Below are 54,672 nucleotides of genomic sequence, written 5' to 3' on the forward strand. Positions count from 1 at the left end.
GCCGGCTCGGTCGACGGCGTGAGTGTGTCCGGGCCGGCGTCGGTGGCGATCGGGCACTCCGGGTTCCGGACGCAGCTCGCCGTGTCGGACCCGACGCAGACGCAGGACAGCGTCACGGTCAAGGTGCACGGCAAGTCCGTGACGGTGCCGCTCAAGGGTTCCTTCGGCGCGACGAAGGTCGTGCCCCTGTGACAAGCGGGGCTTCGCCCCGGCCGGGGGCTCCGCCACCCGGACCCCCCGGAAACTGAAGTGGTTCTCCCCGCCGGGCCGGTGCCCCGACCCGGTCCGGCGGGGTCCCCACCTCGGTTAGGCTGGAATTCATGACCACCGCCGAGCACGTGGACGTCCTGATCGTGGGCGCCGGCCTGTCCGGCGTCGGCGCCGCCTGCCGGCTCCAGGAGCGGCTGCCGGGCAAGACGTACGCCGTGCTGGAGGCGCGCGACACCATCGGCGGCACCTGGGACCTGTTCCGCTATCCGGGCATCCGGTCCGATTCGGACATGTTCACCCTCGGCTACCCGTTCCGGCCGTGGAAGGACCCGAAGGCGATCGCGGACGGCCCGTCGATCCTGACGTACATCCGCTCGACGGCCGAGGCTTTCGGAGTGACGTCGCACATCCGCTTCGGCCACCGCGTGGTGCGGGCGTCGTGGTCGTCTTCGTCGGCGCTGTGGACGGTCTCGACCGAGCACGGGGCGACGTTCACCTGCCGGTTCCTGTACCTGTGCAGTGGCTACTACTCCTACGAGAGCGGCCACGTCGTCGACTTCCCGGGCCGCGCGGAGTTCGCGGGGGAGATCGTGCACCCCCAGCACTGGCCGGTTTCTTTGGATTACACCGGCAAGCGGGTCGTGGTGATCGGCAGCGGCGCGACGGCGGTGACGCTGGTGCCGGCGATGGCCTCCACCGCTTCCGGCGTGACGATGCTGCAGCGTTCGCCGTCGTACATCGTGGCGCGGCCGGGGCGGGACGCACTGGCCGACCGTCTGCGGGCGCTGCTGCCGGAAAAGCTCGCGCACCGGGTGGTGCGGGGCAAGAACGTGGTCATGGGCACACTGTTCTTCCAGCTGATGCGACGGCTGCCTCGCCGGGCGGCCCAGGCCTTGCGGGATCGCGTGGCGGCGCAGCTGCCGGCGTCGATCCCGGTGGACCCGCACTTCGTGCCGTCGTACGACCCGTGGGACCAGCGGCTGTGCCTGGTGCCGGACGCGGACCTGTTCCGGGCACTGCGGTCGGGCAAAGCGGACATCGTGACGGACCGGATCGAGCGGTTCACGGAGTCCGGCGTTCTGCTGGAGTCGGGCCGTTCGCTGCCGGCGGACCTCATCGTGACGGCGACGGGCCTGCGCCTGGTGGCGTTCGGCGGGATCTCGCTGACGGTCGACGGTCGCGCGATCGAGCCGGGGGAGCAGCGGGCGTACAAGGGCATGATGTTCGGCGGCGTGCCGAACCTGGCTTGGTGCGTGGGCTACACGAACAACTCGTGGACGCTGCGGGCGGACCTGACGTCCCAGTACGTGTGCCGGCTGCTGGCGTACCTGGATCGGCGCGGCTACGCGTATTGCGCCCCGGACGCCGCTTCGGCGTCGTCGGCGGGGCGGCCGCGCCCGATCGTGGACCTGGCATCGGGGTACATCAAGAGGGCCGCCTCCGGCCTGCCGAAGCAGGGTGAGAGGCGGCCGTGGATGATGCGCCAGAACTACTTGCTGGACCTGGCGGACATGCGGTTCGCCCGCGTGGACGACGGGGTGATGCGCTTCGGCCGCGCGGAGGACCGGGCGGCCGCGGCGGGCTGAAGGGCACCTTCCTCCCAGCTGACGCGCCGAAGGGCACCTTCCTGGCATCTGATGCCACGAAGGTGCCCTTCGGCCCGAGGGCGCCGTGTCAGCCCTGGCGGGCCTTCGAGCGCGGGTTGTCCTTGTTGATCACCAGGATCTTCGCGCCGCGGCGGATGACCTGGGCGCCCGGCTGGCGGGCAAGCGAGCGGATCGAGCTGCGAACCTTCATGGCGAGCCGTCCTTCCTGCGGGAGCTGCTGTCCCACACCTGCGTCAACAGCCGCGCAGTGAGTTTCATTCCGCAACTCAGCTGGTCTCGCGGGCCACCCACGCTTGCAGGTCGTCACCACGAACCGCGGCCGCCATCAGCTCCGGGAACTGGTCCGGCGTGCACGCGAACGCCGGGACCCCCAGCTCCGCCAGCGCCGCCGCGTTCTCGTGGTCGTACGACGGTGCGCCCGAGTCGGACAGCGCCAGCAGCGTCACCACCTGGACCCCCGCGCCGACCAGCTCGGCGACCCGGTGGAGGAGCTCGTCTTCGTCGCCGCCCTCGTACAGGTCGCTGATCAGCACCAGCAGCGTCTGCTCGGGCCGGCCGACCAGGCCCTGGCAATAGGCGATCGCCCGGTTGATGTCCGTGCCGCCGCCGAGCTGGGTGCCGAACAGCACGTCGACCGGGTCGGCGAGGTGCTCGGTCAGATCCGCGACCTCCGTGTCGAACGCGACGAACGACGTCCGCAGTGCCCGCATCGACGCCAGCACCGCGCCGAACAGCCCCGAGTACACCACCGACTCCGCCATCGACCCCGACTGGTCCACGGCCAGGATGACGTCGCGCTGCACCGCCTGCTGGCGCCGGCCGAAGCCGACCAGCTGCTCGGGGACGATCGTGCGGAGCTCCGGGGAGTAGTGCTTGAGGTTCTTGTGGATCGTGCGCGCCCAGTCGACGTCGCCGGGGCGGGGCCGGTGCGTGCGCGACGCCTTGTCCAGCGCGCCCTTGATCGCCGCGCGCGTGCGCTCGGCGAGCCGCTCCTCCAGCTCCTCGACCACCTTGCGGACGACCTCGCGCGCCGTCTCCTTGGTCTCCTCCGGCAGCACGCCGTTCAGCGAAAGCAGCGTCCCGACCAGGTGCACGTCCGGCTCGACCGCCGAGAGCAGCTCCTTCTCCAGCAGCATCCGGGTCAGGCCCAGGCGGTCGACGGCGTCGCGCTGCATCACCTGCACGACGGTGCTGGGGAAGTAGCGCCGGATGTCGCCCAGCCAGCGCGCGACCCGCGGCGCCGACGCGCCCAGGCTCGCGCTGCGCGGCCCGCCCGTCGCCTCCTCGTCCGGCTTGTCGTAGAGGGCGGCCAGCACCGCGTCGACCCCACTGTCCTCATCGGACAGCTGGGCGTCGGCCAGCCCCGACCCCGGGCCCGCGCCCTCGGCGCCCAGCACCAGCCGCCAGCGCCGCGCGCGCTCGACGTCCGCGCTCATACCCCCACCCCCAGCAGCGTCGCGAGCACCGGCAGCACGCGCTCCGCCCGGTCCTCGTCCAGTTCTTCGGCCATCGCCAGGACCGCGACGGTGCCGGTGAGCCCGGCCGCGCGATGCCCGATCGCTCGCTTCTCGGGCCCGCTGAACGCGCCGAAAGTGCGGCGCAGCAACGGAAGCACCTCGGTGAAGACGTCGTCGTGGATCGCCGACAGCCACGCGTCGATCACCCGCAACAGGCCTTCGTCGTGCACCAGCAGCAACGCGCCGCCGTCGAAGAAGCCCTCGACGTACGCCGCGCCCGCCGACGGTGCGATGCCCGGCGTGAGTGCCCGGCCCAGCCGCAGTTCGATGTCCAGCGCGTCGAGCAGCCCGGCGTCGTGCAGGATCCGGGTGAGCCGGCCGGCCAGCAACGGCGGCAGCGACGGCCGTTCGGCCAGCCGGGCCAGCGCCGCGAGCCAGCGCTCCTTCGGGTCGTCGCCCAGCAGCGACGTCGCGTCGTGCACCCCGTCGACCAGCTGGGCCATCCGGGCCGCGGCGTCGTCGTCGATCCCGTGCGTCGCCGGCGGCAGCCCGGCGCAGATCCGGTCGAGCATGCGGTCGGCGACCGCGCGCAGCGCACCGGTGTCGGTGCCGCGCACGTTCCCGTACCGGGTCGCCCGGGCCAGCGCGGGCAGCGCCGACATCAGCCGGGCGACGTCCGCGTCCGCCGCCGCCCGTGCGTCGAGGGCGGCCAGCGCCTCGGGCAGCGCCTCCGGCAGGTCGGCGAGCAGGCAGTTCTCGACGGCCGTGGTCACCTCGTCCAGCGGGGGCGTGCCCTCGACGGTGTCGCGGACCGCGGCGGTCGCCGCCGACGGCACGGTGGTGCCGTGCACCGCGGCCGCGACCAGGTCGACCTCGAACGCCGGTTCCCAGCACAGCGCCCAGGTCTCCCGGAACGTGCCCTTGTTCCGCCGCGCCGACGCCTCCCGGCTGCCCCACTCGATGCCGAGGATCCGCAGCCGGTGCAACAGCTTCGAGCGGTCGAGCCCGCCGGGTGTCCGCAGGTCGAGGTCGAGCTCCTTGACCATCGGGTCCTTCTTGAGCCGCAGGCGTTTCGCCGTCGCGGTCAGGTCCGCGGCCAGCGGTGGCTGCGGCACCCGGTCGGGCACCTCGCCGAGCCGTTCGCCGACCACCAGCCGCCGCGTGACCAGCTCGACCTGCACCTCGTCGCCGCCGCAGAGCACGGATCGGGTCGCTTCGGTGACCTCGGCCAGACCGGGCGACGACCGCCCGCGCAGCGTGGCGAGGGTCTCGGCCAGCCGGACCGCCTCGATGACGTGCGCGGTCGAGACGGGCAGGTCCTCCTCCCGCAGCACCGCCGCGACGCCGGCCAGCCAGCGGGTGGTGACGTTCTCGGCCGTGGTGAAGAGGTGGTGGTACCAGCCCGGCGACCGCACGCCCGCGCCGTAGCCGCTGGCCGTCGCGAGCCGGCCGTGGGTCCACGGCACCCAGGTGCACGCGACCTTCCGCTTCGGCAGTCCTTTGAGGACGGTCTGGTCGTGCGACGCCGGCGGCAGCGGGTCGACCAGCGCGGGCACGTGCCAGGCGCCGCAGACGACGGCGATGTTCTCGAAGCCGTCCTTGCGGGTGCGGCGCAGCACCGAGCGCATGTGGGCCTCACGCCGGGCTTCGTTGCCGCGCGGCGGTTCTTCGTCCTCCCGCAACGCGGTCATCGCCTCGGCGATCACCTCGAACGGGTTGTCGTCGCCGCGCCGCGACTCGACGACGTCGTCCCACCAGCGTTCCGGGTCGTCGTAGCCGCCGGCCGAGGCCAGCGCGGCCAGCGGGTCGCCGGGCGGCCCGGCGTGCTCGTCCGGCCCCGCGGCGAAGGTGTTCGCGGCCGGGAGGTCGCAGAACCGCACCGGGATCCCGGCTTCGCGCGCGTACGCGAGCGCTTGCCACTCCGGGCTGAAGACGGCGAACGGCCAGAACGCGGCGCGCGAGACGTCGTCGGTCGCGTACGCCAGCAGCGCGACCGGCGGCGCCATCGCCGGGTCTTCGGTCAGCTCGACCAGGGCGTCGGCCTCGGGTGGACCTTCGATCAGCACGACGTCGGGTTCGAGCTGCGCGAGCCGCGTCGCCACGGCGCGGGCCGAACCCGGGCCGTGGTGGCGGATGCCGAGCAGGTGCGTCGTCACGAAAGTTCCTGGCCCGCCCGGTAGAAGTCGGCCCAGCCGTCGCGCTCGCGGACGACCGTTTCGAGGTACTCGATCCAGATCGCGCGGTCGGCCACCGGGTCCTTGACCACCGCGCCGTGGATGCCGGCCGCGATGTCGTGCGGGCGCAGCACGCCGTCGCCGAAGTGCGTGGCCAGCGCGAGACCGCCGGTGAGCACGCTGATCGCCTCGGCCGTGGAGAGCGTGCCGGACGGCGACTTCACCGCTGTGCGGCCGTCTTCGGTGCGGCCCGAACGCAGCTCGCGGAACACCGTGACCACCCGGCGGATCTCGGCCAGTTCGGCGGCTTCCGTGGGCAGCTGCAGTGACGTGCCCAGCTCGGCGACCCGCCGGCTGACGATCTCGACCTCCGCCTCGGCGCTGTCGGGCAGCGGCAGCACGACGGTGTTGAACCGCCGCCGCAGCGCGCTCGAGAGCTCGTTGACGCCCTTGTCGCGGTTGTTCGCCGTCGCGATCAGGTTGAAGCCCGGCCGCGCCTGGACCTCGGTGCCCAGCTCGGGGATGGGCAGCGTCTTCTCGGACAGGATCGTGATCAGCGAGTCCTGGACGTCGGCCGGGATGCGCGTCAGCTCCTCGAGCCGGGCCAGCTTGCCGTCCCGCATCGCGTGCAGCAGCGGGCTTTCGACCAGCGCGGCGGCGCTCGGGCCCTCGGCGATCAGCCGGGCGTAGTTCCAGCCGTAGCGGATGGACTCCTCCGACGTGCCCGCGGTGCCCTGCACCATCAGCGTCGAGTCCCCGCTGATCGCGGCGGAGAGGTGCTCGGACACCCACGTCTTCGCCGTGCCGGGCACGCCGAGCAGCAGCAGCGCGCGGTCGGTGGCCAGCGTCGCCACGGCGACCTCGATCAGCCGCCGCGGGCCGACGTACTTCGGGGTGATCGCGGTGCCGTCGGGCAGGGTACCGCCGAGCAGGTACTCGACGACGGCCCACGGCGAGAGGTTCCAGTTGGGCGGCTTGGCCCGGTCGTCGGCGGCGGCCAGCGCGGCCAGCTCGGCGGCGTGGTCCTGTTCGGCGTGCGGCCGGAGGACGGTGGGGGCGGTCACTAGTGCACCCTCTTCTGTGCGGGCCCTTGGACGGGGCTTGTGGTAGGAACTAGGCGGAAGCCGGGGTGACGGCCTGTGGCGGTCGCCCTTCGAGGGCCTGTATGACACTGCCGCCCCCGGTTTCCCCGGAACCGCGAAGCGATGACAAAGGGACGCGCCGCAGAGCGCCGGTTAGTGACCACTCCGCTGTCGGTTCCCTCGCCTCCGCCTGACTCCTGCCCGGGACTGCACACGGGAAGGCGACGCAGTTGTCGCAGCACGACGTGCCTTTGCTCTTCATCGGGATCGACTGGGCCGCGGCCGAGCACGCCGTGTGCGTGCTCGACCGAACAGGCCGGAAAGTCGCCGCGTTCACGATCGAGCACACCGCCGCCGGGTTCCGCCGGCTGACCGCCCGGCTCGGCAAGCTCGGCGGGACCAGGCAGGCACCGGTGGCGATCGAGCGCCCGGACGGCCGCCTGGTCGATGCGCTGCTCGAGGCCGGGCATCCGGTGCTGCCGGTCAAACCGAACGCGATCAAGACCTGGCGCGAGGCCGAAGTCCTCTCCGGCGCCAAATCCGACCCCGGCGACGCGCAGGTGATCGCCGACTACCTGCGGGTGCGCTTCCATCGGCTGCGTCCCGCCGCACCGTTGTCCAGCCACACCAAAGCACTGCGCACCATCGTGCGCACCCGCGACGACCTCGTCGACGCACGAGTGGCCGCGATCAACCAGCTCGGCGCGCTGCTGGACGCGCACTGGCCCGGCGCCAAAGCCATCTTCGCCGACATCGAGTCCGCGATCGCGCTCGCGTTCCTGACCCGCTACCCGACCGCCGCCTCGGCTGCCTCGCTGACCGGGAAACGGCTGGCCGCGTTCTGCGCCAAACAAGGCTACTCGGGCAAGAAACCCGCCGACGTCCTGCTGGCCCGGCTGCGCTGCGCACCTGCCGGCACGCTCGACCCCGTTGTCTCCGAGGGGATCCGGGACGCAGTGCTGGCCCAAGTCGCCGTTCTGACCGCGCTCAACACCGCGATCAAGAACCTGGACCGCTCCATCGCCGCGCAGATGGACGCCCACCCCGACGGCGGGGTCTTCCGGTCCTTCCCCCGCGCCGGAACCGTCAACGCTGCCCAGATCCTGGCCGAATGGGGCGACGCCCGCGCCGCGTTCGGCCACCCCGACGCGATCGCCGCGCTGGCCGGGCTCACCCCGGTCACCAAAGCATCCGGCAAACAGCACGGAGTCTCGTTCCGCTGGGCCTGCAACAAACGCCTCCGCGTCGCCATCACCACTTTCGCCGGTAACAGCCGCCACGCCAGCCCGTGGGCCGCCGACATCTACAACCGAGCCCGAGCCTCGGGCAAAGACCACCCACACGCCACCCGCATCCTCGCCCGCGCCTGGACCCGGGTCATCTGGCGATGCTGGCAGAACAGCACCCCCTACGACCCCGGCCTGCACGGCGGCGCCCGACACCACGTCGAACAGCAAGCCGCGGCCTGACTTCGATCTTGAGGTTGACACAAGGGGTGTCATGCGAGCTCCTCGTACATTTCGCGGCGGAAGTTCAGCGTTTCGGTGAGCGCCCGGCGCCACGGACCGGCGTCCATGGTCAGGCGGGTGGTGGCGAGCGGGTGGCGCAGGCACGCCGCGGGGACCGCGCGGGCGATCACGACGGCGGCGTGCGAAACCAGGCGGTGGTCGTCCTGGCGGGCGATCCAGTCGAGCAGGGCGGTGCCGAGCTCCTTCGTCCACGGCCGGGGCAGCTCGTGCACCAGCCGCGCGAACGACTCGACGGGCAGCCGGCTCACCAGGTGCCCCACGGTGGCGGCCTGGCTCGCCGGGCTCAGCACGCCGAGCAGCGGTGGCGTGGTGCGCCCGCCGGGGTCGGCGCCGATCAGCGCCTGCGCCCAGGTTTCGTCGCGCTGGCGCAGGGCCGCGGTGGCCCAGGAGTCGCGCAGCACGCCGGGCGGGCAGCCCTCGACGGTCATCCGCACCACCTCGGCCGGCGGGCCGAACTCGGTCCAGAAGGCCAGCGGAGCCGCGGCGGCGAGGGTGCGCAGCCGGACGGTGCCTTCGCCGCGTTCGCCCTGGGGGACGGAGACTTCGAGCACCCGGCCTTTCCTGCGGACCAGCGGCCGCAGCCGGTCGGCCATCGTCTCGCCGTACCGCGTGCCGGGCAGCCGGCCGAGCAGATCGGCGGCCCGTTCGCGGACGGCGGCGGCGCGATCGGTGAGCGCGGCTTCGAGGAACGCTTCGTCCTCGGCGCTCACATGCCCGGCGAGCACGCCGAGAAAGTCCGAGCGGACGTCGGCGGGTTCGCTCTTCCACGAACCTTCGAGGGCTTCGCGGGCGGCGCCGGGATCGTCGGCCAGCTTGGTCGCCAGCCAGCGGCGGCGCTGGGCGAGGCTGCCGTACTGCCAGACGTCGCCGGACTCTTCGGGGGGCGCGGAGAGGAAGGCCCAGTCGGGGTTCCGCTGTCCCAGCCAAGCCCCCAGCGACCCGGCGACGGCGACGAGCGGACCGCGCAGGGCGGCCTTGCTGCGCGCGGCTTCGGCGAGGAGGGGGAGGGTTTCGGGCGGGACGCGGTAGTCCGTGCCGGCGACGACGCCGAGCCATTCCAGGAGGAGGTCGGGATGGCTGGCGGCGAGCAGCCGGGCCAGCCGTTCCCGCGCGAGGGGCGGGACGAAGGGCCGCTCGTCGGGCGCGGCGACGGGGAGGGCGCGGACGTCGCTTTGGGCGCGCCGCCCGGCTCGCCGGTAGGTGGTCAGGACGGCCGCCGCGGCGAGGAGCTGTTCGGCGGGGTCTTCGCGGCCGGCGATGAGGTCCTGGACGGCGGGTGGCTGGGTGGCGGGGTCGAGGGGGCGACGGCGCGTGCCGAGGAGTGCGGTGCCGACGAGGTCTTCCCAGGCTTTCACGGTCGCACCTCCCGCTCGTGGTTCTGGTTCTCCGAAAGGGTCACAGCCGCACCGCCCGGTCGTCCTGCCAGCACATCAGCGGCCGCAACCCCGATTGGCTCCACTCGCCCGCCACCGTCAGCGGCCGGCCCGCGGACATCGCCAGCAGCGACCACGGGAACGTGTACGGCACCAGCGGCAGCGCGGTACCGTCCTTTTCGGACAGACACCAGCCGCCCGCGTGTTCGGCCGGTGTGACGCCGGAAAGCAGGACCGGCCAGCGTTCCAGCCACGGGTCCGCCGCCATCGCCCGCGCGTACGCCGCCAGCGCGTCCGAGATCGAGCCGCCTTCGGCTGCCGGGGCGGACAAGGGAATGCCGCGCTCGGCCACCAGCGCTCGCAGCGGCGCCGCGCCCGGGTAGAACGCCAGCTCCGCCGTCAGCAGGTGCCCGGGCGGCAACGACGCGTCCAGCGGACGCCCCGGTGGAGCGAACGACAGCACCAGTGCGTCGCGGCCCGTGAGCCGGCCGCGCAGCCACGTGCGGCGCGTGAGCAAGCGGTCGTTCTCCTCGTCGGCGGCGCCCGTGATCAGCCACTCGTCCGACACGCGCTCGCCGCTTTCCAGGACACGGGCCGTCTCCACCGAAAAACCGAGCCGCGTCCGGACGGTCTCCGCCAGCGGGACCGGCAGCGAATCCAGCCGGGTCGCCGCGTCCGCCAGCAGGTACAGCAGCGACAGCTCGCCGAGCAGCGCCTCCGGCCAGTCACGGCGGCCGACGATCCCCGCCGCCCGCCGGAGACCGCCCGCCAAGCCGGACGCCTGTGCGTCGACCATCCGGGCGGCCACCGTGCGCAGCTCTTCACCGCCGCTGCGCTCGAAACCGGCGAAACCCGCGCCGATCCGGTCGGTCAGCCAGACTTTCAGCTCCGCGACACCGCCTTCGACCCGCGCGGCCCGATCCGAAGCGCGTCGCGCGGCCGCCTCCTCGTCCTTGGGACCGGCCGCTTCCGCCCGTTTCTCGGCTCGCTGGGCGCGATCGCCGCGTTCGGCGAGCCAGGTGTGCACCCACTCGGGTGGCTCGGCCGAGTCGAGTTGCCGTGCGGCCCACAACATCAACAACCCGAGCGCGTGCTTGCACGGGAACTTCCGGCTGGGGCAGGAACACCGGAACGCGGGCTCGGCGAGCTCGACGCACGTCTGGTACGGCTTCTTGCCGCTGCCCTGGCAGAAGCCCCACACGGCGTCTTCGGACGCACCCGCGCCCGACCACCTCGCCGGCGCGGCCAGCGCCCGGCCCGCCTTCTCCGAAGCGGGATCCGGCGCGAGCCCGGCCACGCGTTCCGCGGTCCACGGCACCGCCGTCACCACCTGTCCCCCCACTGGTTTCCTTTGCCGTCCGGTCGAATTCCCCAGGCTAGCGGCCCGGAGAGGCTTACCCGGTGAAGCATGCCAGCACCCACCGACAATTTCCGGCGACCTTGACGAAGGGGAGTATTCCAGCACTAGAATAGTCCCGTGCTGACCGACGCGGAACTGACGGTGCTCGGCCTCGTCTCCGAGCGGCCGAGGCACGGCTACGAGCTGGACGAAGTCGTCTCGGAACGCGGGATGCGCGACTGGACCGCGCTCGGCTTCAGTTCGATCTACTACGTGCTCGGCAAACTCCGCGACCGCGGCCTGGTCGCCGAGGTCGCGGGGGAGCGGGCGCACGCGAAGGCCAAGAAGACGTACACGGCGACGGACGCGGGCCGTCGGGCGTGTGCGGCGGCCGCGGAGGCTGCCATCGCCGAACTGCGCCCGGTGCACCCGCCGGTGCTGGTCGGGCTGGCGAACAGCCCCGCGATCCCGCCCGAACGGCTCAAAGCGGCATTGGCCCGGCGCGCCGAAGCGGTGGAGGAACGGCTGGCCGAAGTCCGCCGGGCAGCCGAGGTCGAGGCTCCGCCGTTCGTCCGGGCCATCTTCGACTACTCGATCGGCCAGCTCGAAGCGGAAGCCGAATGGCTGAAAGGACTGACCTGATGCCCTACGACGTCAAGAAAGACCTGAAGCAGCTGTACGCGCCCAAAAACACCGACTGGGCCCTGCTCGACGTCCCCGAACAGCAGTTCCTCGCGATCGACGGCCGCGGCAAGCCGAACACCGCGGACAGCTACAAGAAAGCCGTCGAAGCCCTCTACGCCTTCGCCTTCACGATCAAGATGACGGCCAAACGCACCGGCGAGGACTTCGTCGTCGGCCCGCTGGAAGGCCTGTGGTGGGCCGAGGACTACGCCGCGTTCACCGTGCGCGCCAAGGACTCCTGGCAGTGGACGATGCTGATCTCGCTGCCGGAACGAATCGGCGAGGACGCCGTCGAGGAAGCCCGGGAGTCGGTGAAGCGCAAGAAGAAGATCGACGCGCCGGTCCGGCTCGAGAAGCTGCACGAAGGCCGGTGCGCGCAGGTACTGCACGTCGGCCCGTACGACGACGAAGGTCCGCTGCTCGCCCGCCTGCACGACGAATTCCTTGCGCAGCACGGACTGAAGGAAACCGGCCTGCACCACGAGGTCTACCTCGGCGATCCGCGGAAGACCGACCCCGCGAAACTCAGGACCGTGCTGCGTCAGCCGTTGGGCTGATCGAGCTCGGCGAGCCCGCTTTCCCACCGCTCACGGCGTTGCGCGGACGTCTGCTCCCACCACGGGTCGCCGCGTTCGCCCAACGCCACCTTCGCCAGCTGGGTGCGCGCGCGATCCTGGACGCGCCGCGCCGCCATCAGGTGCTTCTGCAGGCGGTCGCGGACGTCGTCCGGGATCTCCGGATCCGTCGCGCGCCAGCGACGGCCGTTCACGATGATGTAGCGGCCGTCGGGCGTGTGCTCGGGCATCAGTACTCGCTGCTGACCGGCCAGGTGTCGTCGTGCAGCAGGCGCTTGAGGATCTTGCCCGTCGCGTTGCGCGGCAGGTCCGGCACGAAGTACACGTCCCGCGGCACGGCGAACCGGGCCAGCCGCTGGTGGATGTAGGCCCGGATGTCCTCGGCGTGCAGCGAGGCGCCGCGCCGCGGGACGACGTACGCCGCGAGGCGCTGGCCCCACTCCGCGTCCGCCACGCCGACCACCGCCGCGTCGTGCACGCCGGGCAGCGCCACCAGCGCTTCCTCGACCGGACGCGGGAACACGTTCTCGCCGCCGGACACGATCATCTCGTCGGCGCGGCCGGTGACGAACAGGCGGCCCGCCGCGTCGAGGTAGCCGACGTCGCCGGTGGCCATCAGGTCCGCCGCGCGCGCCGGGTCGGTGCCGTTCGTGTAGCCGTCGAACAGCATGTCGTTGCCGACGAAGATCTGGCCCTCGCCGCCGGGCGGGACGGGCTTGCGCTCCTCGTCGAGGATCGCGACGCGCGTGCCGAGCGGGCAGCGCCCGGCCGTGCTCGGCGCCGCGCGCAGGTCGCCCGGGTCGGCGATGCTCGCCCAGGACACCTCGGTCGAGCCGTAGAAGTTGTAGAGGACGTCGCCGAAGGTGTCCATGAACTGCGTGACGAACGTGCCGGACAGCGCCGACCCGCTGCTCGCGACGATCCGCAGCGACGACAGGTCGTAGCGCGCCCGCACCCGCTCGGGCAGGTCCGTGATCCGTTGCAGCATGATCGGTACCGCGAACAGCGCGTCGCACTTCTGCTCGGCGATCGCCCGCAGCGTCTCCTCGGCGTCGAACCTGCGGATCAGCGCGAGCGACGCCCGCAGCGCCATGCCGAGCTGCATCGCGGCCAGGCCCCAGCTGTGGAACAGCGGCGCCGCGACGAGGATCCGGTCGCCGGCGCGCAGCGGGATCCGGTCGAGGATCGCCGCGGCCGTCCCCATGCCCTTCGGCGTGGGGCGGCGCGCGCCCTTCGGCGTCCCGGAAGTCCCGGACGTGAGCACGACCACGCGGCCCGGCCGGTCGACCGGTTTGGGCGGGTCGGCGGGCGCGGCGTGGATCAGCTCGTCGACGGTCGGGTAGCCGGTCTCGGCGTCCGGCCACGTGCTGATCCGGGCGAAGTCGCCCGGGACGTTCGCGATGGTCTGCGCGAACTCGTCGTCGGCCAGCACGGCGGCCGGCTCGTGCTCGGCGAGGACGTCCTTGACCGAGGCCGCGGACAGGCCGGTGTTGAGCAGGATCAGGTCGGCGCCGAGCTTGCTGGCGGCGACGAACGACTCGACCATCGCGGCGTGGTTGCGGCACATCAGCGCGATCCGGTCGCGTTCGCCGACGCCGAGCTCGCTCAGCCCGTTCGCGAGCCGGTCGCTGCGCTCCTGGACCTGGCGGAAGGTGCGAAGGCTGCGCTCGTCGTGCAGGGCGGGTTCGTCGGGGACGCGGGCCGCGGCGGCCTGGTAGCCGCCGGCGATGGTGGCGCCCCACTGCGCGAGGGAGCTGAGCTGGCGGGCGATCTTGTCCGGCCGGCCCGCGCTGAGGACGCCGGCGCGCACCAGGACGCTCGTGGTGCGCAGCTTGGTGGCCTTGTTGCCGTCCCGGTCGGCGTCGGGGTCGGACTCCCCGGCCAGATGCAGGTCGAGACGCCGCGCGAGGGCGCGGACGTCCTTCTTCACCGACGACACCAGATCCAGGTGCGACGGCGGCAGCATCATCCGGACGAACAGCTCGGTCTTCCCGCCGGCCAGCGGTCTCAGCTCGAGCGAGACCCACGTGCCCTCGTCGGGGACGCCGCACCACACGACGTGTTCGCCCGGCCGGTACACGACGGCCTGGACCTGCGCCTCCATCATCGGCCCGCGCTCGGGAGCAATCCGGATCACGCCCTTGGGCCCTCGGCCGCGCGCGGCGTGTTCGTGGATTTCGCACCCGGCGATCTCGGGCACGAACCTCGAGTACCACTCCGGCGATCCGACGATCTGCCACACCACGTCCGGCGTGTGCCCGACCACCGCACTCGCCTCGACCACATCGTCACGCATCGTCTGCCCTCACCGCAGGCTTTCGGGGACCGGTGGCGGAGCCCCCGGCCCGGAGCGAAGCTCCGGTTGTCACAGCAGTTGTCACCGAACACTCGTTCAGGTCACGGAGGCGTCACAGTAACAGCAAACGGGTGATCGCGGATACTCCGAACGGCCAGATACCGGAGGGTAACGGACACCCGTAGTAGGCCCTCCTAATGTCCACTGTGGAGTGATTAACGCCGTTCACCGAGGATAGTGGCCACAGGGGGTGTGCGCAGGACACCTGAGACGCCGTGAATGACTCGTTCAGGGCGCCGGACGACATGAATGAGGCATTCACGTCATTCCGGGGCATAGCGGGCAACCAGCTCCGCGCCGAGCCGGGCGAGTTCGGTCCGGACGGACTCGGGACCCTCCACCTCGACGAGCGCGCCCCAGCCCGCCAGCTCCTGCGCGATCATGATCGGCGCGGGTGCCGCTACCCTCGCCCGGACCCGGTCACCCGGCAGGTCCGCGACCAGCTCGCAGTGCCGGCCGAACCGGTCGCGAAGCACGCCGAAGTAGCGGCGGTCGAGCACCACGTCGGCGGTGAGGAGCGACCGGCGCTTCTCGATCTCCTCGACGACTTCTTCCCACACCTTCGCCAGCTCGAGGTCCGCCGGGCGATCCGCGGCGTCGTCGGTCGCGGCGGCCTCGGCGATCCGGTCCACCCGGAACGTCCGGCGGCCCTTCGGAGTCCCCGCGACGAGGTACCAGACGTCGTCCTTGTCGACCAGCCCCCACGGGTCCGCGAGCCGCTCCTGCCCGCTGTAGGTGAACCGGACGCGCCGCCGCGCGATGACGGCGTCCCGCAGCAGCTCGACCATCGGCGGCCGGTCCTTCACTCGCTCGCCCCAGCCTGCCTGGTCGACGAGGACGGCCTCGGCGGCCGCCGAGGCCTCCGCGCGGAACGTGCCGGGCAGCGCGCCCATCAGTTTTCGCAGAGCCGACTTGACCTCCGGGGCCGCCGCCGCGGCCGGGCCGGCCAGGAGGAACAGCGCCTGCGCCTCGCGCGCGGTCAGGCCGGACAGGTCCGTGCGCGCGCCCCCGACCAGCCGCCAGCCACCGCCGCGCCCTGGCTGCGGGTAGACGGGCACCCCCGCCGTCGAGAGCGCTTCGAGGTCGCGCCGGGCCGTCGCGACGGAGATCTCCAGCTCGGTCGCCAGTTCGGCGGCCGTGACGCGGCCGCGCGTCTGCATCAGCAGGAGGGTGGCCACGAGACGGTCGGCGCGCATGGGAGGAGTCTCGCAAACAAAGTGCTCATTCGGTGCGCACTTTCACTCCGCATGATGGCTCCACACCGCTTGAACCCGCTCGAGAGGGAACAGACATGCTGCGAGGAATGGCCACCGTCTCCTACTTCGCCGACGACCACGCGGCCGCGCAGGCCTGGTACACCGAGTTCCTCGGGATCGAGCCGTACTTCCACCGGCCCGGGTACGCCGAGTTCCGCATCGGCGACTACCAGCACGAACTCGGCTTGATCGACCGCAAGTACGTCCCGGCGAGCATGGGCGGGCCGAGCGGCGAGATCGTCTACTGGCACGTCGACGACCTCGAAGGCACCGTCGCGCGCCTGCGCGAGCTGGGCGCGAAGGAGCACGAGCCGATCACCGAGCGGGGGCCCGGGTTCGTGACCGCGTCGGTCGTCGACCCGTTCGGCAACGTCCTCGGCGTCATGACGAACGTGCACTACCTGGCGGTGCTGGAGGAACGCTCATGAGGCGGTAGGTCTCCTTGACGCACTTTTCGCACCGCTCGTGCCGATCGGTCTTGCCCGCGGAATCGGTGGCGTAGAAAGGGAAACAGCCCGCGCCGCAGCTCGCGAAGTAGATGAGGCCGAGCCGGACTTCGCCGCGGCCGACGTAGTGCGTGCGACGCCGGCGCGGATCCGGCCCGCACTCGGGGATCCATCCGTGGGCGGGCAGGCGGGCGGCGGCGATCTCGTCGAGCACGCCCGCCCGGCCGATCAGGTCCGCGCCGAGGCAGGCGAGACGCTCGCCGAGGTCGTGGCTCTGCTGATGGGGGTACTCGTGGTGGAGCCGGAGGAGCGGTCCAGGTTGCTGGAGCTGGCGCGCACCGCGGCCGAAGTGAGCTGGCTCGAGAAAGTGATGCCCAGCGTTTCGCTCGAGCCCGGGACATATGTGCAGTACGAGCGCGAGGCGAGCGAGTTGTTCGGGTGGGAACCGGCGCTGATCCCGGGACTGCTGCAGACCCCGGCCTACGCGCGGATCGCGCTGGCCGGTTTCGGGGTGGTCGGCGAGAACAACGAGCGACTGGCCGCGGCCCGGGAAACCCGGCGGAACCGGCTGGCCGGACCGTGGCCGACCGGTTTCCAGGCGGTGGTCGCCGAGGCGGCGCTGCGGCCGGGGTTCATCGCGCCGGCGGTCATGATCGACCAGCTCCGGTTCCTGCTCGGCTGGACCGGGCGGAGCAACGTTTCGCTGCAGGTCCTCCGCGGCGCCCCGAGATTCCATCCGGGGCTGTGCGGGCCGTTCGTGATCCTCGAATTCCCGAACCTGCCGCCGATCGTCTTCATCGAGCAATACCGGTCCAGCGCCTACCTCTACGCTGCCGAGCAGGTGGCGGACTACCGGTTGGCCGCCCAGACCTTGGCGGCGCTGGCCCTGAGCGAGCAAGAAAGCTGTGCGTTCGTCAGGGAGGTGATCGCCGAACTCGGAGGCCCGGATGAGTGAGTGGCGGACCTCCCGCTATTCAGGCGAAGACAACTGCGTCGAAGTCGCGCTCGGACCTGCGGCAAAAATCCGCGACACCAAGGACCGCTCCGGCGGCACCCTCGAAATCTCCACCCGATCGTGGCAGGCCTTCCTGATCGACGTGTGTCGCTCGACCCCACAGGACCTTCGCGAGCTGTAGCTCCCTCGCACATAGCCCGCGACCCGGGCCACGCTTACCGTTCCCGTCCATGACCAGCGATCTGGACGGGCGCACCGCCCTCGTCACCGGCGGGGCCGGCGGTATCGGCCTGGCCTGCGTCCGCGCTCTCGCGGCGGCCGGGGCCAAGGTGCACGTCGTCGACATCGACGGTGAGCGCACCGAAGCCGTCGCCGCCCAGGTCGGGGGCTGGGCGCACGTCGCCGACCTGACCGATCCCGGCACCATCGATGCCCTGCCCGCCGAGGTCGACATCCTGGTCAACAACGCCGGGATCCAGTACGTCGCGCCCCTCGAAGACTTTCCGCCGGACGTGTTCACCCGCATCCAGGCGCTGATGGTCACCGCTCCCTTCCTGCTCATCCGGCACACGCTTCCGGCCATGTACGCCCGGGGCTTCGGCCGGGTCGTCAACATGTCGAGCGTCCACGGGCTGCGCGCCTCCGCCTTCAAGTCCGCGTACGTCGCCGCCAAGCACGGGCTCGAAGGTCTCTCCAAGGTCGCCGCGCTCGAAGGGGCCGAACACGGCGTCACCAGCAACTGCGTGAACCCCGGTTATGTCCGCACCCCGCTGGTCGACGGCCAGATCGACGCGCAGGCCGCCGAGCACGACATCCCGCGTGAGGACGTCGTCGCCGAGGTTCTCCTCCGGCGCGCCGCCATCAAGAAGCTCATCGAAGCCGACGACGTCGCTTCCCTGGTGACGTGGCTGTGCTCGCCGCACGCCGGCCACGTCACCGGGGCGTCCATCCCGCTCGACGGCGGCTGGACCGCTGCCTAGAAACCCTGTCACCACAAGGAAGTGGAGCCCGCAGTGAGTCAACCGAACCGGTCGGCGATCGCCAAGATCGTCGGCGCGAGCCTGATCGGCACCACCATCGAGTGGTACGACTTCTTCCTCTACACCTCGGCCGCCGCGCTGGTGTTCAACAAGCTGTTCTTCCCGACCGCGAACCCGCTGACCGGCACGCTGCTGGCGTTCCTGACCTACGCCGTCGGGTTCCTCGCCCGCCCGATCGGCGGCCTCGTCTTCGGCCACTACGGCGACCGGCTCGGCCGCAAGAAGCTCCTGATCGTCAGCCTGGTGCTGATGGGCGGCTCGACCTGCCTGATGGGCGTGCTGCCGACGTACGCGAGCGCGGGTGTCGCGGCTCCTGTCCTCCTGACGCTGCTGCGCCTTGTGCAGGGCTTCGCGCTGGGTGGTGAGTGGGGCGGGGCCGTCCTGATCGTCTCCGAGCACGGCGACGACCGCCGCCGCGGGTTCTGGGCGAGCTGGCCGCAGTGCGGCGCGCCCGGCGGCAACCTCCTCGCGACCGCCGTCCTGGCGATCCTCTCGGCCACCCAATCCGACGCGACGTTCATGGCCTGGGGCTGGCGCGTCCCGTTCCTGCTCTCGGGCGTGCTGCTGCTGATCGGGCTGTGGATCCGGCTGGCCGTCGCCGAGTCGCCGGTGTTCCTGGCTGCCCAGCAGCAGGCCGAGACGCGCACCGAGAAGCACGTCCCGGTCGTCGAGGTCTTCCGCAACAGCTGGCGCCAGGTGCTGATCACGATCGGCGCCCGGATGGCGGAAAACGTCTCGTACTACGTGATCACCGCGTTCATCCTGGTGTACGTCACGACCGGGCTGCACCTGCCCAAGGGCGTCGGCCTGAGCGCGGTGCTCATCGGCTCGGCCGTGCACTTCGTGGCGATCCCGCTGTGGGGCGCGCTGTCCGACCGCGTCGGCCGCCGTCCGGTGTACCTGTTCGGCGCGATCGGGATGGCCTTGTGGGGCTTCGCGTTCTTCGCGCTGCTGGACACGAAGTCGACGCCGGTGATCGTGCTGGCCGCGACCGTCGGGCTGGTGCTGCACGGCGCGATGTACGGCCCGCAGGCCGCGTTCTTCGCCGAGCAGTTCCCGACGCGGGTACGCTACACCGGGCTGTCGGTCGGCGGCCAGCTGTCGTCGATCGCCGCGGGTGCCGTCGCCCCGCTGATCGCCGTCGCGCTGTTCTCCGCCTGGGGCAGCACCGTGCCGGTGTCGCTGTACGTCGCCGCGATGTGCCTGATCACGGTGATCGCACTGCTCGCGGCCCGCGAGACGCGCGGGGAGTCGCTGCACGACGAGGACGTCGAGGCGGAGACGGCGGCCGTTTCGCCCTAGCATGACGGCCGTGACCGCACCCACGGACGCGCTGCGCCGGCTGCTCGACCTGCTCGCCTCCGGGGCGAGCAGCGAGCAGCTGGCGCACGTCGTCGTGGCCGCCCGCGCCGAAGGCGCCCTCGGCCCGGCCGACCTGACCGCCCTGGCCAGCGCGGGCGAGCTGGCCCTGCGGATCCGCGAGACGCTCGCGGAGCACCGGCGGCGGGAAGCCCAGCTCGGCGCGCTGTTCGACACCGCGAGCGAGCTCGCCGCACTGTCCGATCCGGACACCGTGCTGCGCTCGATCGTCCGGCGGGCGCGGTCGCTGCTCAACGTCGACGTCTCCTACCTGTCGCTCAACGACGAGGCCGAGAACCGGACCTACGTCCGGGTCAGCGACGGGTCGGTGTCGGCGGAGTTCCAGCAGATCGTGCTCGGCATGGGGGAGGGCCTCGGCGGGCTGGTGGCGCAGACCGCGCGGCCGTACGCGACGTCGGACTACTTCCACGACGACCGGTTCAAGCACACGCGCCACATCGACTCCGGCGTCCAGGACGAGGGCCTGACCGCGATCCTCGGCGTCCCCCTGGCGATCGGGCCGAAGGTGCTCGGGGTGCTCTTCGCGTCGGATCGGGGCACGCGGGAGTTCTCCGCGGACGAGGTGGCGCTGCTGTCGTCGCTCGCCGACCACGCGGCGATCGCGCTCGACAGCGCGAACCTGCTCGACCAGACCCGCCGCGCCGTCGCCGAGCTCAACGAGGCCAACGCGACGATCCGCGCGCACACCGAGGCGATGGAACGCGCCCAGGACGCGCACGACCGGCTGACCGACCTGGTGCTGCGCGGCGGCGACCTGCCGGACGTCGCGGCGGCCGTCGCCGGGGTGCTGCACGGCGACCTCACGGTCTACGACGCCGATCGCACGCTGCTGGCCAGCTCGGCGGAACCGGCGGCGCTCGATCCGGACGCCCTCGCCGCGGCCCGCGCCGCCGGGCGAGCGGTGTCCACAAAGGACACCTGGGTGTGCGCGGTGCAGGCCGGTCCCGAGGCGCTCGGCAGCCTGGTGCTGGCCGGCCGCGACGGGCTCACCGATCCGGACCGGCGGCTGTTCGAACGCGCAGGCGTCGTGACGGCGTTGCTGCTGATGCTGCGGCGGTCGGTGGTGCGCGCCGAGGACGAGGTCCGCGGCGAGCTGCTGACCGACCTGCTCACGGCGCCCGACCGCAACCCGCGGGCGCTGCTGGCGCGCGGCCGCCGGCTGGGGATCGACCTGTCGGCGCCGCACGCGGTGCTGGTCGCGCACGCGGACGGCGGCTCCCGGCGGCGCGTGGCGAGCGCGGCCGCTCGGCACGCGACGCTGGTCGGGGTGCACGCGGAGGAGGTCGTCCTGCTGGGCGCGGGCGACCCGGACGAGCTGGCGCGGCGAGTGGCGGCCGACCTCGGCGCGGCGACCGGCCGTCCGGTGACGGTCGGCGCGGCGGGCCCGGCGAGCGGACCGTCATCGATCGCCGCGGCCCACGGGGAGGCGGCGCGGTGCGTCCGGGCGCTGCTGGCGCTGGGCCGGACCGGCGAAGGCGCGGCGATGGCGGGGCTGGGGTTCCTGGGGCAGTTGCTGGGTGACCACGCGGATTTGGACGGGTTCGTGCGGCAGACGCTGGGTCCGGTTTTGGACTACGACGCGCGCCGGGGGACGGAGCTGGTGGCGACGCTGCGGGCGTACTTCGCGAGCGGATCGCAGCTGGCTCGGACGAAGGATGTGCTGCACGTCCACGTGAACACGGTGGTGCAGCGGCTGGAGCGGGTGGCGTCGCTGCTGGGGGAGGAGTGGCAGTCGCCGGAGCGGGCGTTGGAGATCCAGCTGGCGTTGCGGGTGCACCGGCTGGGCGGCTGAAGGTGCCCTTCAGCGCTCGAAGGCCGCGGACCGGCGCACGACGATCGCCGAGGTGAGGCCGCCGGCCGCCGCGATCACTACCGCCGCCGGCAGCATTCCGTGGTCCAACCCGAGCCCGCCCAGCGCGGCCCCCAACGCGATGCCGATCTGGAACGCCACGATGTACACCGCCGACGCCAGGTCCGGCCGGCTCTTCGCGACTCGCAGGACCGCCGCCTGCAGCACCACTCCGATCCCCGCCGCGGGCCCGGCCCACGCCACGATCGCGGCTCCCGCGGCGACCGGGCCCGGCAAGACCAGCAGCGCCAGCATGCAAGCAGCCAGACCGCCCGTCGTCACCAGCGCCGTCGCTCGCGGGTGCCGGTCGATGTGGCGGCCGATCAGGACCAGGCCGACCAGACCGACGGTTCCGTGGGCGAACAGCAGCAACGACGTCGATGAACCGGTCAGGTGCACGTACCGCGCGATGATCGCCGTGATGTACGTGAACGCCGCGAAGTGGCCGGTCACCACCAGCAGCGTCGTCAGGTGGACCGGGAGCAGCGAGCGGTCGGCGATGACCAGGCGCCCCCGGTCGGCGGGCTCCCCCGCGGGCATCGGGCCGACCGTGAGGCGGATGACCAGCGCCGTCAGCGCCGCGACGACCGCGACCGCCAGGACCGCGGGCCGCCAGCCGAGGGTCGCGCCGAGCCACGAACTCGCCGAAAGCCCGAACAGGAACGCCAGGGAGTTCCCGGCGAACACCACCGCCGTCGCGCGGCCGCCCTGGCCGGGCCCGAGCAGGCGGGCGGCCATCGACGCGACCACCGACCAGAACACGCCGTGGCCCACGGCCGCCACCAGCCGGGCCGCGACGGCGACGCCGTAGTCCGGCGCGATCGCCAGGACCACGTTCGACACCACGATCATCCCCAGCGTGACCAGCGCGGTCATCCGGCGGTCCCAGCGCGACGTGAGCGCCACCAGCGGCACCACCGAAACCGCCACGACCAGCGCGTACCCGGTCATCAGCAGCCCGATCGCGGAGTCCCCGACGGCCAGTCCGGACGCGAGCTGCGGCAGCAGGGCGACGGGCAGGTTCTCCGAGGTCACGGACACGAAGCAGGCGGCGCTGAGTGCTCCCAGCGCGAGCCGGGTGCGGGGCTCGACGAGCATTGTTTAACGATACACAGCTAGGGTGGGCTCATGTCCGGACCGACGATGGCGGACGTCGCGCGCCGCTGCGGCGTCTCGGCGATGACCGTGTCGTACTGCTACAACCAGCCCGACCGGGTCGCCCCGGAGACGCTGCGCCGGGTCCGCGAGGTCGCGGCCGAGCTCGGCTACCGCGGGCCCGACCCCACCGCGCGATCCCTGCGCCGCCGCCACAACGGCGCGATCGGCGTCGTGCTCGGCGAACACCTCGCCTACGCCTTCGAAGACCCGCAGGCCCGCCGGTTCCTGGCCGGCGTCGCCGAGGTCTGCCGCGAGCGCGGGAGCGGGCTGAACCTCATCCCGACCACCGGCGCGGACGACGACGTCGAACGCGTCCGGTCGGCGTCGGTCGACGGCTACATCGTCTGGACGACCGTCGACTCCGACCCCGTGCTGGACGTCGTGAGCGGCCTCGGCAAGCCGGTCGCGATCCACGGCGGGCCCGCGTTCGCCGGCGCTCACGTGGTCAGCATCGACAACCGCGAGTCCGCGCGGGAGCTGGCCGCGCGCACGTTCGCCGGCGCCCGGCGGCCGGCCGTGCTGAGCTTTCCCTTCGACCGTGACCGCCGGCCGAGGCTGGAAACCGGGCCCGCGGCGGAAACCGTGGCCTTCCCGGTCACCCGCGAACGGCTCCTCGGCATCTACGACCACCTCGGCGACCCGGGTGGCCTGCCGGTCGCCGTCGTCGCCCGCAACGACCGCGACGACGCCGCGAAGCTGGCCGAAGCGCTCCTCGACACCGAGCCCGATGCGGTGACCGCCATGAGCGACCAGCTCGCCTTCGCCATTCTCGACGCGGCCAAGCGCCGTGGCCTGCGTGTGCCCGAGGACGTCGCGGTCGCCGGGTGGGACGACGACCCGGACGCCGGCCGCGCCGGGCTCACGACCATCGCGCAGTCGCTCTTCGCGCAGGGCCGGGACTGCGCCTTGATCGCACTCGGCGAGCGGGGCCCGGACCGGCCCGCCGAGTGGACGGCGATCGTGCGGACGACTACTCGCTGACCGCGACGACCAGCTTTCCCCGCCGCGGCCCGCGTTCGGCGGCGGTGTGCGCGGCGGCCGCGTCGGCGAAGACCTCCTCGACCGGCACGCGAAACCGGCCCTCGTCGAAGAGCGCCGCGGCCGCAGCGAGGCCGCGACGCCCGTCCGGCTCGCCGCCCAAGGCGCCGACCGACACGCGAACGCCCTGGGGCGGCCCGCTGAAGTCGGCCAGCGTGACCACCGACGACGGCGATCCGGTCAGCGCGACCAGCTCCGGCAGCGAGCCCTTGCCCGCGACGTCGAGGGCCGCGTCGACCGGGCCGGACACCCGCGTGGCCAGGCCGGGGCCGTACGGAACCGGTGTGGCGCCCAGGCTTTCGACGAACTCGAGGTTGCCGGCCGTCCCGATCACCCGGGCACCCCGCGCGAGCGCCAAGCCGACGACGAGACTGCCGACCCCGCCGGACGCGCCGTCGACCAGCAGCGTCATGCCGTCCCGGACGTCCAGGAGGTCGAGCGCGCGAGTGGCCGTCTCGATCCCGGAGCCCGCCGCACCGGCCTGCTCCCACGGCATCGACGCCGGCTTGGGCGCCCAGAACGCCAGCACGGCGAACTCGGCGGTCGCCCCGCCGAGCCGGGCGACGTCGACCGCGCCGAACACCTCGTCGCCGACCGCGGCCCCGGGACCGGCCTCGTCCACGACACCCGCGGCGTCGACCCCGGGGATGTGCGGCAGGGCGATCGGCGAACGCGACTTCCCGGCGCGGATCGCCAGGTCCACAGGCGAGACACCGGCGGTCCGCACGCGGATCCGCACCTCGCCCGGCCCGGCGTGCGGCTCCGGGAGCTCCCCCACCGACAGGACTTCCGGCGGGCCGAACCGCTCGAACCGGCTTGCGAACACGATCACTCCTCCACCTCGGACACGCTGACCGCGCCTACGCTAGGAGTGATCAAAGGCGACGAGCGGGGAAGTGAGAGCCGTGCGGGACGAACTGACTCGGAAACGCCGGGCGGACGCCGAGGACAACCGCCGCCACCTCGTCGCGGTCGCGCACACGGCGTTCGCGCGGCACGGCCCGGACCTGCCGGTGCGGGAGATCGCCCGGCGCGCGGGCCTGGCGCCCGCCACGGTCCACCGGCACTTCCCGTCCCGCGACGACCTCCTCGCGGCCGTGCTCGCCGGCCAGGTGGACCGGTGCGGGGAGCAGCTGCGGGCCGCGCTCGCCGACCCGGACAGCCGCCGCGCGCTGACCCGCACGTTCCACCGCTTCGGCGAGTGGCGCGTCGAGGAGCCCGGGCTGATGGGTGTCCTCGAAGGACCGGAGTTCGCCGACCGGCGCCGCGCGCACGCCGAGGCGTTCGCGAAGCTGGTCGAGCGGGCCCGCGCCGACGGCGTCCTGCGGCCCCGGGTGTCCCTCGAGGACGTCCGGCTCGCCATGACGGCGACGACGTCGGCGCGAACCGGCCCGGAGGCCCGGCGGCTGACCGCGGTGCTGCTGACCGGGCTGCTGCACTGAGTCCCCCGTCCGGCCCTGGTGGGAGCCCGGCGACCGGGCGAAGATGCGGACGGACGGAAGGAGAACTCGTGAACGAGTTCGCAAGTGCGCTGACGGCGGCGTTCGGGACCGGTCCGGCCGACGTGCCCGGGCTGACGGTCGTCCCGCTGGACGGCCGCGCGACGGCCGGGACCCAGCTGTTCTCCCTGGGTGACGGATCGGTCAGCCCCTGCCTGACCGACGGCCCGGAGCGGGGTACGGCCACGGGGTGACCGACCCGGTCGGGTTCAAGCGGCACCTGAGCACGGCGGTGGTGCCCGGCGACGCGGTGTACGTGCTGTCCGAAGACGGCGCCACGGCGCTGAGCGGGCCGCACGTCGAGGCGCTGGCGCCGTTGCTCGACGGCACCAGGAACTTCGCCGCGCTGCGCCGTGACCTGCCCGGCGACGTCCCGGCCGACGCGGCCGCCGGAGTGCTGAACCGGCTGGCCGAGGAGCAGTTGATCGGCCTGCGGACGCCCGGCGCGGACCCGGCGGCGGCAGCCTATTGGGACGCGATGGGCGTCGAACCCGTGTCCGGCACGGTCGCGCTCGTGGGCGCGGACCCCGCCGCGGCCGGGGTTTTCCGCGCGGCCGGGCTGACGCTCGTCGACGGGCCCGCGGATCTGTCCGTGGTGCTGTGCCGGGACTACCTCGACCCGCGACTGTCCGAAGTGGACGCCGAGCACCGCGTCACCGGACGTCCGTGGCTGCTTGCCAAACCGGTCGGCGCGCGGGTGTGGATCGGCCCGTTCTTCACCCCCGGCGACGGCCCCTGCCGGCACTGCCTGACCACGCGGCTGTGGGGCAACCGCGCGGCGGAGGCACACGTGCGGGACGCGCTCGGCCTGCCCGGCCCGGTGCCGCGTCCCGAGGTGACGCTCCCGCCGCTGTCCGCCGTCGCGCTCAACCTCGTCGCGCTGGAAGCGGTCAAGTGGCTGGCCGGGCAGCGGTATCCCGGTCAGCGGGCACTGTGGACGTTCGACAGCCGCGACCTGACCGGCGAACGGCACGAGGTGCGCGCCCGTCCGCAGTGCGCGTCCTGCGGCGATCCGGAGCTGGTGCGCGAGCGGACGCGCCGGCCCGTGGTGCTCGACCAGGCCGGGCGCCGCGCGCTGTCGCCGGAGCGGGTGCTGGAGACCTACCGCCACCTGGTCAGTCCGCTCACCGGCGTCGTCAAGGAGCTGCGACGCGACCCGCGCGGGCCGGCGTTCTTCAACTCGGTCCGCTCGGGGCCGAACGTCGCGCTGGGGCGGCGGGGCGTGGCACAGCTCGGCGCGGCGCTTCGCGCGGAGAACGGCGGCAAGGGCGCCACGCCGCTGGAAGCCGAGGTCAGCGCGTTGTGCGAAGCCCTCGAACGCCACAGTGGCCAGTACGACGGTGACGAGGAACGGGTGCGCGGCAGCTTCCGTTCGCTGGGTGACCGGGCCGTGCACCCCGACACCTGCCAGCTGTTCCACGAGCGCCAGTACGCCGATCGGGCGCGCGGCAACGCGAGCCACGGTCCGTTCCAGTTCGTCTGCGAGCCCTTCGACGACGACGCCGCACTGGACTGGACGCCGGTGTGGTCGCTGACCCGCGGCGAGCACCGGCTGTTCCCGACCGGCCTGCTGTACTTCGGCGCGCCTCGGCCGCCGTCGGTCGTCGCCGACTCGAACGGCAACGCCGCGGGCGGCACCCTGGAAGACGCGGTGCTGCACGGGATGCTCGAAGTCGTGGAACGCGACGCCGTCGCGCTGTGGTGGTACAACCGCACCCGGCAGCCGGGCGTCGACCTCTCCGGCGACCCGTGGATCGACGAACTGCGCGAGGTCCACGCCGGGCTGGGCCGCGAGGTGTGGGCGCTCGACGTGACGTCCGACGTCCGGGTGCCGGTGCGGGTCGCGCTGTCCCGGCGTACCGACGGATCTGAAGAGATCATGCTGGGCTTCGGCGCACACCCCGACCCGGCCGTCGCGCTGCGGCGGGCGTTGACCGAGCTGAACCAGCTGCTGCCCGCGGTCCTCGCCGGCCGGCTCGGCGACGACCCGGACGCGGTGCGATGGCTGCGGGACGCGTCGGTGGCCGAGCACTCCTACCTGCTCCCGGACCCGGACTTGCCCGCGGTGGGCCACGCGCACCCGGCGGATGTCCGCGCGGAACTCGAGCGGGCCGGGCTGGAGGTGTTCGTGCTCGACCAGACCCGGCCGGACATCGGCCTGCCCGTGGTCAAGGTGCTCGTGCCGGGGATGCGGGGGCTCTGGGCGCGGTTCGCGCCCGGCCGGCTCTACGACGTGCCCGTGCGGCTCGGCCGGCTGACCGAGCCGCACGCGTACGACGACCTCAACCCGATGCCGATCTTCCTCTAGCACTGCCCGTCGGCGAGGACCCAGTAGCCCGACGACGTCTCGCGCAGGGCGTGCGTGGTGAACGTGTTCCACAGGCCCATCGCCTGGTTGGAGCCGTTCGCGTAGGTCTGGCCGGCGCTCTGGTGCGCGCGGCCCGCCTGGGTGTGGGCGTAGTTGCTGGCGTTCACGCAGGCGCCCGCGGGCGGGGTGGTGGTCGTGGTCGTCGGCGGTGCTGTCGTGGTGGTCGGCGTGGTCCCGGATCCCTTGTCCAGCCCGAAGAACAGGCCCGTGTAGTAGCTGGAGCAGATGCCCGCGAGGAAGTACGCGCCGGTGCTGCCGCACTGCGTCGCGCCGGTGCCCGGGTCGACCGCGGTGCCGTGGCCCATGCCGGCGATCGAGTACAGCTGGACCTTGTCACCGTAGTTCGTCAGCGTCGTGCCGCCGGGCAGGGACTGCGTGCTCGTCGGCGTCTGCGAGATCCCGTGCACCGCGGTCCACTGGTCGCGCAGCTCGGTGCCGTTGACCGGGTAGACGGTGTAGTCGCCGGTGCCCTGCCAGATCGCGACGCGCGGCCACGGCCCGCTGTAACCGGGGTACTGCGCCTTGACCTTCGACGCCCACTGCGCGGGCGTCAGGTTCTGGTTGTTCTGCTGGCAGCTCGACGCCTGCGTGATGCTGGTCGCGCACTGCGCGGGCAATCCCGCATCGATGCCGCCGCCGGCGAAGACGTCCGGGTACGCGGCGAGCAGGTCCGCGGTCATGCCGCCGCCGGCCGACAGGCCCGTGACGAACACTCGCGAGCGGTCCGAGCCGTGGTCGCCGATCGCCTTGTCCACCATGGACTTGACCGATGCGGCCTCGCCCTTGCCGCGCGTGTCGTCGGCGGGGTCGAACCAGGTGAAGCACTTCAGCGAGTTGTTCGCGGTGGACGTCTGCGGGAACACGACTTCGAACCGCCACTTGTCGGCCAGCTCGGGCCAGCCGGAGTGGGCGTAGTAGTCGGCGGCGCTCTGCGTGCAGCCGTGCAGGGCGACGACCACCGGGCGGCCGGCCTCGAGCCCGGACGGTGTGTAGGTGTACATCGCGAGTGCGCCCGGGTTGGCGCCGAAGTTCGAGACCTGGACCAGGGACGAGGGCGGTGGATCGGCGCTCGCCACCCCGACGGTGGTGAGCACGGCGGCGGTGATCGCGGCGAGTCCGGCGAAGGCGAGCTTGCGCATGGGGGAGTCCTTCTCGTCGTTGAGAGGGTTTCCAGCGACGCTAGGTCGGCTCGCCGGTTCGGACCATGTGGCCGTCCACCACATCCCCGCGGCGATTCATGGTGACCGTCGGGGTGGCTCTGGCCGGGCGCACGCGCTTGGGTTCTGTTCCATCGAGACCGGAGGTGAACCGTGCGCAGATGGCTGGTTGTGGTTCTGGCGGGGGCGCTCGCGGCGGCGCTGCCCGCATCGGCGTCGGCTTCGGCCGGGCGCTGCCGGGTGGACGTGCCCGGCGCTGAGAAGTCCGTGTCCGCCTGCCTGGCCGACCTGACGACGACCGGCACGCTCGCGTCCGGGCACACCGTCGAGGCCGACTGGGCCGGGCTGACGTCGACCGGGCTGCCGGGGTACGGCCCGGTGCCCGGCGTGCAGGTCGACGGGTACTTCCCGGACACGTCGAAGGCGAACACGAACAACGGCTGGAACCACGACTCGCAGTTCGTGCTGCGCCTGCCGTCGCACTGGAACGGCGGCCTCGTCGTCGCCGGTTCGCCGGGCGTGCGGCGGCAGTACGCGAACGACCGCGCGATCGGCGACCAGGCCCTGGCCGAGGGCTACGCGTTCGCCGCGACCGACAAGGGCAACACCGGCGCCGCGTTCTACGACGACGGCGTCCGGCCGGGCGACGCGCTGGCGGAGTGGAACACGCGCGTCACGCAGCTGACGCTGGCCGCTCGTTCGGCGGTGGCTCAGCACTACCGCCGTCCGGTGACGCGGACGCTGGCCGCCGGGCTGTCCAACGGCGGGTACCTCGTGCGGTGGCAGCTGGAGAACCGGCCGTGGCTCTACGACGGGGGCGTCGACTGGGAGGGGACGCTGTGGCGTGCCGATGGACCGAACTTGCTCACGTTCCTGCCGCCGGCTCTTCGCGCGTATCCCGCCTACGCGGCCGGGTCGTCAGCGGCGCACCAGTCCATTTTGGACGCCGGGTTCGCGCCGGGGTCGGAGTTCTTGTGGGACTACCACTACCGCGTCTACTGGGACCTGACCCAGCGGATCTACCGGGAGGAGGTCGATCCTTCGTTCGATGGTTCTCTTGCGGCCGGGATTCCTTTCTGTGCTTCGGGAACGCCTTCATGTGACGCGGACTATGAGTACTCTTCGCGGCCCGCTTCGGTGGCGCGGGCGGTGGAGCGGATCTCGCTGACCGGGCGGATCGGGAAGCCGCTGCTGACGCTGCACGGGACGCTGGACACGCTGCTGCCGATCACGCGGGACTCCGATGTGTACGACCGGATGATCACTTCGGCCGGGCGCGGGTCGTTGCACCGGTACTACCGGGTGGTCGGGGGCAACCACGTCGACGGGCTGGTCGATCAGTTCCCGGACCAGCTGCGGCCGCTCGGGCCGTGCTTCCGGACGGCGTTCGACGCTTTGGGCGGGTGGCTGCGCGGGGTCCGTCCGCCGGCTTCCGGGACGATCGCACGTCCGGCCGGCGCTACCCCGGCGGACCTGGCGCGCAGCTGCTCGCTGGGTTGAGCCCGAGCGCCCCAATGTGGCCTTGGTTGCGTTGAACGCACCCAAGGGGCCCTTCGGTGCGTTGAACGCACCGAAGGCCACATTGGGGCGCTTTGGTCAGTCGCCCTGGATCAGGTGATCGGCCAGCGCGGGACTGAACGTGCCCGCCGGAATGCCCGCGCCGTAGCCGCAGTTGCCGTCCGAATCGCCCGGGACCTTGATCCACAGCTGCATCTCCGGCCCGCCGCCGAGCTGGGACGGTGCTCCCAGCTTGCGCTTCGGCGGGTTGCACCACTCCGAATCCGTGCCGTGGCCGTTGCCGTTGCGGCTGGTGTCGACGACGAACGGCGCCGCGTACCCCAGGGCCGCGTCGACCGCCTTGCCGTACGTCGTCGAGTCCGCGGTCGTGTAGAAGTTCGACACGTTGAGCACGAACCCGTGGATCGACCGCACACCCGCCGACTTCAGCCGCGAAGCCATCGTGGCCGCCGGGATCCACGTCGCGTTGCCGCCGTCCATATACGCCCACGTGCTGGGCGCTTTCTGCGCGAACTGGCTCGCCGCGTAGTTCAGCAGGTCGAGCCGGGTCTGGCGGGCGGCGCCGGGCAGGCAGTCGAGCTGGGCGAGCGCGTCCGGCTCGATGATCACCACCGCCGGCTTGCCGCCGATGCCGTCGGCGAACGCGGCGATCCAGTCGCGGTAGGCCTGCGGGCCGCCCGCGCCGCCGGTCGACTCGCCGCCGCAGTCGCGACCGGGGATGTTGTAGGCCACCAGCACCGGCAGCTTGTCGGCGACGTCGGCGGCGTAGGTGAACTCGTCGACCGCCGCGCGGACGTCTCCGCTCCAGTTGCCGAACCACCGGGCGCCCGGCTTCCTCGCGATGGACGCCTTGATCGAGCCCGCGAGGCTGTCGTCCGGGTGGGCGCGGACCCACGCGGCCGCGTTCGAGTCCGGGTCGACGTAGAAGCCGTTCGTCTTCTCGAGCGGGTTGCCGCCGGCGGCGAGCGCCGGGGACGCGAGCCCGGTGAACGCCAGCGTCGCGGCCACGAGGAAGGTCGTAATGCGCATTCCGCGAGTTTGCCGCGGCGGCGTACACGAGGTGTACAAAAAAGAAAAGTGAACCGGACGCCGCCGGCGCCCGTACTACTGGGTGAGGGGCTTGTTCCGGCTACCCGAAAACCGGTTCCGACCTGCTGTTTCACCCTCCGGACGGGCCACCCCGTTCGGCCGCTTGCGGGAGCGTTGCCCGTCGTTCATGATGGGGTTCCGGGGTCCGCGAAACATTCGTTCACGTCGAATATCCAGGTGTCGGCCATGCTTCGGAAGAACCGCAAGTCCGGAAGTGAACGCCATGCTGCTACCCGTCGCCGGGGCCTCCTGATGGCCGCGGACCTGTCCGGTTTCGCCATCATCGCCGGCCTGCTGCTGCCGGCGCTCGCCGCCGCGGCCTGGGCCGTCGCGCTCGAACGCCGGCCACGCCGGGCGTCCGTCACAGCGGACCCCGACGAGGAGCCGGACTGGACGGTGGCCGGCATCCAGGCCCGCCTCCGCTTCGAGCAGTCGGCGCGACGGCTCGCCGAAGCGGGCACGATCGCGCTGCCGACGCTCCCGATCCCGGAACAGCTGGGCCGGGACACGTCCCCGGACCGGCTGCCGTGGCGGGTGCCGCGCACGATCCCGCCGACCCGCCCGCCCTCGGGCCGTTTCCTGGTGCCCCGGCTGGCGTTCGCGGCCCCGGACAACGAGCTGATGCACCGCATCCTCGAGGGTCTGCGCAAGCTGGACTGACCCGGCTGTCGATCCGCGGCTCCGCCGTTCGTACAGGAGGTGACCCGCCACCTGAACGAAAGGGACACCCGATGCGTTCGATCAGCGTCACCATGAGCGTCACCCTCGACGGCGTCGTGCAGGGCCTCGGCCGGCCCGACGAGGACACCCGCGGCGGCTTCGCCCACGGCGGCTGGGGCAACCGGTACCAGGACGACGTCATGGCCCGCGAGATGGGCCAGGGCATGAGTCGCGCCGGGGACATGCTCTTCGGGCGGCGGACCTGGGAAGACTTCATCGGCGCCTGGGCCGGGCGCGAGGACGGCAACCCCTTCACCGCCCATCTGGACGCCGCCACCAAGTACGTCGCCTCGACCACCCTCGAGGACGCCGACGCCTGGCAGAACTCCGTGCTGCTCGCCGGGGACGCCGAGAAGACCGTCGCCGAGCTCAAGGACCAGCCGGGGAACGACCTGTCCGTCATCGGCAGCGCTTCGCTCGTGCACTCCCTGCACGCCGCCGGCCTGGTCGACCGCTACACGCTGCTCATCCACCCCTTGACCCTCGGTACGGGCCTGCGCCTGTTCGAGGGGCCGGCGCCGCTCACCGAGTTCACGCTCACCAGCAGCGTCCCGACCACGAAGGGTGTGATCATCGCCCGGTACGAGCGTCGCTGAGCGCCGCGGGGGACTCCGCCTCCGGGATCAGCAGCCGGGCCGCGCCGGAGCCGTCGGCCGGGACCGACCAGACGTCCGCGTGGCCCGGCTCGCGGGGCACGCCGTAGCCGATCGTGTGGTCGTCGAGCCACGCCGGCTGGTCGTCGACGCTGCGGGTCTCGGCCAGCGGCGTCGCCTTCGACGTCGCCAGGTCCAGTGTGGACAGCCGCCACCCGTGAGCCGGGTCATCGTCCACGGCGGACTTGAACGCTACGCGTGTCTGGTCCGGGGAAAGGGACGGGCACTCGACGTTCTCCCGCAGCGTCCGGATCGTGTGCGCGGCGAAGTCGCCCGCGACCAGGTAGCGGTGGCCGGCGGTCGACATCGTCGCGTAGAAGTGGCGGTCGTCGCGGGTGAACGTGACGCCCCAGAAGTTGAGGTCCGCGGCCTGGTACGGCTTCCCGTCGAGCGTCAGCGCGTAGTCCTCCAGGGTCCCGGCCAGGTCGCCGGTCGCGGTGTCGAGGATGCCGGCGCGGGTGGAGAACATGCCGCCGTTGTAGGAGTCGCCGGTGACGAAGACCGTCCACGCGAGCATCCGGCCGCTCGCCGACACCCGCGCCCGGTTCGGCAGCCCGACCAGCGGGATCTCCCGGCTCACCCCGAGACCCGCGTCGAGCACCGCCAGCTGGTAGGTGGTCAGGTCGCCGTCCTGGCGCAGGCAGAGCCCGGTGCCGCCGGCGGCGTACACCCTGCTGCAGGACAGGGGCGACACGGTCCGCGCGCCGCCGGGGTCGGTGGCGGACACCGTGGCGACGTGCCCGCGGTCGGCGTCGGCGGTGCTGCGGAACAGCAGCCGCGGGCCGGGGGAGAGGCTCACGACGCCGGTGGCCGCGACGTCGTGGCTCCGCGCGCCCGCGAACCCGACGTACGCGACCGCCGCCCCCGCCAGCACGAGCACGCCGACGACGGCGATCAGGATCCGCGTCTTCACGAAGCCGCCTTCCGGGGCGAGAGCACCACGAACGTCACGGCGATCGCGACCACCGCCGCCCCCGCGGCGACGCCGATCGCGAGCCCGGCGCCCCAGAACTGCCAGGCCAGTCCGAAGAGGACGGACGAGGCGAAGTACGCAAGCGCTTGCGCCGTCTGGACCAGGGAGATTCCCGTGGTGCGCAACGACTCCGGCAGCAGCGGGCCGGCCAGCGCCATCAGGACGCCGTCGGTCGCCGCGTAGAACGCGCCGTACAACGCCAAGGCCAGGACGAACAGCGGCCAGCCGGACACCGGCCCGGCCAGCAGCAGGTAGACGAGCGCGAGCGCGCCGTAGCCGGCGAGCACGACCGGCAGCCGTCCGACGCGGTCGGCCAGCACGCCCAGCGGCGCGGCGAGCAGCAGGTAGCTCAGGTTGGTGCCGACCGCGAGCAGCGGGAACCAGCCGGTCGCGATGTCCTCCTTGTGCTGCAGCAGCAGGTAGACGAACCCGTCGCCGACCGTCGCCAGCCCGAGCACGCAGGCGGCCACGAGCAGCCGCCGCACGCCGCTGCCGCGCAGCAGGGCGGCCGCCGCGCGGGGCGAAACCGGGTTCGCGGGCCGCGGGGTCCGGGGGTCGCGGACGAACAGCACCAGCAGCAGCACGCCGATCGCGGCGACGCAGAAGCTGACGACGAACACCGCGTCGAACGCCTCGGGGTTCGTCGCGCCGACCGCGGCCAGCACGGCGAGCGCGACCAGCGGACCGGCGAACGCGCCCATGCTGTCCATCGCGCGGTGCACGCCGAAGGCACGCCCGAGCAGCGGCTCCGGCGTCGACAGGGTGATCAGCGCGTCCCGCGGCGCCGTCCGGAGGCCCTTGCCGGTGCGGTCGAGGGTGATCACGGCGCCGATCGCGGCCGCCGACGCCCCGGCCGCGAGCAGGCCGAGCTTCGCCACCGCCGACAGCGCGTAGCCCGCCCCGGCCACGACCTTGCGGCGGCGGACCCGGTCGGCGACGTACCCGCCGACGATCCGCAGGAGCGCCGTCGCGCCGGTGTAGAGGCCGTCGAACACGCCGTACGCGGCCGGGCCGAGGTGCAGCCCGAGCACGAGGTACACCGGCAGGACGGCGGTGACCATCTCCGAGGAGACGTCGGTGACGAGGCTGACGGCGCCGAGCGCGAAGACGTTCGCGCCGACCGCCGAGAGCTTGCCCTTCGCGGCATGCTCTCGGCGGCCGATGGTGGAGAGGTACACGCGGGTTACTGCCAGACGTCGAGGATCGGCGACTTGCTCGCGGCGCCGCCGATACCCGGCAGGCCGTGGGACGCCTCGATCGTGCGCAGCACGGTGTAGTGGTTGATCGACTCGCCGTAGCTGCCCGGGACGACGTGCGCGCCGGTGAAGCTGGTGAAGATCTGGTTGACCGACGTGCCGCTGTCCTCGTCGAAGGTGGTGATCAGCAGGCTGTTGTGCGTCTTGGCCCACTGGGCGTACGCGTCGAGGTGGTTCTTGAGCCAGGTGTCGCCGGTGCCGACCGAGCAGTCGTGCATGTCGTTGCACATGTCGGGCGTCACGAAGGCGACGGTCGGCAACTGCGTGAAGTCGGTGGGGAAGCTCGAGTAGCGGACGTTGCTCGCGGCCGGGACGTTCGAGAAGTCGACCCAGCTGTTGTGCTTGCGGCGGTAGGTGCCGCTGGAGCAGCCGGTGTAGCCGTCCGAAGGCATGGCCTCGGAGTAGCCCTTGAAGGTCTTGCCGGCGCCGATCAGCTGCTGGCCGAGGTTGGCCTTCGCGCCGAGGTTGGCAGGGCAGGAGTCGTCGGTGACGCCCTGCGTCGCGCCCGAGAAGAGGGCGACGTAGTTGGGCTGGCTCGGATGGGTGATCGCGAAGGAGTTGGTGAACTTCGCGCTCTGCGACGCGAGGGTGTTGAAGTAAGGAGCGCTGGAGCTGCCGTTGATCGAGGAGTACTTCTTGTTCTCGAACATCACGAGGACGATGTGGTCGAACGCCGGCACGGTCGACGCGGCCGGCTGTACCGCGGGCTCGTCCGTTCCGGTGACGACGACCGCGGTGACGACACCGGCGGTGACCAAGGTGGCGGCGGCGAACGCGGCGAAGATCCGCTTGCGGATCATGGGTCCTCCAACGGTGGCGGGTGCGGGCGCCTCATGATGCCCACTCCACGGGGCCGGATCGTGGGCGTGTCGTGGTCCGGTTCGTGAACACCAGGAAACCTCCGGCGGACAACGAAAAGAGTGGGTTAATCGCTTTCCGGTGTCAACCTCCTAAGGTAGGTGTCCACTGTGGACAGCCAGGGACTTGACAGGTCGCTCCCAGGTCGTTCAAAGGAACGGCGCCGAGACTCGGTCCCATGGAACCCACCACGACAGGCGGAGCGGCCCGCCGCCGGCACGGCCGGCGCAAGGCCGCCCTGGTCACGGCGACGGTGGCGGCGCTGGGCGCGGCCGCCGCCGGCGCGATCGGCTTCGGCCTTTCGACGGCGTCGGACACCACGCAGACCAGCACCGACTCGGGTAGCTCCGTCGGCACCCAGGACCAGCTCCGGTCTTCGGACAGCGGCGTGAGCTCCGGCTCGGGCAGCGCGCACACGGGCTCGGGCGCGTCGTGACGACGGCGGCGAGGGCGTTCCGCGCGCTGGGCACGACGGTTTCGGTGGTGGTCACCGACCCTTCGCGGCTTGCCTCGGCGGCTGCGCTCTTGCGCGAGGAGATCGAAGCGATCGACCTCGCGTGCAGCCGGTTCCGGGTGGATTCGGAGATTTCGCGGCTGCACGAGCAGGCCGGACGGCAGGTGCGGGTGGGGGCGTTGCTGGCGGAGGCTTTGGGGGCGGCGTTGCGCGCGGCTCGGTTGACCGGCGGGCTGGTGGATCCGACGGTCGGTTCCGCGGTCCGGGCGCTCGGGTACGACCGGGATTTCGCGCTGGTCGCGGGTGGCGCGGTTGGTTCCGCGGCCGAGACCGGTGCCGGCTCGGCTCGGCTGGGCGGCGGTTCGGTCTTGAATGAGTCATTCAGGACATCCGAAGACCTGAATGAGTCATTCAAGACATTTCACCGGCGCAGCTCGGGCCGCCCGGTCGACCGCACCGCCGCCACCGCGGCCGACCCGGCTCCCGCGCCGGGCTGGCACCGGGTTCTCTTCGACCCCGCCCTCCGCCTGGTCGTCCTCCCGCGCGGCGTCCAGCTCGACCTCGGCGCCACCGCGAAAGCCCTCGCCGCCGATCGGGCCGCGAGCCGGATCCACGCCGCGCTCGGGTGCGGCGTTCTCGTCAACCTCGGTGGTGACCTCCGCGTCGCCGGTCCGGAACCCGCCGGTGGCTGGCAGGTCGCGCTCGGCGATGACCACGCCGATGCCGTCACCCGCCCAGACGCGAGCGTCGCCCTCGACGCCGGCGGCTTGGCCACCTCCGGGACCACCCGGCGACGCTGGCGCCACGCCGGGCGCACCGTGCACCACATCGTCGACCCGCGCACCGGGGATGTCGCGAAACCACTGTGGCGTACCGTCACCGTCGTCGCGAGGTCCACTGTGGACGCCAACATCGCGAGCACCGCGGCCATCGTCCTCGGGGCGGAGGCGCCGGGCTGGCTGGCAGATAGACGGCTGCCCGCGCGGCTCACCTCCGAAGCCGGCGACGTCGTCACGACGCCGGGCTGGCCCGCGGAAAGGCAAGCCGCATGAGCTCCGCCGTCTGGTACTTCAGCCGCGCGACCGGCCTGGTGTCGCTCGTGCTCTTCACCGGCGTCGTCGTCCTCGGCGCGCTCGGCGCCGGCCGGTTCGCGACGCCGGCGTGGCCGCGGTTCACCGTCGCCGCCCTGCACCGGAACCTCGCGCTGGCCAGCCTCGCGTTCCTCGTCGCGCACATCGCGTCGGCGATCCTCGACGGCTACGTCTCGCTGAGCTGGCTCGACGTCGTCGTCCCGTTCGGTTCGGCCTACCGGCCGCTCTGGGTCGGCTTCGGCGCCGTCGCGATCGACCTGCTGCTCGCGATCGTCGTCACCAGCCTGTTGCGCACGCGCATTCCGCCGCGGGCCTGGCGCGCGGTCCACTGGCTGGCCTACCTCTGCTGGCCGGTCGCGCTGGTGCACGGCTTCGGCATGGCCGAGGACGACTCCGCGTACGGCTGGATCGTCGCCCTCGACGTGCTGTGCGTGCTGGCCGTGCTCGGCGCCGCCACCTTCCGGGCGACCCGCCAGGACGCCGACACCGCGACCCGCAAGCTCTCGCCGCTCGGAGGCACCCGATGACCATCCTGCCGCCCCACCGCCTCGACCTGGCCGGCCACCGGCGCCGCAACGGCGTCGTGCCGTGGATCGCCTACCACGGCGACGACGGCCGCGACCGGCTGGTCGAAGCCGCCGCCGCGGCGGACTTGCGCGGCCGCGGCGGCGCGGGCTTCCCGACCGCGGTCAAGCTGCGCGCCGCCCGAAAACCGCGCTCGGTCGTCGTCGCGAACGGGTGTGAAGGCGACCCGCTCAGCCACAAGGACGCCGCGTTGCTGACGCTGTCCCCGCACCTGGTGCTCGACGGCCTGCAACTCGCCGCGCACGCCATCGGCGCCGGGGAAGCCGTTCTCTGCGTGCACGCGGGCAGCCCGGTGCTGCCGAGCGTCTTCGCGGCGCTCGCCGAACGCGACGACCGTGTGCCGGTGCGCGTCGAGGAGATCCCGCGCCGGTACGTCGCCGGCGAGGAGACCGCGCTCGTCCACCACCTGACGTCGGGGGACGCCCGGCCGCTCGGCAAGTCGCCGCGGCCGGACGAACGCGGGGTGCGCGGCCGGCCGACGCTCGTGGACAACGTCGAAACGCTGGCGCAGCTGGCTTTGGTGATCCTTCTCGGCCCGCAGCACTACCGCGCGTCCCGGGCCGACCTGGTCACGGTGACCGGTGCGGTCCGGCGGCCCGGCGTCGTGGAGACGGCGCCCGGTGTGTCCCTGGCGGCGATCCTGGCCACGGCGGGCGGCGAGACCGAGCCGGTTCAGGCGGTGCTGGTCGGCGGCTACGGCGGCCGGTGGACGTCGGATCTGACGCGCGGATTGTCCGGGATCTCGTCGGTGTACGCGCTTCCGGCCCGGGCGTGCGGGCTCGAGTACACGGCGAAGGTGCTGGCGTTCCTGGCGGCGGAGTCGGCCCGGCAGTGCGGGCCGTGCATGTTCGGCCTGCCGGCGATCGCGGCGGACTTCGCGGAACTGCTGCGCGGCGGTCCTTCGACGTCCCGGCTGGCCCGCCGTCTGCCGCTGCTGTCCGGCCGAGGGGCGTGCGCGCACCCGGACGGCGCGGCACGGCTCGCGACGAGTGCGTTGCGGGTGTTCGGCGCCGACGTGGCGGCGCACGCGGCCGGTGGCCGGTGCCGGATCCTGGAGCGTGTGGCGTGAAGGTGACGGTGGACCCGATCGGGTGCCGGGCGCACGGGTTGTGCGCGGACCTGCTGCCGGAGTCGGTGCGGCTGGACGAGTGGGGCTACCCCGTGGTGGCTTCGGGTCCGCTACCGCCCGGGTCGGTGGGGGAGGCCCGGCGCGCGGCGGCCGCATGCCCCGCGCTGGCGTTGCAGCTGCGGAAGGACTGATGGCGAGGGAAAATCCGGTCGTCTCACCGCGGGCTGGTCGTTAACCTCCGGCGTATGAAGCTCATCGACCGGATCCGCGGCGCCCGGCTGATCGGCGTGCTGACCGGCGCGGGGATCTCCACCGCTTCCGGCATTCCCGACTACCGCGGGCCGGACGGGGTCTGGACGCGCTCGCCGAGCGCCGTGAACGCCTTCACGCTGGAGAACTTCATGGCCGACGCCGGGGTGCGCCGGGAGTTCTGGCGCAGCTACGCCGGGCACGCGGCCTGGACCGCCGAGCCGAACGCGGCCCACCGCGCCCTCGCCGGCCTGGATCGTGACGGTGCCGGCGTGCGCGTGCTCACCCAGAACGTCGACGGCCTGCACCAGAAGGCCGGCCTCGCCGCGCGGAAGGTCCTCGAACTGCACGGCACCATGCACACCACGCGGTGCACCGCCTGCCCGGTGCGGCTCCCGACCACCGAAGTGCTGGACCGCGGCGAGGACGACCCGCGTTGTCCGGAGTGCGGCGGGATCCTCAAGCTCGACGTCGTCCTCTTCGGACAGACACTGGACGGCGACGTCCTCGGCCGCGCGCGCCACGTCGCCGCGGCGAGCGAGGTCTTCCTGGCCATCGGCAGCTCGCTGCAGGTGGAGCCGGCCGCGTCGCTGTGCACGGTGGCCGTGCGAGCCGGTGCGACGCTGGTGATCGTCAACCGGCAGCCCACCCCGTACGACGAGAACGCCGCGTTCGTGCTGCGCGAAGACATCGAGACGGTGGTCCCGGAACTCTGCACGGCGGTCGGCGCGGTGGACGGGCGTCGAGTGGGAGACGGCACCGGGGGGTAAGCCGCGACTGGACGGCTCGCCGCCGCATTCGCGGGTTTTCCGAACTCGCCGACCGGATCGGCGCCCGCGACGGTGAAGTGGTCTACGAATCGCACAGACGCTACAACGTCGTTGCCTTCGACCCCGGGCTGTGCGTCCAGACTCTCCGCCCGGGTAGTGAGGAGGAGGTGCGGAGAGTGCTTCTCGCCAAGGCCGCCGAGGCCGGCTTCCGGCACGGGGACCGCTGGAGCTTGCACGGCGACGACTATCGGCTGCAGTTCCGCCTCAGCTTCTGCACCGACTTCCACGCGGTGGACCACTGGGAGCCCGTCCCCGGCGGCCACGTCGTGACGGAGATCCACATCGAGGCGTGGAAGGGCGGCCAGGGGACAAGCCGGTGGTGCGCCGGCGTCGGTGAGTCACGCGAGCTGCCCGTCACCGGTCAGGCGGCAGCAGCCGGCCCGGCAGTCCGCCAGGGAGTCCGCCGCGTTTCGGCGGACGCGCTGCAACTGCGCTATCCGCTCGTCCAGCCGGGCCACGACCGCCTCCAGGCGCCAGCGCTCAGAGGCGCACGTCGCGTCGCCCGTGTCGTGCGCGTGCAGGGCGTCCACCACCTCGTCGAGCGTGAAACCCAAGTCCTGCAACGCCTTCGCCGAGCGGATCCGGTCGGCCGCCGACGGCGGGAACACCCGGTAGCCCGACGGGCGGCGCTCCGCCGCCGGCAACACGCCGCGGCGCTCGTAGAAGCGGACCGTGTCCACGCTGACCTCGGCCGCGCGGGCCACCTCGCCGATCTTCATGTCGCATCTCCCTTGACTCTGGAGTCAGGTCCAGACTCTAGGCTCCGATCATCCGGACGACAAGGAGCGCGTCATGCAGGTTCCGCCCGCCTCGACCCCGATCGCCTGCGACATGTCCACCGCCCGCGACACCCCCGGTGAGCGGCTGGCCGAGTACCGCCGGCTGTTCGCGCAGGCCCTCGTCGCGCGGGAGCGGACCGAGATCGGCATCCGGTTCCGCTTCCGCGCGGAGCCCGGTGTCGAGGACTGGATCCGCGACCTCGCCGCGCGCGAGAAGGCGTGCTGTCCCTTCTTCGGCTTCGACATCGCCGTCGACGCCGACCAGATCCGTTGGGACGCAGCGGTTCCCGACACCGACGAAGCCCGTGCCGTGCTCGAAGAGTTCTATGAACTGAGTCGAAAAGGGTGATCAGCCGGAAACGCCGGACCGGACGGCGTCGACCAGCAGGCGCACGACCTGGTCACCGTCGACCGTCCACTTCTCCTTCGCCAGGTGACCGCTGAGCTCCAGCCCGGCGATCCCGTGCGCGCTCGACATCAGCAGCGCGCCGTAACGGCGTGCGTCGGACTCGCCGACCAGGTCGGCGACGAGGATGAGGAACTCGTTCTCCACGCGAGTCGCGGCCGCGGCGGCCTCCGGGTCGCCGCCGACCGGGGTGCTGAACATCAGCGCGTACAGGTGAGGCTGCCGGCGGCCGACCCCGATGAGCGTCAGCAGGCCGCGCTCGAGCCGGGCGCTCGCGGTGGCGTCGAGGTCGGCGCGCAGCTGTTCGACCTCGTCCGCCACCGAGTTCCAGGCGTCGATGGCGAGTGCGGTCAGCAGGTGCTGCTTGTCCTCGAAGTGCCCGTAGGGCGCGCCGCGGGAGACGCCGGCCCGGGCCCCCACCGCGCGGAGCGTCACCGCGTCGGGACCGCCCTCGTCGAGCAGTTCGGACGCGGCCCGGACGAGGGCGCTCCGGGTCGCAGCGGCGGCTTCGGCTCGCGTCACCATGGCGTGAGCATAGTTGACAGTGTCACATGAGATGCGGATAGTAGTTCATATGACAGTGTCACATCAGATCGAGATCATGGTCGTCACCGGCGCCTCGACCGGCCTGGGTGCCGCCACGGCCCGCGAGCTGGCTGCCCGCGGCTACCACGTCCTCGCCGGCGTCCGCCGCGAAACCGACGCGGCCGCGATCCGGGCCGACGGCGTCGAGCCGGTGATCCTCGACATCACGCGACCCGAGCACGTCGAGGACCTCGCCGAGCGCATCGCCGCCGACCCGGACCGCCGCCCGCTGCGCGCCCTCGTCAACAACGCGGGCATCTCGGTCAACGCCCCCGTCGAGGCCCTTCCCCTGGACGAGTGGCGGCGGCTCTTCGACGTCAACCTGTTCGGGCACATCGCCGTCACGCAGGCGTTGCTGCCGTTCCTCCACCGCAGCCGCGGCCGGATCGTGAACATCAGCTCGGTCGGCGGGAAGGTCGCGATGGCCACCTACGGGCCCTACGCGGGGACGAAGTTCGCGCTCGAAGCGGTCAGCGACTCGCTCCGCCGCGAACTCGCCCCGCACGGCGTGCAGGTCGTGGTCGTCGAGCCCGGCGCCGTCCGGACCGAGATGGGCGACCGCGGCGCCGCCACCGCCACCGGCCTCGCCGAGAAGATGACCCCCGAACACCAGCGGCGGTACGGCGGGCTCGTCCAAGCCGTCGTCGCCCATTCGCTGCGGTTCACCCGGGCGGGCCTGCCTGCGGACAAGGCCGGATCGATCGTCGCGGAGGCCGCCACCGCGCGGCGACCGCGGACCCGCTACACGATCGGCCGCGACGCCGCCCTCCTGACGCGCCTCATCCGCGTCCTGCCCGACCGGATCCTCGACCGCGTCACCGCGGCGACCCTCCGGCCGTACCTGCCCAAAACGGCCGAATAGCTCGGCTCAGGCGGACGCGAGCGGCACCGTCGCCAGCAGGTGGCGCGCCGCGACGCTCGCGCCGTCCGCGCGCACCTGGCCCGAGAACTCCCGCGCCCGCGTCGCCACCTCGGGTCGCAAGGCCGCTTCGAGCGCCGAGGTCAGCGCTTCGGCCGTCGGCACGCCCGGCTCGGTCGCCGCACCGAGACCCAGGTCGCGGACCCGGCCGGCGAAGTAGTGCTGGTCGTACATCTGCGGCACGACCACCTGCGCGGCGCCCGCGCGGGCCGCCGTCGTCGTCGTGCCCGCGCCGCCGTGGTGGACGACGGCCGCGACGCGCTTGAACAGGGCCTGTTGGTTGATTTCGCCGATCCCGAGGCAGTCCGGTGCGCCGTCGGCGACGAGGTCGGCCCACCCGCGGGCGACGACCGCCCGGCGGCCGTGCGCCCGCGCCGCCGCGAGCGCGGCCCCGGCGACCTCGGCCGGTGCGCGCATGCTGCCGAATCCGAAGTACACCGGCGGCTCGCCCGCGTCGAGGAACTCGAGCAGTTCATCCGGCAGCGGCCGCTCGTCCGGCCAGATCCAGGCTCCCGTCTGGACGACCCGCGGGTCGCCCGGCTCGGGCCACGGCGCCAGCGCGGCGTCGGCAGCGAGCCACGGCCGGTCGCCGAACACGTGGCTCGGCAGATCGTCGACCGGGGATTGCCCGGCCGCCGCCCGGTATTCGTTCACCTTGCCGCCGAAAAAGGCGTTCCAGCGCTGCGCGTCCTCGTCCCAAAGGGCGCGGTTTTCCGCCTTTCCGGGCGTCCGCCATGGCATCGGCGGCGGCGCGTGCAGATCGGACGGCAAGGTGATGGGGCAGAAGCTCGCGTAGACGTAGGCGGCGCCCGACCGTTCGGCGATCGAGCGGGTGGCGAACTGCAGGGCACCGCCGGCGACCAGGACGTCGCACCCTTCGGCGGCGACGGCGATCGTCTCGAACTGGGTCACGACGGTGTCCTCGGTGGACTTCCGGATCTGTTCGGGCGTCGGCTTGTCTCGGTGCGCCGACGCCGTCGTGCGCAGCTCGGGACCGATCGGCACGACGTCGAAGCCCAGTTCTTCGAGCCAGTCCCGGAAATCGGGCGGCACGCACAGGCGGACGTCCTGCCCGAGCGCTCTCAGCTCCGAGGCCAGCGCCAGCACCGGCTGCACTTCGCCCCGCGAACCGATCGTGGACAGCAGCACACGCATGAAGGAATCCCCTCGCCGAAAAAGGTGAGCCCGGATTGTGGACCCGCACCGGGGTCTTGCCGCAAGCCCCGGGGTCGGCTATACCTTTAAGTGGGGAAAGGGAAATCCTTCAGTGTTCAGGCGCGCCTTCACCCCAAGGTGAACGGATCCCGCGTGCCGCCGGTCAGCTCGACCCACACCGCCTTGTCCACCAGGTACTCGTCCATCGCGTGGACGCCGTTCTCCCGTCCCAGGCCGGAGTTCTTCACCCCGCCGAACGGCACCGACGGCGCCACGACCCGGTAGGCGTTGATCCACACCGTCCCGGCCTTGAGCTTCGCCGCGACGCGGTGGGCGCGGTGCACGTCCTTCGTCCACACCGCACCGGCCAGGCCGTACGGCGTGTCGTTGGCCAGGCGGATCGCCTCGGCCTCGTCCGTGAACGTCAGCGCCGCCAGCACCGGGCCGAAAACCTCCTCGCGCACGACCGTCGACTCCGGTGTCACCCCGGTCAGTACGGTCGGGCGCACGAACAGCCCGCCCAGCGCCGATTCCGCCTCGCCGCCGCAGACGACCGTCGCGCCTTCGGCCTTCGCCGTCTCCAGGTAGTGCAGCACCTTCTCGTACTGCGGCGCGTTCGCGACCGGGCCCATCTCGGTGTCCGGGTCGTTCGGGTCGCCGAGCCGGATCGCCGCGGCGCGCTCGGCGATCAGGCGAACCAGCTCGTCGTGGACGTCGGCGTGCACGATCAGCCGTGACCCGGCCATGCACGTCTGGCCGGTCGCGGCGAACACGCCGGCGACGACGCCGTTGGCCGCCGCGGCGAGGTCGGCGTCGGGGAACACCACCTGCGGCGACTTGCCGCCCAGCTCCAGCGTCACCTTGTTCAGGTTTTCGGCGGCCGCCACCGCGACCGCGCGGCCGGTGGCGGTCGACCCGGTGAACGCGACCTTGTCGACGCCCGGGTGCCCGGCCAGCGCCGCGCCCGTCTCGCGGGAGAGCCCGGTGACGACGTTGACGACGCCGGGCGGGAACCCCGCTTCGGTGATCAGCTCGGCCAGCCCGAGCGTCGAGACGGGCGAGTGCTCGGACGGCTTCACCACCACCGTGCACCCGGCGGCCAGCGCGGGCGCGAGCTTCCAGGTGAGCAGCAGCAGCGGCGAGTTCCACGGGGTGATGGCCGCGACGACGCCGGCCGGCTCGCGGCGGGTGTAGACGAGGTAGTCCGGGTTCGGGGCCGGGATCTGGCGGCCCTCGATCTTGTCGGCGAGGCCCGCGAAGTAGTGGTACCAGCCGCCGAGCCCGGTGAGCTGGCCGATCATCTCGCGGTAGAGCTTGCCGGAGTCGGCGACCTCCAGCCGCGCGAGCCGCTCGGCGTGCTCGCCGATGAGGTCGCCGAGCCGGCGCAGCAGGGCGGCGCGGGCGAATCCGGTGGTCGCGCCCCACTCGCCGTCGAGCGCCGCGCGGGCCGCCGCGACCGCGTCGTCGACGTCCTCCGGGCCGCCGTCCGGCACGACCGCCCACCACTGCCCGGTGTACGGGTTTTGTGACCCGAACGTCCGCCCGGAACGAGCTCCGACGGCTTTTCCGTTGATCAAAAGAGAAAACCGGGGCAGCGGGTCGCCCATGGGTCCGTCCTCCTCGACGTCGAGCCGTGACGCTCTCAGCCTGCACCCGCCCGGGGGCCTGACGTAACCTTTTGAGAAGAACCCGGACCGGTGGGAAAAACCCGGTCGGCAGGAGGTCAGGATGACACTTCGCAGCGTTCTCCTGGAAGACGAGGTCATCCTGACCGTCGACGGACTCTTCGACGGCGGTCTGGCCCCCGCGTACCACCAAGCGGTCGAAGACGCTTACGCCGCCGGGGCCCGCCGTCTGGTGGTGGACCTGACGATGGCCACGGCGGTCGACGGCGGCGGCGCGGCGGTCCTGGCCGCGACGGCGGCCGGCTGCGCGGCGCGCGACACCCACCTGATCATCGCGATGCCGGGCGGCGTCGAGGCGGAGATCCGGGACCCGGCGCAGGTCAGGCTGCTGTTGCGCAGCTTCGAACCCTGGCAGGACGCCGGCTAGCGCACCCGGACCGTCAGCCGGAACCGGTGCAGCTCGGACCCCGGTTCCCACGGACGGGCGTGGCGCGCCACCAGCGTCGTCTCGCCCGGTGCGTCCGCGTGCAGGACGAAACGGTGCTCGCCGGTGCCGCCGGCCCGGTCCGACGCCGGGTGGAGAGTCTCCTCGACCACCCGCAGCGGCGGCTCCGGACCGTCCAGCACCCACTGGTAGCCGGTGCCCGCGTTCTCGGGCAGCCGCAGCTCCAGCCGCTCGCCGGGCGCGACGTCGGCCGCCGCGCCATCGGCTTCGAGCGTGAGCACCTTCACCAGAGGTAGATCTCGTGGATCAGCCCGTCGGCGGCCTCGGGATACGTGATCGACCCGGCTAACCGGCCCGACGACGCGAGGGCCAGCAGCGCCTCGTGCACGCTGTCGCTGTTCGTCGCGAGACGCTTCCAGCCGACACCGTCGACGTAGGCGTAGCCGTTGCGGTCGGAGTTGTTCGTCCAGAGGGCGAGCACCTTCTTGGTCGACTGCCACGCGGCGGCCGTCGTCGCCTGCGCGGCGGTCTGCGGTGCGCCCGGCGGGCTCAGCGCCGGCTCGGTGGCGGGTTCGACGGTGACCGACGCCGTCGCGGTGTGCAGCTGGTCCGGGGTGAGGGGCTGCGGTGCGTTGTCGGGGCTGGCGGTGGGCGCCACCGCCGCGGGTGCGGCGGACGGGCTTGTCGGTGCGGCCATCTCGCGCTCCTAGAAGACGTAGGTCTCGATGATCGTGCCGTTGTTGTTGAACGCGTTGACCGGACGGCCACCCTGCTTCGCGGCGACGAGCTCGATGAGCATGGCCTTGTTGATCACCTCGTCGTCCGAGGCGAGGTGGAGCCAGCCCAAGTCCTTCAGGTACGCCCAGGTGTTGCGGTCCTGGTCGTTGCTCCACAGGCCCAGTACCGGCGTCGAGCCGGTCCACGAGCGCAGGTTCACCGCGCCGACCTGCTCGACCTGCCAGGTCTCGATGCCGCACTCGCCGTAGCCGATCCGGAAGAAGCCGCCGTCGCCCCAGCTGGTGTTCCAGCTGTTCTTCGCGATCCAGCAGCCCTGGGCGTCGTCGTAGCCCACGAGCGTGACGCAGTGGCCGCCGGCCAGCGCGCCGGTGACGTGGCGGTACACGCCCGACTTGTAGGAGAAGAAGTCCTGGTACACGAGGAAGCACGCGACGAGCGCGCCGCACGCGGCCAGCTTCTCCTTCATCGCCGCCGGGTTGCCGGTCAGCGCGGTGTAGGACGGCGTGGTCGCGAGCCGGTTCGGCCAGTCGGCGTTCAGCTTGGCGCCGGAGCGGTTGCGGGGGCTGTACGGGAAGTAGTCCTCGTAGGTGATGCCGACGTCGTGACAGGCCTTCAGCGCCCGGTCGGGCATCCAGCCGGTGTCGCAGGTCGCGCCGTCGTTCGCGCCGTGGGTGTAGAACAGGTGCGCCTCGGACAGGTCGAGCCTCAGGCCGGGCTGCCCGCGGGTGAACGCGGCGACCGTCTCCATCGTGGCCACCGTGCCGAAGGAGACGCACGAGCCGCAGTCGCCCTGGTCCTTGACCGGCGTGACGTAGTTGGCGCCGCCGGCGTTGCGGCTGTCGAACTGCGCGGGCGCACCGGCTCCGGAAACGGCGCCGGCGCGGGCGGCCTCCCCGGCGGTGAGGGACTTCGCCTGCGTCTCCAGCTCACGCCGTTCGCTCTCCGGCGGCAGCGGCACGCCCAAGCGGTGCCGGCGCTGGTCTTCTTCGAGAATGGTCATGGAGTTCTCGCCCATGACCCAGGGGTGGCCCTGTGCGGCCAGTTCGGTGCGGACCCGGTCGAGCTCGACCGGCGGCGCAGGAGTAGCGGGATCGGCCATGGTGACTCCCCAATCTTGAACGCCCGACGGGCGTTGCGGTGGCCGTGCCCGACCGTTGTACGCCGGGGCCGGGCGAGGTCACCAGGGGTGTCATCCCTTTGCCGAGGAGCAGTTTTGTGGCGTGCGGAAAATGATCTGAGGTCAGGAAATCTCGACGCTCACGCCGGTTTCGGCAGGCGTTTCCCGCGTCAGTTCTTCGGCGAAGATGGAGTCGATCTTCGCGGCCGCGGTCCGCAGTTTCACGACGCCGGCGACGAGCAGCACGAGCGCGGCGACGGGCACGACGAGCAGCACGGGCGGCCAGCCGGCACCGATGACGGCGACGGCGGAGATCACCGCGCACAAGAGGAAGAGCGTCCTGACGGCAACGCGCGGCCACGCGGAGCGGGGCTTGGCGTGCCGGCCGCGCGGTGTTCCGAAAACCGGCCGCACGAGGGCAGCGTGGACACTCATCAAGACCTCCGGAAAGTCGTCGAACCGGCGGGACGGGGATTCCCGGCGGTGGTGCCCGGGCCGGAAAGCGCCGTGCGGACACGTGGTGTGTGTCGGGACGGAGCGGGTTCCGGTTACCGGTCGTTATTGCTTCGAGTCCGAATTCGGGGAAACAATTCGAGACGGCTCACGGTCTATTACGAATGGGTTTCCGCGCTAGGGCCGTTGGGCCCGGATCGGCCCCGCCGGTGGTCCTAGTCGTGGCCCGGGCCCTTGCCTTTGCCCTTGCCGTGGGTCTCGGGCTTCGGCGGCTTGCCGGGCTTCGTGGTCTTCGGCGCGGCCTGGGTCTCGTGGGTGACGGCGGCCGGTTCGAGCTCGGCGGACTCGGTCGCGCCGGGGCCCGGCTCCGGCGTCGCGGACGCGGCGAGCGGTGCCGACGCCTGGGCGGGCGCGGGGGAGCTGGGCGCGGGCGGCTGAGCCGGGGTTTGAGTCCCGGGCTCCTGCGTGGAGAGCAGCATGGCCGAAACGGCGGCGACGGCCGCGGCGGTCAGCCCGGCGGCCGCGGTGAACCGGCGGCGCTGGGCGGGGTCGCTGGCCGGGGACAGGCCCGCGGCGGTGAGGATCTTCCGGGGACCGGTGGAGGGGGGCCGGTGCGGGGTGCGGATGTCGCGCACGGTGGGGTCGCCGGCGTCGCGCCCTCCGCGGGCGGGCGGCGCTGCCCGGTGCCAGCGCCGCAGCATCCCCGCCGCCGCGAGCCCGCGACGTCCGGTGGCCCACGGCAGCGTCGGCGCCGGCGCGTGCAGCAGCTGCCTGACCTCCACCGCCGTCGGGCGGTCGGCCGGCTCCCGCTGCGTCATCCGCCTCAACGTGTGCGCGAGCGACGGCGGCAACCCCTCGGGGACCCGCGGAGGCCGCGTCAGCCGCGCCATCGCGGCCTCGATCATCGTGCCCGGGTACTCGCGCTGTCCCGTCGCGCATTCCAGCAGGATCAGCCCGAGCGCGTACACGTCCGCCGGCGGGCCCGCCGGCTCGCCGCCGACCTGCTCGGGCGCCAGGTACGCCGCCGTGCCCGGGACCACGCCCGTGCCGGTGATGTGCGTTGTGTCGAGGGCGTGGGCGATGCCGAAGTCGCCGATCAGCGGGCCGTCCGCGGACAGGAACACGTTGGCGGGCTTGAGGTCCCGGTGGACGATCCGCCGCGCGTGCACGTGGGCCAGCGCCTCGGCGAGCCCGTCGGCCAGAGCCGTCACCTCGGCCACCGGCATCGGGCCGCTCAGCAGCCGCTCAGCGAGGTTCTCGCCCTCGACCAGCTGCATCACCAGGTACGTCCGGCCGTGGTCGGTGCCGCTGTCGAGCAACGCCACCACGCCCGGGTGGGCGATGCTGCCCTGGATGCTCATCTCGCGCAGCCGGCGGCGCTGGTCCAGGGCGACCACGTCCCGGTCGTAGATCTTGACCGCGACCTCCCGCGAGAGCCGCAGGTCGAAGGCCCGGTACACGCGGGCCGTGCCGCCGCTGCCGATCAGCCGGCCGACCTCGTAGCGCCCGGCCAGCAGCTCCGGCGGATGTTCGTCGAGCGAACGGGGATGGACGGCGAACTCGCCGATGGCGAAGCGAGCACAAGTGACGTCGTCCGCGTCGCTCATCGGCGCGTTCCCCGTTCCACCGGCGTCGTCGGCCACGGCCGCGATGTACCCGGATCGCGTGAGCGGCAAACGTCAGAAGATCACGCGAAGGCGTCCACGCCGGTGAGCTGCGCCGACAGTGTCCACAGGCGACGGGCCTCCTCGCGGTCGACGGCGTACCGGCGGACGCCCGACGCGGCCATGCCCTCGGCGTCCGGAGGGGACAGTTCGGCGACGTCGCAGTCCTCGAGGTACAGGCCGCCGAGCCCGGCCAGCTGCGGCGACGTCGCGGCCCAGACCGTGGTCGCCGCGCCCTGCTCCGGCGTCTTGAACTCCATCAGGAAGGTGCCGGCCTCGTCGATCCAGCCGCGCTCGATCATCTCCTCCTTCGGGAGGTGCCGCTGCAGGGGCGTCATGATCCCGCCGGGGTGCAGCGCGAACGCGTGGACGCCCTTCTCCGCGCCCAGCTCGTCGAGCCGGACGGCGAAGAGCACGTTGGCCGTCTTGGCCTGCCCGTAGGCGGCCCACTTGTCGTAGCCCCGGGTGAACTGGACGTCGTCCCAGCGGATGGCCGAGTTGTGGTGGCCGCGCGAGGACAGCGAAACCACGCGGGCACCGTCGGCGACGGCCGGCCACAGCCGGTTGACCAGCGCGAAGTGCCCGAGGTGGTTGGTGGCGAACTGGGCTTCCCAGCCCGGGCCGACGCGCGTTTCGGGGCAGGCCATCACGCCCGCGTTGGCGATGAGGAGGTCGATCCGCCGTCCGGTGGCCAGGAAGCGCTCGGCGAAGGCGCGGACGCTGTCGAGGTCGCCCAGGTCCAGCTCGTCGACCTCGACGTTCTCGAGGCCGTCGAGGGCTTCTTCGGCGGTCGCGCGGCGGCGGGCCGGGACGACGACGTGCGCGCCCGCGCCGATGAGCGCGCGGGTGGTTTCGAGGCCGATCCCGGAGTACCCGCCGGTCACGACGGCGAGTTTCCCGGTGAGGTCGACGCCCTCGACGGCTTCGGCGGCCGTGGTGGTGGCGCCGAAGCCCGATCCGATCTTGTGCTGTGCGGTGCTCATGCCTCGACGGTACGAGCTGGAGTGCGCTCCAGCGCAAATCGCGGACGGGGCCGAAACAGGGGACAATCGAGGGTGAGAGGCGCAGCCGACCTAGGAAGGCTCTGATGGCCGACTACTACGGGAACCAGCCCCAGGACGTCCGCCCGGGGATCGACGCGCGCAGGCTGTGGGCGGGCGGCGTGGCGACGGCGGTGATCGCGGCCCTGCTCGCGGTGGTCGGGTTGCTGATCGCGCGAGGGGTCTTCGAAGTCGAAGTCTTGGCCCCAAAAGGCGAGGGCGTCTGGGGCAACGCGAGCACCACGACGTACGCGCTGGTCGCCGCCGCGGTGGCCCTGCTCGCCACCGGGCTGATGCATTTGCTCAGCGTCGCCACGCCCGCGCCGTCGCAGTTCTTCGGCTGGATCATGGTGCTGGTGACGCTGATCGCGGTGGTCCTGCCGCTGACGCTGACCGTCGCACCGAGCGCGAAGATCGCCACGGCCGCGATCAACCTCGTCATCGGGCTCGTGATCGCCGCGGTGGTCAACAGCATGGCGGCGAGCGCCCGGACGCTGCACCGGCGCCGCAGCCAGCAGAAACCCGCGCCGCCGACGCGCCAGTACCCGCAACAGCAGCCGCCGCCGACCCGCTACTACGACCAGTGAGCGTGGACACCGCCGACGTGAGGACGACGAACCGCCGCGTGATCGAGCAGTTCCGGGCGGGCGGTGAGGTCGAGGGCATGCACCGCGAGCGGCTGGTGCTGCTGACGACGACGGGCCGGCGCTCCGGTAAGCGGCGCACGGTGCCGATGATGTACCACCGCGACGGCGAGAGACTGCTGGTCGTGGCTTCGAACATGGGGGCCGCGAAGCACCCGGGCTGGTACCTGAACCTGATCGCGGATTCCCGGGTGAAGGTGGAAGTGGACGGCGCGACATTCGACGGGGAAGCGCTGCCGCTGCTGGGGGCGGACTACGTGCGGACGTGGACGGAGCTGGAGAAGCACTATCCGTTCCTGGCTGACCACCAGGCGAAGGCCCGGAAGGCCAAGCGGGTGATCCCGATCGTGGAACTGTCCGAAGAGGACCTCGGCTGAAGTCCTCTTCGGACCGGGATCACTTGCTCGCCACCCGCCGGTACTTCGCCGTCGCCAGCGGCGCGAACACGGCGATGATCGCGACACAGCAAAGGATCGCGTACAGCGCCGCGTTCTCCGCCGGCCACCCCGAAGGCGCCGGCCCGAACCGGTTCCCGAACAGATCCCGCGTGGCGTTGATCACCGCCGTGAACGGGTTCCAGTCCGCGATCGCCTTGAGGAACGCCGGGAGCGTCTGCGTCGGGACGAACGCCGAGGAGATGAAGCTCAGCGGGAACATCCAGACCAGCCCGAGGCTCTGCGCCACCTCGACGCTGCGCGCCGCCAGGCCGATCAGCGCGCCGACCCAGGACAAGGCCCATGCGAACATCAGCATCACCAGGTAGCCGAGCAGCGCGTCCCAGAAGCTGCCGCGGATCCGCCAGCCCACGAGCAGGCCGCACGCCGACATCACGATCAGCGCCACCACGCTGACCACCAGGTCGGACGTCGTGCGCCCGAGGACCACCGCGATGCGGGACATCGGCAAGGACCGGAACCGGTCGATGATGCCCTTCTGCAGGTCGTTGGCGAAGCCGATCACCGTGAACGCCGAATTGAACGCCACCGTCTGGGCGAAGATCCCCGCGATGAGGAACTCGCGGTAGGCCGCGCCTCCCGACTCGCCGCCGATCGCGTTGCCGAAGACGTACGCGAACAGCAGCACGAACATGATCGGCTGCAGGGTCGCGGCCATCAGCCAGTCGGGGTTGCGGCGGACGTTCATCAGGTTGCGCCACGTGATGATGCCGCCGTCCGAGATGCCCTTCGCCAGCGCGTTCACTTCGCGGCCTCCTTCGAGGCGGACTCGGCGCCGTGGCCGGTCAGGGACAGGAACACGTCGTCGAGCGTCGGCCGGTGCAGGGCGACGTCCTGGACGGCGATGCCCTGCCCGTCCAGCCGGCGCAGCGCCTCGATGAGCGCTTTCGGCCCGGTGTCGACGAAGATCTCCGCGCGCCGCGTGTGGTCGTCGCCGGACGGCTCGCCGGTCCCCACCTGGCGCAGCACCTCCAGGGTGGCCGGCAGGTCCGCGACCGCGGCGACGACGAGCTCCAGCCGTTCGCCGCCGATCTGCGCCTTCAGCTCGTCGGCCGTGCCGCGCGCGATCACCCGGCCGTGGTCGATCACCACGATCGAGTCGGCGAGCTGGTCGGCCTCTTCGAGGTACTGGGTGGTCAGCAGGACAGTCGTGCCGTCCGCGACCAGCTCCTTGATCACGCCCCACGTGTCGAGGCGCCCGCCCGGGTCCAGGCCGGTGGTCGGCTCGTCGAGGACCACGACGGTCGGCTCGGCGACCAGCGCGCCGGCCAGGTCGAGACGCCGGCGCATGCCGCCCGAGTAGCCCTTCGCCGGCCGGTCGGCGGCCTCCTCGAGCGCGAACCGCGCCAGCAGCTCCCGCGCGCGCGAGCGGGCGGCGGACTTCCGCCTGCCGTAGAGCCGCCCGACCATGTAGAGGTTCTCGAACCCGGTGAGGTTCTCGTCGACGGCCGCGTACTGACCGGACAGCCCGATCCGCTGCCGCACCTCGTCGGGCTGGGCCAGGACGTCGTACCCGGCGACGCGCGCCTCGCCGGAGTCCGGCCGCAGCAGCGTCGTCAGGATGCGGACCATCGTGGTCTTCCCGGCGCCGTTCGGACCGAGCAGGCCGAGCACCCGCCCGGCCGGGATGTCGAGGTCGACGCCGTCGAGCGCGCGGGTCGATCCGTAGGTCTTGACGAGCCCGCGCACTTGGACGGCGCTGTCCGGTTCCGGCATGGCGGTTTTCCCCTCTCGGTGACCCCGCCAAGCTAGGCCACCGGCGTCCGCTTTGTCCTCCGGGTTTCTCCCGGAGGTGCGCTCAGTTCGCCGAAAGCGTGACGGCCAGCTCCGGCGGCGTCCGCAGCGTCTGGAACACGACGCAGTAGCGCTCGGTCAGCTTCTCGAGCGTGGCGAGCTGCTCTGCGGAAGCGTCGGTGTCCAGCTCGAACGACAGCCGGATCGCCCGGAAGCCCACTGGCGCGTCCTTCGCGACGGCGAGGGTGCCGCGGAAGTCCAGTTCGCCTTCGGCTCGGACGCGCCCACCGCGCACCTCGAGGCCCAGCGACGTCGCCACCGCCCGCAGCGTCACGCCGGCGCACGCGACGAGCGCTTCGAGCAGCATGTCGCCCGAGCAGGCGAGGGTGCCGTCGCCGCCGGTCGCCGGGTGCAGTCCGGCCTCGACGATCGCGCGGCCGGTCTCGACCTTGCAGGAGATCCCGAGGCCGTCGAGCTCGGCGTCGGCGTGCAACGTGACGAGCGCGCTTTCCGGCGCCTCGCGGTACTTGTCCTTCAGCGGGGCCTGGGTCGCGCGCAGTTCTTCGGTGTCCATGGGCCGATTCTGCTCCCGCGGACGGCGGAAAGCGAAAAGGCGGGGAGCCGGGAATTCCCGGTCTCCCCGCCTTTTCAGTGCGGATTCAGCGGTTTCAGCTCAGCGTCACCGCGACGTCGTCGATCACGAACGACGTCTGCAGCGAGCTGTCCTCGGTGCCGGTGAACTTCAGCGCCAGGGTGCCGCCGGCGGCCGACGAAACGTCGACCGTCTTCAGGGCGTACCCGGAAGCCTTGTTCAGGTTGGAGTAGCTGCCCAGCGTGGCGCTGCCGTTGGTGACGGTCAGCTTGTCGTAGGCGGTGGTGGTGGTCGTCTCCGCCGTGTCGATGTGCAGGTAGAACGTCAGGCTGGCGTGGCAGCCGGCCGGGATGCTCACCGACTGCGCGACGGACTCCGTGTGGGTGGAGCCGTAGCCGTCGAGGTAGGCGGAGTAGGTGCCGCCGTGCGCGGCCTCACCCGAGG

59 protein-coding genes (2 of these 59 running past the window's edge) are annotated in these 54,672 nt (G+C 72.3%); 29 read left to right on the plus strand and 30 right to left on the minus strand.

What is annotated here, in order from left to right:
- Positions 1-192: the 3' end of a polysaccharide lyase 8 family protein gene (locus AB0M59_RS20765; protein WP_364617231.1), read on the plus strand. Its footprint begins 2,184 nt before the window's first position; only the last 192 of its 2,376 coding nucleotides appear in the window; the start codon falls outside the window, past its left edge; its stop codon occupies positions 190-192.
- Positions 193-320: 128 nt separating this feature from the next.
- Positions 321-1,796, plus strand: a complete 1,476-nt coding sequence (locus AB0M59_RS20770; protein ID WP_364617233.1) for an NAD(P)/FAD-dependent oxidoreductase — start codon at positions 321-323, stop codon at positions 1,794-1,796.
- 88 nt (positions 1,797-1,884) lie between these two features.
- Here the strand turns inward: AB0M59_RS20770 and AB0M59_RS20775 are convergent, their stop codons facing one another.
- The 4 genes from AB0M59_RS20775 to AB0M59_RS20790 form a co-directional block, all read right to left on the minus strand.
- Positions 1,885-2,007, minus strand: a complete 123-nt coding sequence (locus AB0M59_RS20775; protein WP_364617235.1) for a ribosomal protein bL36 — start codon at positions 2,005-2,007, stop codon at positions 1,885-1,887.
- 76 nt (positions 2,008-2,083) lie between these two features.
- A complete protein-coding gene (locus AB0M59_RS20780; RefSeq protein ID WP_364617237.1) occupies positions 2,084-3,253 on the minus strand; it encodes a VWA domain-containing protein in 1,170 nt (389 codons plus the stop codon).
- Positions 3,250-5,430, minus strand: a complete 2,181-nt coding sequence (locus AB0M59_RS20785; protein WP_364617239.1) for a DUF5682 family protein — start codon at positions 5,428-5,430, stop codon at positions 3,250-3,252. The genes AB0M59_RS20780 and AB0M59_RS20785 overlap by 4 nt, the downstream gene beginning before the upstream one ends.
- Positions 5,427-6,512, minus strand: a complete 1,086-nt coding sequence (locus tag AB0M59_RS20790; protein ID WP_364617241.1) for an AAA family ATPase — start codon at positions 6,510-6,512, stop codon at positions 5,427-5,429. The genes AB0M59_RS20785 and AB0M59_RS20790 overlap by 4 nt, the downstream gene beginning before the upstream one ends.
- 263 nt (positions 6,513-6,775) lie before the next feature.
- Here AB0M59_RS20790 and AB0M59_RS20795 point away from each other — a divergent pair, with 263 nt between their 5' ends.
- Positions 6,776-7,999: an IS110 family transposase gene (locus AB0M59_RS20795; RefSeq protein WP_364617243.1), complete on the plus strand. Its 1,224-nt coding sequence runs from the start codon at positions 6,776-6,778 to the stop codon at positions 7,997-7,999.
- 29 nt (positions 8,000-8,028) lie between these two features.
- Here the strand turns inward: AB0M59_RS20795 and AB0M59_RS20800 are convergent, their stop codons facing one another.
- Positions 8,029-9,414 carry a DUF5691 domain-containing protein gene (locus AB0M59_RS20800; protein ID WP_364617245.1) on the minus strand — a complete coding sequence of 462 codons (1,386 nt, stop codon included), beginning with the start codon at positions 9,412-9,414 and terminating at the stop codon, positions 8,029-8,031.
- Positions 9,415-9,454: 40 nt separating this feature from the next.
- Positions 9,455-10,774 (minus strand): SWIM zinc finger family protein, encoded by a 1,320-nt coding sequence (locus AB0M59_RS20805; RefSeq protein WP_364617247.1) that lies wholly within the window; start codon positions 10,772-10,774, stop codon positions 9,455-9,457.
- 135 nt (positions 10,775-10,909) lie between these two features.
- Between AB0M59_RS20805 and AB0M59_RS20810 the strand changes: the two genes are divergently transcribed.
- Entirely contained in the window at positions 10,910-11,413 is a 504-nt protein-coding gene (locus AB0M59_RS20810) for a PadR family transcriptional regulator (protein ID WP_364617249.1), read from the plus strand.
- The gene (locus AB0M59_RS20815; protein ID WP_364617487.1) at positions 11,413-12,012 is read left to right on the plus strand and encodes a GyrI-like domain-containing protein; all 600 of its coding nucleotides are present in this window, start codon (positions 11,413-11,415) and stop codon (positions 12,010-12,012) included. The genes AB0M59_RS20810 and AB0M59_RS20815 overlap by 1 nt, the downstream gene beginning before the upstream one ends.
- On the opposite strand, the gene AB0M59_RS20820 is transcribed toward AB0M59_RS20815, so the two are convergent.
- From AB0M59_RS20820 to AB0M59_RS20830, 3 genes are all read right to left on the minus strand, one after another.
- Positions 11,997-12,260: a hypothetical protein gene (locus AB0M59_RS20820; RefSeq protein WP_364617251.1), complete on the minus strand. Its 264-nt coding sequence runs from the start codon at positions 12,258-12,260 to the stop codon at positions 11,997-11,999. The genes AB0M59_RS20815 and AB0M59_RS20820 overlap by 16 nt on opposite strands.
- Positions 12,260-14,326, minus strand: a complete 2,067-nt coding sequence (locus tag AB0M59_RS20825; RefSeq protein WP_364617253.1) for an AMP-binding protein — start codon at positions 14,324-14,326, stop codon at positions 12,260-12,262. The genes AB0M59_RS20820 and AB0M59_RS20825 overlap by 1 nt, the downstream gene beginning before the upstream one ends.
- A gap of 323 nt (positions 14,327-14,649) precedes the next feature.
- Positions 14,650-15,582 carry a WYL domain-containing protein gene (locus AB0M59_RS20830; RefSeq protein ID WP_364617255.1) on the minus strand — a complete coding sequence of 311 codons (933 nt, stop codon included), beginning with the start codon at positions 15,580-15,582 and terminating at the stop codon, positions 14,650-14,652.
- A 107-nt stretch (positions 15,583-15,689) separates the two neighbouring features.
- Here AB0M59_RS20830 and AB0M59_RS20835 point away from each other — a divergent pair, with 107 nt between their 5' ends.
- From AB0M59_RS20835 to AB0M59_RS20860, 6 genes are all read left to right on the plus strand, one after another.
- Positions 15,690-16,070, plus strand: a complete 381-nt coding sequence (locus AB0M59_RS20835) for a VOC family protein (RefSeq protein ID WP_364617257.1) — start codon at positions 15,690-15,692, stop codon at positions 16,068-16,070.
- 193 nt (positions 16,071-16,263) lie between these two features.
- Positions 16,264-17,043 carry a DUF5753 domain-containing protein gene (locus tag AB0M59_RS20840; protein ID WP_364617259.1) on the plus strand — a complete coding sequence of 260 codons (780 nt, stop codon included), beginning with the start codon at positions 16,264-16,266 and terminating at the stop codon, positions 17,041-17,043.
- The gene (locus AB0M59_RS20845; protein ID WP_364617261.1) at positions 17,036-17,224 is read left to right on the plus strand and encodes a DUF397 domain-containing protein; all 189 of its coding nucleotides are present in this window, start codon (positions 17,036-17,038) and stop codon (positions 17,222-17,224) included. Before AB0M59_RS20840 ends, AB0M59_RS20845 begins: the two co-directional genes overlap by 8 nt.
- Before the next feature lie 49 nt (positions 17,225-17,273).
- Positions 17,274-18,023, plus strand: coding sequence for a 3-hydroxybutyrate dehydrogenase (locus tag AB0M59_RS20850; RefSeq protein WP_364617263.1), 750 nt, complete (start codon positions 17,274-17,276; stop codon positions 18,021-18,023).
- A 33-nt stretch (positions 18,024-18,056) separates the two neighbouring features.
- Positions 18,057-19,385 (plus strand): MFS transporter, encoded by a 1,329-nt coding sequence (locus tag AB0M59_RS20855; RefSeq protein ID WP_364617265.1) that lies wholly within the window; start codon positions 18,057-18,059, stop codon positions 19,383-19,385.
- Between the two features lies 1 nt (position 19,386).
- Positions 19,387-21,255, plus strand: a complete 1,869-nt coding sequence (locus tag AB0M59_RS20860; protein WP_364617267.1) for a GAF domain-containing protein — start codon at positions 19,387-19,389, stop codon at positions 21,253-21,255.
- A 9-nt stretch (positions 21,256-21,264) separates the two neighbouring features.
- On the opposite strand, the gene AB0M59_RS20865 is transcribed toward AB0M59_RS20860, so the two are convergent.
- Positions 21,265-22,410 (minus strand): MFS transporter, encoded by a 1,146-nt coding sequence (locus tag AB0M59_RS20865; RefSeq protein ID WP_364617269.1) that lies wholly within the window; start codon positions 22,408-22,410, stop codon positions 21,265-21,267.
- Between the two features lie 30 nt (positions 22,411-22,440).
- Between AB0M59_RS20865 and AB0M59_RS20870 the strand changes: the two genes are divergently transcribed.
- Entirely contained in the window at positions 22,441-23,451 is a 1,011-nt protein-coding gene (locus AB0M59_RS20870) for a LacI family DNA-binding transcriptional regulator (RefSeq protein WP_364617271.1), read from the plus strand.
- On the opposite strand, the gene AB0M59_RS20875 is transcribed toward AB0M59_RS20870, so the two are convergent.
- On the minus strand, positions 23,441-24,334 hold the full coding sequence (locus tag AB0M59_RS20875; RefSeq protein ID WP_364617489.1) for an NADP-dependent oxidoreductase: 894 nt from the start codon (positions 24,332-24,334) through the stop codon (positions 23,441-23,443). The two genes, AB0M59_RS20870 and AB0M59_RS20875, sit on opposite strands and share 11 nt — an antisense overlap.
- Positions 24,335-24,413: 79 nt before the next feature.
- Here AB0M59_RS20875 and AB0M59_RS20880 point away from each other — a divergent pair, with 79 nt between their 5' ends.
- From AB0M59_RS20880 to AB0M59_RS20890, 3 genes are all read left to right on the plus strand, one after another.
- Positions 24,414-24,950 (plus strand): helix-turn-helix domain-containing protein, encoded by a 537-nt coding sequence (locus AB0M59_RS20880; protein ID WP_364617273.1) that lies wholly within the window; start codon positions 24,414-24,416, stop codon positions 24,948-24,950.
- 68 nt (positions 24,951-25,018) lie between these two features.
- On the plus strand, positions 25,019-25,201 hold the full coding sequence (locus AB0M59_RS20885) for a hypothetical protein (RefSeq protein ID WP_364617275.1): 183 nt from the start codon (positions 25,019-25,021) through the stop codon (positions 25,199-25,201).
- Entirely contained in the window at positions 25,198-27,315 is a 2,118-nt protein-coding gene (locus AB0M59_RS20890) for a TOMM precursor leader peptide-binding protein (RefSeq protein ID WP_364617277.1), read from the plus strand. The genes AB0M59_RS20885 and AB0M59_RS20890 overlap by 4 nt, the downstream gene beginning before the upstream one ends.
- Here AB0M59_RS20890 and AB0M59_RS20895 read toward each other — a convergent pair.
- The gene (locus tag AB0M59_RS20895; protein ID WP_364617279.1) at positions 27,312-28,514 is read right to left on the minus strand and encodes a PHB depolymerase family esterase; all 1,203 of its coding nucleotides are present in this window, start codon (positions 28,512-28,514) and stop codon (positions 27,312-27,314) included. The genes AB0M59_RS20890 and AB0M59_RS20895 overlap by 4 nt on opposite strands.
- A 189-nt stretch (positions 28,515-28,703) precedes the next feature.
- Here AB0M59_RS20895 and AB0M59_RS20900 point away from each other — a divergent pair, with 189 nt between their 5' ends.
- Complete coding sequence (locus tag AB0M59_RS20900) at positions 28,704-30,032, plus strand: tannase/feruloyl esterase family alpha/beta hydrolase (protein ID WP_364617491.1); 1,329 nt, start codon at positions 28,704-28,706, stop codon at positions 30,030-30,032.
- 96 nt (positions 30,033-30,128) lie between these two features.
- On the opposite strand, the gene AB0M59_RS20905 is transcribed toward AB0M59_RS20900, so the two are convergent.
- On the minus strand, positions 30,129-31,079 hold the full coding sequence (locus AB0M59_RS20905) for a glycoside hydrolase family 6 protein (RefSeq protein ID WP_364617281.1): 951 nt from the start codon (positions 31,077-31,079) through the stop codon (positions 30,129-30,131).
- 246 nt (positions 31,080-31,325) lie between these two features.
- Here AB0M59_RS20905 and AB0M59_RS20910 point away from each other — a divergent pair, with 246 nt between their 5' ends.
- Both AB0M59_RS20910 and AB0M59_RS20915 read left to right on the plus strand, forming a co-directional pair.
- Entirely contained in the window at positions 31,326-31,799 is a 474-nt protein-coding gene (locus tag AB0M59_RS20910) for a hypothetical protein (protein ID WP_364617283.1), read from the plus strand.
- 71 nt (positions 31,800-31,870) lie between these two features.
- Positions 31,871-32,455: a dihydrofolate reductase family protein gene (locus AB0M59_RS20915; protein WP_364617285.1), complete on the plus strand. Its 585-nt coding sequence runs from the start codon at positions 31,871-31,873 to the stop codon at positions 32,453-32,455.
- Here the strand turns inward: AB0M59_RS20915 and AB0M59_RS20920 are convergent.
- Genes AB0M59_RS20920 through AB0M59_RS20930 form a run of 3 tightly spaced genes read right to left on the minus strand, consistent with a single transcriptional unit; the run spans position 32,430 to position 35,541 of the window.
- Entirely contained in the window at positions 32,430-33,425 is a 996-nt protein-coding gene (locus tag AB0M59_RS20920) for a hypothetical protein (protein WP_364617287.1), read from the minus strand. The genes AB0M59_RS20915 and AB0M59_RS20920 overlap by 26 nt on opposite strands.
- The gene (locus AB0M59_RS20925) at positions 33,422-34,663 is read right to left on the minus strand and encodes an MFS transporter (protein ID WP_364617289.1); all 1,242 of its coding nucleotides are present in this window, start codon (positions 34,661-34,663) and stop codon (positions 33,422-33,424) included. Before AB0M59_RS20925 ends, AB0M59_RS20920 begins: the two co-directional genes overlap by 4 nt.
- Before the next feature lie 5 nt (positions 34,664-34,668).
- Entirely contained in the window at positions 34,669-35,541 is an 873-nt protein-coding gene (locus AB0M59_RS20930; protein ID WP_364617291.1) for an alkaline phosphatase family protein, read from the minus strand.
- Positions 35,542-35,777: 236 nt separating this feature from the next.
- Here AB0M59_RS20930 and AB0M59_RS20935 point away from each other — a divergent pair, with 236 nt between their 5' ends.
- Genes AB0M59_RS20935 through AB0M59_RS20960 form a run of 6 tightly spaced genes read left to right on the plus strand, consistent with a single transcriptional unit; the run spans position 35,778 to position 39,817 of the window.
- The gene (locus AB0M59_RS20935) at positions 35,778-36,035 is read left to right on the plus strand and encodes a hypothetical protein (protein ID WP_364617293.1); all 258 of its coding nucleotides are present in this window, start codon (positions 35,778-35,780) and stop codon (positions 36,033-36,035) included.
- Positions 36,032-37,105 carry an FAD:protein FMN transferase gene (locus AB0M59_RS20940; protein ID WP_364617295.1) on the plus strand — a complete coding sequence of 358 codons (1,074 nt, stop codon included), beginning with the start codon at positions 36,032-36,034 and terminating at the stop codon, positions 37,103-37,105. The genes AB0M59_RS20935 and AB0M59_RS20940 overlap by 4 nt, the downstream gene beginning before the upstream one ends.
- Positions 37,102-37,671, plus strand: a complete 570-nt coding sequence (locus tag AB0M59_RS20945; RefSeq protein ID WP_364617297.1) for a ferric reductase-like transmembrane domain-containing protein — start codon at positions 37,102-37,104, stop codon at positions 37,669-37,671. The genes AB0M59_RS20940 and AB0M59_RS20945 overlap by 4 nt, the downstream gene beginning before the upstream one ends.
- Positions 37,668-38,798: an NADH-ubiquinone oxidoreductase-F iron-sulfur binding region domain-containing protein gene (locus AB0M59_RS20950; RefSeq protein WP_364617299.1), complete on the plus strand. Its 1,131-nt coding sequence runs from the start codon at positions 37,668-37,670 to the stop codon at positions 38,796-38,798. The genes AB0M59_RS20945 and AB0M59_RS20950 overlap by 4 nt, the downstream gene beginning before the upstream one ends.
- Positions 38,795-38,989 carry a ferredoxin gene (locus AB0M59_RS20955; protein WP_364617301.1) on the plus strand — a complete coding sequence of 65 codons (195 nt, stop codon included), beginning with the start codon at positions 38,795-38,797 and terminating at the stop codon, positions 38,987-38,989. Before AB0M59_RS20950 ends, AB0M59_RS20955 begins: the two co-directional genes overlap by 4 nt.
- A gap of 54 nt (positions 38,990-39,043) precedes the next feature.
- On the plus strand, positions 39,044-39,817 hold the full coding sequence (locus tag AB0M59_RS20960) for a Sir2 family NAD-dependent protein deacetylase (protein ID WP_364617303.1): 774 nt from the start codon (positions 39,044-39,046) through the stop codon (positions 39,815-39,817).
- A 398-nt stretch (positions 39,818-40,215) separates the two neighbouring features.
- Here the strand turns inward: AB0M59_RS20960 and AB0M59_RS20965 are convergent, their stop codons facing one another.
- Positions 40,216-40,596, minus strand: a complete 381-nt coding sequence (locus AB0M59_RS20965; protein WP_364617305.1) for a MerR family transcriptional regulator — start codon at positions 40,594-40,596, stop codon at positions 40,216-40,218.
- A 73-nt stretch (positions 40,597-40,669) separates the two neighbouring features.
- On the opposite strand from AB0M59_RS20965, the gene AB0M59_RS20970 reads away from it, so the two are divergent.
- A complete protein-coding gene (locus AB0M59_RS20970; protein WP_364617307.1) occupies positions 40,670-41,005 on the plus strand; it encodes a hypothetical protein in 336 nt (111 codons plus the stop codon).
- Here AB0M59_RS20970 and AB0M59_RS20975 read toward each other — a convergent pair whose 3' ends face one another.
- Complete coding sequence (locus AB0M59_RS20975; RefSeq protein WP_364617309.1) at positions 41,006-41,587, minus strand: TetR/AcrR family transcriptional regulator; 582 nt, start codon at positions 41,585-41,587, stop codon at positions 41,006-41,008.
- A 49-nt stretch (positions 41,588-41,636) separates the two neighbouring features.
- On the opposite strand from AB0M59_RS20975, the gene AB0M59_RS20980 reads away from it, so the two are divergent.
- Positions 41,637-42,509, plus strand: coding sequence for an SDR family oxidoreductase (locus tag AB0M59_RS20980; RefSeq protein ID WP_364617311.1), 873 nt, complete (start codon positions 41,637-41,639; stop codon positions 42,507-42,509).
- Positions 42,510-42,515: 6 nt separating this feature from the next.
- On the opposite strand, the gene AB0M59_RS20985 is transcribed toward AB0M59_RS20980, so the two are convergent.
- Positions 42,516-43,721 (minus strand): glycosyltransferase, encoded by a 1,206-nt coding sequence (locus tag AB0M59_RS20985; RefSeq protein ID WP_364617313.1) that lies wholly within the window; start codon positions 43,719-43,721, stop codon positions 42,516-42,518.
- A gap of 128 nt (positions 43,722-43,849) precedes the next feature.
- The gene (locus tag AB0M59_RS20990) at positions 43,850-45,328 is read right to left on the minus strand and encodes an aldehyde dehydrogenase (RefSeq protein WP_364617315.1); all 1,479 of its coding nucleotides are present in this window, start codon (positions 45,326-45,328) and stop codon (positions 43,850-43,852) included.
- A gap of 121 nt (positions 45,329-45,449) precedes the next feature.
- On the opposite strand from AB0M59_RS20990, the gene AB0M59_RS20995 reads away from it, so the two are divergent.
- Complete coding sequence (locus AB0M59_RS20995) at positions 45,450-45,773, plus strand: STAS domain-containing protein (RefSeq protein WP_364617317.1); 324 nt, start codon at positions 45,450-45,452, stop codon at positions 45,771-45,773.
- On the opposite strand, the gene AB0M59_RS21000 is transcribed toward AB0M59_RS20995, so the two are convergent.
- The 6 genes from AB0M59_RS21000 to AB0M59_RS21025 form a co-directional block, all read right to left on the minus strand.
- Positions 45,770-46,078, minus strand: a complete 309-nt coding sequence (locus tag AB0M59_RS21000) for a protease inhibitor I42 family protein (RefSeq protein WP_364617319.1) — start codon at positions 46,076-46,078, stop codon at positions 45,770-45,772. The two genes, AB0M59_RS20995 and AB0M59_RS21000, sit on opposite strands and share 4 nt — an antisense overlap.
- Positions 46,075-46,488 (minus strand): hypothetical protein, encoded by a 414-nt coding sequence (locus AB0M59_RS21005; RefSeq protein ID WP_364617321.1) that lies wholly within the window; start codon positions 46,486-46,488, stop codon positions 46,075-46,077. The genes AB0M59_RS21000 and AB0M59_RS21005 overlap by 4 nt, the downstream gene beginning before the upstream one ends.
- Positions 46,489-46,497: 9 nt before the next feature.
- Positions 46,498-47,628 (minus strand): C1 family peptidase, encoded by a 1,131-nt coding sequence (locus AB0M59_RS21010; RefSeq protein WP_364617323.1) that lies wholly within the window; start codon positions 47,626-47,628, stop codon positions 46,498-46,500.
- A 141-nt stretch (positions 47,629-47,769) separates the two neighbouring features.
- Positions 47,770-48,081 (minus strand): hypothetical protein, encoded by a 312-nt coding sequence (locus AB0M59_RS21015; RefSeq protein WP_364617325.1) that lies wholly within the window; start codon positions 48,079-48,081, stop codon positions 47,770-47,772.
- 233 nt (positions 48,082-48,314) lie between these two features.
- Positions 48,315-49,706, minus strand: coding sequence for a serine/threonine-protein kinase (locus tag AB0M59_RS21020; RefSeq protein WP_364617327.1), 1,392 nt, complete (start codon positions 49,704-49,706; stop codon positions 48,315-48,317).
- An 80-nt stretch (positions 49,707-49,786) separates the two neighbouring features.
- Positions 49,787-50,746, minus strand: a complete 960-nt coding sequence (locus AB0M59_RS21025) for an SDR family NAD(P)-dependent oxidoreductase (RefSeq protein WP_364617328.1) — start codon at positions 50,744-50,746, stop codon at positions 49,787-49,789.
- Positions 50,747-50,850: 104 nt separating this feature from the next.
- On the opposite strand from AB0M59_RS21025, the gene AB0M59_RS21030 reads away from it, so the two are divergent.
- Both AB0M59_RS21030 and AB0M59_RS21035 read left to right on the plus strand, forming a co-directional pair.
- Positions 50,851-51,390, plus strand: coding sequence for a DUF6069 family protein (locus tag AB0M59_RS21030; protein ID WP_364617330.1), 540 nt, complete (start codon positions 50,851-50,853; stop codon positions 51,388-51,390).
- Positions 51,391-51,407: 17 nt separating this feature from the next.
- Positions 51,408-51,824, plus strand: coding sequence for a nitroreductase/quinone reductase family protein (locus AB0M59_RS21035; protein WP_364617332.1), 417 nt, complete (start codon positions 51,408-51,410; stop codon positions 51,822-51,824).
- A 19-nt stretch (positions 51,825-51,843) separates the two neighbouring features.
- Here AB0M59_RS21035 and AB0M59_RS21040 read toward each other — a convergent pair whose 3' ends face one another.
- The 4 genes from AB0M59_RS21040 to AB0M59_RS21055 all read right to left on the minus strand — a co-directional run.
- On the minus strand, positions 51,844-52,647 hold the full coding sequence (locus AB0M59_RS21040; RefSeq protein WP_364617333.1) for an ABC transporter permease: 804 nt from the start codon (positions 52,645-52,647) through the stop codon (positions 51,844-51,846).
- Positions 52,644-53,618, minus strand: a complete 975-nt coding sequence (locus AB0M59_RS21045; RefSeq protein WP_364617335.1) for an ATP-binding cassette domain-containing protein — start codon at positions 53,616-53,618, stop codon at positions 52,644-52,646. Before AB0M59_RS21045 ends, AB0M59_RS21040 begins: the two co-directional genes overlap by 4 nt.
- A gap of 82 nt (positions 53,619-53,700) precedes the next feature.
- Entirely contained in the window at positions 53,701-54,210 is a 510-nt protein-coding gene (locus AB0M59_RS21050; protein ID WP_364617337.1) for an OsmC family protein, read from the minus strand.
- A 94-nt stretch (positions 54,211-54,304) separates the two neighbouring features.
- On the minus strand, positions 54,305-54,672 hold the 3' portion of the coding sequence (locus AB0M59_RS21055) for a M4 family metallopeptidase (RefSeq protein ID WP_364617339.1). Its footprint extends 1,918 nt past the window's final position; only the last 368 of its 2,286 coding nucleotides appear in the window; its start codon lies beyond the right edge, outside the window — the gene reads right to left on this strand; it ends in the stop codon at positions 54,305-54,307.

It is taken from the genome of Amycolatopsis sp. NPDC051371 (assembly GCF_040682155.1).
Lineage (GTDB): Bacteria > Actinomycetota > Actinomycetes > Mycobacteriales > Pseudonocardiaceae > Amycolatopsis.

Bases quoted from the DNA above. Each gene is read 5' to 3' on its own strand.
- AB0M59_RS20770 (WP_364617233.1), top strand. From the start codon at position 321: ATGACCACCGCCGAGCACGTGGACGTCCTGATCGTGGGCGCCGGCCTG.
- AB0M59_RS20775 (WP_364617235.1), bottom strand. From the start codon at position 2,007: ATGAAGGTTCGCAGCTCGATCCGCTCGCTTGCCCGCCAGCCGGGCGCC.
- AB0M59_RS20780 (WP_364617237.1), bottom strand. From the start codon at position 3,253: ATGAGCGCGGACGTCGAGCGCGCGCGGCGCTGGCGGCTGGTGCTGGGC.
- AB0M59_RS20815 (WP_364617487.1), top strand. From the start codon at position 11,413: ATGCCCTACGACGTCAAGAAAGACCTGAAGCAGCTGTACGCGCCCAAA.
- AB0M59_RS20820 (WP_364617251.1), bottom strand. From the start codon at position 12,260: ATGCCCGAGCACACGCCCGACGGCCGCTACATCATCGTGAACGGCCGT.
- AB0M59_RS20825 (WP_364617253.1), bottom strand. From the start codon at position 14,326: ATGCGTGACGATGTGGTCGAGGCGAGTGCGGTGGTCGGGCACACGCCG.
- AB0M59_RS20830 (WP_364617255.1), bottom strand. From the start codon at position 15,582: ATGCGCGCCGACCGTCTCGTGGCCACCCTCCTGCTGATGCAGACGCGC.
- AB0M59_RS20835 (WP_364617257.1), top strand. From the start codon at position 15,690: ATGGCCACCGTCTCCTACTTCGCCGACGACCACGCGGCCGCGCAGGCC.
- AB0M59_RS20845 (WP_364617261.1), top strand. From the start codon at position 17,036: ATGAGTGAGTGGCGGACCTCCCGCTATTCAGGCGAAGACAACTGCGTC.
- AB0M59_RS20850 (WP_364617263.1), top strand. From the start codon at position 17,274: ATGACCAGCGATCTGGACGGGCGCACCGCCCTCGTCACCGGCGGGGCC.
- AB0M59_RS20860 (WP_364617267.1), top strand. From the start codon at position 19,387: ATGACGGCCGTGACCGCACCCACGGACGCGCTGCGCCGGCTGCTCGAC.
- AB0M59_RS20865 (WP_364617269.1), bottom strand. From the start codon at position 22,410: ATGCTCGTCGAGCCCCGCACCCGGCTCGCGCTGGGAGCACTCAGCGCC.
- AB0M59_RS20870 (WP_364617271.1), top strand. From the start codon at position 22,441: ATGTCCGGACCGACGATGGCGGACGTCGCGCGCCGCTGCGGCGTCTCG.
- AB0M59_RS20895 (WP_364617279.1), bottom strand. From the start codon at position 28,514: ATGCGCAAGCTCGCCTTCGCCGGACTCGCCGCGATCACCGCCGCCGTG.
- AB0M59_RS20905 (WP_364617281.1), bottom strand. From the start codon at position 31,079: ATGCGCATTACGACCTTCCTCGTGGCCGCGACGCTGGCGTTCACCGGG.
- AB0M59_RS20910 (WP_364617283.1), top strand. From the start codon at position 31,326: ATGCTTCGGAAGAACCGCAAGTCCGGAAGTGAACGCCATGCTGCTACC.
- AB0M59_RS20915 (WP_364617285.1), top strand. From the start codon at position 31,871: ATGCGTTCGATCAGCGTCACCATGAGCGTCACCCTCGACGGCGTCGTG.
- AB0M59_RS20930 (WP_364617291.1), bottom strand. From the start codon at position 35,541: ATGATCCGCAAGCGGATCTTCGCCGCGTTCGCCGCCGCCACCTTGGTC.
- AB0M59_RS20935 (WP_364617293.1), top strand. From the start codon at position 35,778: ATGGAACCCACCACGACAGGCGGAGCGGCCCGCCGCCGGCACGGCCGG.
- AB0M59_RS20945 (WP_364617297.1), top strand. From the start codon at position 37,102: ATGAGCTCCGCCGTCTGGTACTTCAGCCGCGCGACCGGCCTGGTGTCG.
- AB0M59_RS20950 (WP_364617299.1), top strand. From the start codon at position 37,668: ATGACCATCCTGCCGCCCCACCGCCTCGACCTGGCCGGCCACCGGCGC.
- AB0M59_RS20960 (WP_364617303.1), top strand. From the start codon at position 39,044: ATGAAGCTCATCGACCGGATCCGCGGCGCCCGGCTGATCGGCGTGCTG.
- AB0M59_RS20965 (WP_364617305.1), bottom strand. From the start codon at position 40,596: ATGAAGATCGGCGAGGTGGCCCGCGCGGCCGAGGTCAGCGTGGACACG.
- AB0M59_RS20970 (WP_364617307.1), top strand. From the start codon at position 40,670: ATGCAGGTTCCGCCCGCCTCGACCCCGATCGCCTGCGACATGTCCACC.
- AB0M59_RS20975 (WP_364617309.1), bottom strand. From the start codon at position 41,587: ATGGTGACGCGAGCCGAAGCCGCCGCTGCGACCCGGAGCGCCCTCGTC.
- AB0M59_RS20980 (WP_364617311.1), top strand. From the start codon at position 41,637: ATGACAGTGTCACATCAGATCGAGATCATGGTCGTCACCGGCGCCTCG.
- AB0M59_RS20985 (WP_364617313.1), bottom strand. From the start codon at position 43,721: ATGCGTGTGCTGCTGTCCACGATCGGTTCGCGGGGCGAAGTGCAGCCG.
- AB0M59_RS20990 (WP_364617315.1), bottom strand. From the start codon at position 45,328: ATGGGCGACCCGCTGCCCCGGTTTTCTCTTTTGATCAACGGAAAAGCC.
- AB0M59_RS20995 (WP_364617317.1), top strand. From the start codon at position 45,450: ATGACACTTCGCAGCGTTCTCCTGGAAGACGAGGTCATCCTGACCGTC.
- AB0M59_RS21005 (WP_364617321.1), bottom strand. From the start codon at position 46,488: ATGGCCGCACCGACAAGCCCGTCCGCCGCACCCGCGGCGGTGGCGCCC.
- AB0M59_RS21010 (WP_364617323.1), bottom strand. From the start codon at position 47,628: ATGGCCGATCCCGCTACTCCTGCGCCGCCGGTCGAGCTCGACCGGGTC.
- AB0M59_RS21015 (WP_364617325.1), bottom strand. From the start codon at position 48,081: ATGAGTGTCCACGCTGCCCTCGTGCGGCCGGTTTTCGGAACACCGCGC.
- AB0M59_RS21020 (WP_364617327.1), bottom strand. From the start codon at position 49,706: ATGAGCGACGCGGACGACGTCACTTGTGCTCGCTTCGCCATCGGCGAG.
- AB0M59_RS21025 (WP_364617328.1), bottom strand. From the start codon at position 50,746: ATGAGCACCGCACAGCACAAGATCGGATCGGGCTTCGGCGCCACCACC.
- AB0M59_RS21030 (WP_364617330.1), top strand. From the start codon at position 50,851: ATGGCCGACTACTACGGGAACCAGCCCCAGGACGTCCGCCCGGGGATC.
- AB0M59_RS21045 (WP_364617335.1), bottom strand. From the start codon at position 53,618: ATGCCGGAACCGGACAGCGCCGTCCAAGTGCGCGGGCTCGTCAAGACC.
- AB0M59_RS21050 (WP_364617337.1), bottom strand. From the start codon at position 54,210: ATGGACACCGAAGAACTGCGCGCGACCCAGGCCCCGCTGAAGGACAAG.